This is a genomic window from Terriglobia bacterium (assembly GCA_020072565.1).
Lineage (GTDB): Bacteria > Acidobacteriota > UBA6911 > UBA6911 > UBA6911 > JAFNAG01.
Window position 1 is genome coordinate 57,672 of the sequence record JAIQGI010000007.1, and the last position, 57,671, is coordinate 115,342.

A 57,671-nucleotide genomic window follows, 5' to 3' on the forward strand; every position below is an offset into this window, starting at 1 on the left:
GGGCGTGTGTACGTGCGCCGGCGTTGGGGCCGCCCGGATGATGACGGCTACATCAGGCTGAAAATCAATGAAGATTGATTTGATTCGCCGCGTTCCTATTTTCGCCACCTTGACTGAGGATGAGTTCAAGAGCATCGAGCCCATCTTCCAGGTCAAGACCTACCGAAAGACCCAAATCATCTTTCTCGAAGAGGAAACCGGCAACTACATGTACATCGTCCTGGCAGGAAAGGTGAAGGTCACAAAGACCACCGCCGGGGGCAAAGAAACCATCCTGGCTATTCACCAGGTCGGGGATTTCTTCGGTGAAATGGCGCTCCTCGACGGCAAGACCTCGCCCGCTACCGTTTCGGCGATGGAGGACTGCAGGATTGCCGCAATTCACCACAATGACTTTCAGCGCCAGCTGATGAGCAACGCAAAGGTAGTGCGCCAGATCATCCAGGTGCTGTGCTCCCGTCTCCGTCAGGTGTGGGCGCAGGTCCAGGAATTGAGTTACAGCACGGCCGACGATCGCATCCGGGCCGGGATTCTTAACCTGTCCAGGAAGCACGGGGTCCAGGACGCCCGGGGGATCATCATCGACCTCAAGATTACGCACCAGGAGTTGGCCGAGTTGGTAGGCACTTCACGGGAAACCGTGACACGCACACTCGCCAAGCTGCAGAAGAAAGGGGTTCTCAGCCTCGAGAACCGCCGTATTATCCTCCTCAAGCCCAAAGAACTGATGTCGGCGAACTGACCTAAGCAAGACGTGAATCGCAACCCAGAGTGCGCTGAGAGAAAAAGCGTGCAAACACATCAGTGCTCAGCGCCCTCTCCGGTGACATTTCTTGCATCCGTGTTTACCCTACTCAGAGTTGCCGCTGAAAAGCGAGTCCACGAAACTCTCCGGTGAAAACTCGAGCAGGTCCTCAAGTGATTCCCCGACCCCGATATAGCGCACCGGGATGTTCAGCTCCTGGGCGATGCTGAATAGCACACCACCTTTCGCAGTCCCATCGAGTTTTGTCACTATCAGCCCGGTGACACCGGCGGCTTTCAGAAACTCTCTCGCCTGCTGGAGCCCGTTCTGCCCGGTCGTCGCGTCCATTATCAGCAGCACCTCATGAGGGGCTCCGGGGATCTTTCGTCCTGCGACGCGCCGCATCTTTTCGAGTTCCGCCATCAAATTGGCGCGCGTGTGCAGCCGTCCGGCCGTATCCACGATCACGATGTCGCACTTGCGCGCCTCTGCAGCGGCCAGGGCATCGTGAAGAACAGCCGAAGGGTCCGCTCCGATTTTGCTCTTGATCAGGTCAGCTCCGGAGCGTTCCGCCCAGATTGCCAGCTGCTCGATCGCCGCGGGGCGAAAGGTATCGGCGGCGCAAACCAGGACGCGTTTGCCTTCCTGCGCAGATCTGGCGGCGAGCTTGCCGACGGTTGTGGTTTTCCCGGTGCCGTTGACGCCGACAATCATCCACACCTGCTGTGCCGTCGATGCCGGCCTGGGTTCGGTCTTCTGTTTTGATTCCAGAATGGCTATGAGTTGTGCGCGGATCTCGGACCGCACCTCCTGGGCCGTTGTGATCAGCTGCTTCCTCTGCAGATCTTTGATGGAATTCATGACCTGTGCGGTGGCCTGCACGCCCAGATCCGCACCGAGCAGCACTCCTTCCAGCTCTTCAAGGAGATTGGCATCGATACTCGTCCTGCCGGAGAGGACGCTTTCGATGCGGCCAACCAGATTTTCCTTGGTCGCGGTGAGCGCCTTCTTCATCCTCTCGAAGAGCCCGGCTTTCTTCTCCCCCTTATCTTTCGATCTGGAAAACAGCATCATCTCACCTTTCTTCGCGAGGTGACCGCCGGATGCTCACATCCGCCGCCAGGATCGTCTCCTCGGCGCCGTCCGGCGTGCGGACGACGAGCGCGCCGGTGTCGGTCAGTCCGGCGGTTACGGCAGGTCGTGCTTGGTCGTTCTCAACGACCCAGACCGGAGTATCCCTCCACATGCGCGACAGACTTTTCCACTGCTCGAGAATGGCTTTGTGCTCTCCACGCATAAAAAGATCGTATCCCAGCTGGAAGTGGTACAAAAATCTCACCAGGATGTGCCTTCGCGGCACCTGTACACCGGCCGCCTCGCTGACCGAAATGACCTGATCCCGGAGTTCAGCCGGGAATCCTCCCTGCCTCACGTTTACCCCGACGCCCACTACCGCGGCGCTGATGGCCCCGCCGATGCCGACGGTTTCGAGCAGGATGCCGGCGGTCTTTTTCCCGGAAATCAGCACGTCGTTGGGCCATTTCAGTTCCACATCCAGCGGCTTAGGTATGAAATGAGCCTCGGTCAGCTCCTGTAGAGCGCGGGCCAGTGCAACCGCGGCCACGTGCGTGAGCAGAGTCCAGCAGCTTGGAGATCTCTCGGGCCGGAGGACGAGCGAAAAGTAGAGCCCCGTCCCCGGCGGAGAAATCCACTGGCGTCCCTTCCTGCCCCTGCCTGCAGTCTGGCTCTCCGCAAATACGAGCGTCCCGCTCGCGGCTCCCTGGCGCGCGCGCTGCAGTGCTTCTTCATTGGTCGAGGTGGTTTCCCGGAGTCCTACGACTTGCAGCTTTTCCCAGGCGACAGCTGGAGTCTCATCGATGATCCAGGCCGGAACCAGTTGGTCGTGATCAATTGCCATAAAAGCCACGCGGTCCGTATCCGCGTCCTCTGCGTTGAGCTGTCTTGGATGCGCTTATGCAGCTCCATGTACCAAATGGCCGCTATGGCCGTTCACGGTCAGTTCGGCGGCAACCGGTTCAGGTTGGCTTCCAGCCTCTCCAATCTTGCCAGCAGATCTGCGTGCCGTGTGCGGTTTTCGGTGACCACTTCCTCGGGCGCCCGGTCCATGAATTCGTGGCTGTTCAGCTTTTTCATTATTTTCTGGATATCGACTTTGAGCCGGTTGAGTTCCTTTTGCATCCTCTCGCGTTCCGCCTGGATGTCGACAGCGCCCTGAAGGTTAAGGCCGAACTCACCGCGCTTCCAGACACCCTTGAGCTGAACGCGTTGGGAGGGGAGTTCCGCAGCGAATTCAGCTCTGCCCAGACGGGCCAGCAGTTTGATCTTCTCGAGGTTTGCCTGCACCAATTCCCGAACCGTGGGATCAGGAATTACCAGGGTAACGTCGAGCGTCTTCTTCGGTTCGACGTTCATCTCGGCGCGCGCCGATCGCAGGCCCACCGTCAAATCCATGACCACCTCCATGCCCAGGGCTGCTCGAGCGTTCTCGCGCACCGCACGGGCGCCTGGAAACTCCTGGATCATGATAGATGCGCCGACATGGGGGAGCCGCTGCCAGATCTCTTCGGTAATAAAGGGCATGAATGGATGCAGCAAGCGCAGAGAATAATCGAGTACGTGTACGAGGACGGTCACGCGCCTCCCGCGTGCCTCCGCCGCAATCCCTTCCCCGGTGAGAGCCGGTTTGACCAGCTCAATGTACCAGTCGCAAAGCTCGTGCCATATGAATTGATAGATCAGGCTTGAGGCTTCGTGGAAGCGATACTTGTCGAGCGCTTCGGCAATATCTGCGGAGATATGGTTGAGACGGTGCAGAATCCACAGATCCTCGAGAGGCAGGCTTTCCTTTTCGCGGGCGAGCAACTCGTCAACGGTTTCGGGCGCCACCGGCGGATCGTCTTCAGTCAGATTCATCAACACGAAACGCGCGGCATTCCAGACTTTGTTGGAAAAAGCGCTGTATCCCTTCATGCGATCCGTCGAAAACGGGATATCCGTCCCGGGCACCGCCATCGAGGAAAGCGTGAACCTGACCGCGTCCGCGCCGTACTCTTCAATTAACTCCAGTGGTTCGATCACGTTGCCGCGGGTCTTGCTCATTTTCTTGTGGCTGGCGTCGCGCACGATGCCGTTGATGTGAACCTGCCGGAAAGGGATCTGCCCCATGAACTTGAGCCCCATCATGATCATGCGGGCCACCCAGAAAAAGATGATGTCGGGCCCGGTGATGAGCACATCGGTCGGGTAAAAAAGATGCAGATCCGGTGTATCGGCGGGCCATCCCAGAGTGGAAAAGGGCCAGAGTGCCGAGCTGAACCAGGTGTCGAGTATGTCGGTCTCCTCCCGCAATGCTGCCCCGCATTTTGTGCAGCCGGCAGGAGCGGTTCTCGACACGATGATTTCGCCGCAGGCATCACAATACCAGGCGGGGATTCTGTGTCCCCACCAGAGCTGGCGCGAGATGCACCAGTCATGAATGTTGTACATCCATTCAAAGTAGCGCTTCTTGAAAGCGTCTGGTACGAACTGGATCTCGCCCTTCTCGACAACCTCAATGGCCGGCCTGGCGAGGGTGTCCACCTTCAGGAACCACTGCATTGAGATCTTGGGTTCAACCACGGTAGAGCAGCGATCGCAATGTCCGACGTTATGCTCGTATTCGGCGACTTTGACCAGAAAACCTTCCGCTGCCAGGCGCTGTATCAGTTTCTCACGGCACTCGAACCGGTCCATTCCAGCATAGGGGCCGGTCTCGGCGGTCATTTTGCCGCCAGCATCGATCACGGTCACCCGCGGGAGGTCGTGCCGGCGTGCCATTTCGTAGTCGTTGGCATCGTGGGCGGGCGTCACCTTCACCGCGCCGGTTCCGAATTCCCTGTCGACGATCTCGTCCGCAATGATAGGGATCTCGCGATTCATGACCGGCAGCAATACCCCGGCACCGATGAAGCCGCGATAGCGATCATCGTCCGGATGGACCGCCACTGCGGTGTCCCCGAGCATGGTTTCCGGACGCGTGGTTGCCACAATCACATGCCCTTTTCGTCCTATCAGGGGATAACGTATATACCAGAGCTTGCCATGCGTAGCGTGGTAGGCCACCTCGAGGTCTGAGATCGCGGTTTTGCAACGGGGGCACCAGTTCACCATGTATTCGCCGCGATAGATCAACCCTTCCTCGTAAAGGCGGATGAAGGCCTCCTGCACGGCGTGGGAAAGGGCGGGATCCATGGTGAACCGCTCCCGGCTCCAATCGCAGGAGACACCCATGCGGCACATCTGGTTGAGAATTGTGCCCCCGCTGGATTCCTTCCATTTCCATGCAATCTCGAGGAAGCGCTCGCGTCCGAGATCAAAGCGGCTCTTGTGCTCGGCTTCCAGCTGCTTGTCGAGCACATAGTGCACGGCGATGCTGGCGTGGTCCATTCCGGGAAGCCAGAGCGTGTTATAGCCGGACATGCGCTTCCAGCGCACCAGGATGTCGTGCAGGGTATGTTGCAGGGCATGCCCCATGTGCAGCGTGCCCGTAACATTCGGTGGCGGAATTACGATGGAAAAACGCGGCCTGGTTGAAGGATTTTCCGCCTTGAAATAGCCACGCTCCTCCCAGACGGCGTACCAGCGTTGTTCAAATAGAGCAGGATCGTAAGATTTACCTAACATTTCCCGGGGCATCACTACCTCTTTTTCAATGCAACCGCAAAGCCTCGCTGCGCTTTGCGGGCATATACAAAAGGGGCATTGTATGCGAAATCCGGCGTCGAGTCTAGTTCGGGCAGGAGCGCTTCCGTGACTCAGACACGGCAGGCAAAAAGCAGCCACGAATGACGCGAATGAGACGAATTGGGCGTGAGCAGGCGCTATCACCCCCGCTGCGGGGGCGCAGCAATACTCCGCAGTCTCAGCGATCGCTGTGTTGAGGTTTTTGGATGCGGCCAGCTGCCGCTCGTGACTTGTGGCTGCGTCTTAAATCTTGCGGGAGGAGCGCAGCTCATCGAGATACTGCCGGATCATGATCTCGGATAGCGCCGGGACGACTTCCCAGGCGATTTCACGCACAACTTGCTGGGACATGCGCCTCACGACCTTCTCGACAATCTGATCCACCGCCTCTTCCGTGAGTACGCTCGGGGATGTTTCCAGCCCGCTGCCTCTGATGCCGGGAAAAGGGATCACCTGCCGGGGTGCGGCCGGCCGTTGCTCCGGGGGCGCTTTGTCCGTCGGATTTTCTGCTGGAGAGGCAATCCTGGCTGCAGACTCGAGTTCCAACGCAGGCGCATCAAACAGTTCGAGGATCCGGTGTTCGCCGAGAAACGATTCGCGCGTGCGCACGCTGATGAGCCCTGCGGCAAGCACATCGCGGGCGGCGCCGCAGGCGACTCTACCTGCAACCTGCGATTCCGAAACCGCTGCCGCAGACTCCACGCCGGCTTTCGCAGCTCCGCGTTGATCCACGAGATGCCGGACGATCTGGATGAGTTCCGAAGTATCAAAGGGCTTAGTGAGATAGGCGTCACATTTAACTCTGGTTGCCTCCTGCTCGTCGAATGGCTCAAATGTGCCGACCAGCAGCACTACCGGCGTCCCGGCCAGCATGGGATCTGACTTGATCGCAGCACAGACCTCGTATCCGTTCCTGCCCGGCATGAAAACGTCGGCCAGCACGATGTCCGGCCTGTCAGCATGTGCTTTTTCGATCGCCAGGTTCCCGTCGGTGACCGCATCGATAGTGACATCCTCGGCCGCAAATGTGAGGCTTACTACCTTGTGAATAGTGACGCTGTCGTCGGCGAGGAGGAGTTTCGTAGCCATAAATCGTCTTAATACTGCTGTTCCGCCTTCTTCTTTTTCTTGGTTTTGTCGTCTACCTTCTTATCATCTTTCTTATCGGTCTTTGCCGGGGAGACGTTAGGCTTGACAACCTCCTTGCCGTTGGCGTCCTTTGCGATAGTTCCGGTAAGCACGATCTCTCCCGGTTTCGCTCCGGTCTGGGTGGCTGTCGATGCGGCCGCAGCTGCCTTGGTTGCCGCGACGGTTTTTCTGGCCTCCTCATAGCGGTCGGGAGAGCTGATGAACCCCATGGCGGACGCGAGGTCGATGATTGGTTTCAGTGGTGAGAAAGGCACTGGCGGCTTCACGAGCGCCTGGTTCTGCGCTGCCAGGTCAGTGTCGACTGCGGGAACCGGTTTGCCCATCTTTTCCAACTGCGCCTTGGCTTCGGAAAAGTACTTGCTGAACGGGTAGCCCCTGACAATGCGCGCGAGGGCGGCGACGGCTTCATCGGTGTTTTCGGTCTTTTGATCAGCCTCGGCCTGTTTGAAAAGGGCCTCGTCCATTCGCGAAAAGCGGGGATACTTCTGCGTCAGCTCCCTATAGCGCGACACGGCACCAAGATAGTTGCCCGTGTGAGCGTACTGATCTCCCACCATCATGTCGCTCTCCGCCAGGCTTTCGCGCACTTCGTCCAGGAGCGTTTTGACGACGGGAACGTAGTCGTTGTTCGGGTACGCGGTCAGGAATTTCAAAATCTCGGCCTCGGCTCTCCTCGTTTCTTTCTGATCGCGATCAGGCGCCCGCATCTGGCGCATGAGAATGGAGATGATTTCAAGCTGTGCATCGGGGGCTTTGGGATTCGTCGGGAAGAAGATGATGAAGTTCCTGAACCTGTCCTCCGCCATGAGGAGGTTTTCGGTTCCGCCTTCGCGGAGAAATGAATTGGCCATCGCGAAGTAGGCTTCGGGCTCTAAATCGCTACCGGGATAGGTGTTGATCAGGGTCTGAAAAGCCAATCGCGCCTGTGTGAATTGGCTTTTGTCCAGGAACTCGTTGCCGGTCTGAAAGAGCGTCTTGTCAGGTGGAACCACGCTCTTTTGGAGCTTGGCACCCTTCTGGCCGCCACACCCAGGCAAGCCTGCCAGGATAAATAAAAAGACCATCCACCTGAGATATCGTCGCATCACCTGCCTCCAAAGCCAGGAAACCCGGAAACCAACGGGGTCAAATCCTCTCCTGCCTCCCCATGTGCCGATCCGCAATTCCCTTGAATTCGCGCACCGCATCGAACGGAGTTGCCTTTGATTTGAAGATGGCGGAACCAATGACGATCACGTCGGCGCCGGCTGAAAGAACTTCAGGCAGATTGCCGGTCTCCATGCCGCCATCCACTTCGATCCTGGCTCTATTGTTATTTAACGTAATCTTCTCTCTAAGTTTCCGAATTTTCTGGAGCGCAGATGGAATGAACTCCTGGCCACCAAATCCGGGGTTCACGCTCATCACGAGGATAAAATCCACATCAGGAATCACTTCTTCCAAAGCACTGATCGGAGTCGCAGGGTTGATCGCCACGCCAGCGCGAACTCCCTGACTCCGAATATGTTGTATCGTGCGGTTCAGGTGCACGTCTGCCTCGGCATGGACCGAGATCCAGTCCACGCCGGCGTGGATCATCTCATCTACATATCGCGCCGGCTCCTCAATCATGAGGTGCGCGTCCAAAGGAAGTTTGGTGATCTTTCGAATTGAGGCGACAACTGGGGGGCCGATCGTTATGTTGGGTACAAAATGGCCGTCCATAATGTCGAGGTGAATCAGGTCCGCCCCCGCCTTCTCCACACTCTCAATTTCTCCGGCCAGATGGGCGAAATCTGCCGACAGAATCGAGGGTGCGATGATCACCGAATTCGCCAATGTCTCTTCACCTCTCGACCATTTTTCGCTGAAGGGTAGCACAGCAATCCACGATATGCAAGGCGCCTAAGTCCATGCTGCGCATTGAAAAAGCGGATCTTCCGGGAGTTTCTTCGCGCGCCGGGCCCAGCCCGTCTCCCCGGCTGCAAATATGCACAATCCCGACCTCGCTCGATCCGTCAGACAAGCCTCCGGATTGCATTTCATTCGCGGGTGCGGGTCATCAATGCCGCAAAGAAACCGTCCCACAACCGGGCACTTGGAAAACTCCTAAAAAACCCTTCGTGGTCGAGCCACGTTTCGATGCCTGCAGGAAATGCAGGCTTCAGGATGCTGAACTCCGGATGGGAATGAAGGAACCCATGAACTACATCTTCGTTTTCCTCAGGTTCCGTGGAGCAGGTCGAATAAAGCAGGAGGCCTCCCTTTCGAACGGCACCTGCGATCGAATCCAGGAGGCGTCCCTGTTTTCGGCCCATCTCCGGCAGCCACTCCGGCTGGAAACGCCATTTGATTTCCGGATTTCTCCTCATTGTCCCGAGTCCCGAGCATGGAACATCTGCCAATGCGGCGTCGAAGTGGATCCGGAACGGCAGTTCTGCCCGAGCGTCGGCGACCAGGACACCGGAGGGAGCGCCTGTCCCTTTGGCTAGCGTCGCGAGCAGGCGCCGCGCGCGTTCCAGGTCCAGATCAGAGGAAACCACCCATCCAGACGGGCCGCATCTCTCCATCAGAATTGCTGACTTGCCACCCGGGGCGGCGCATGCGTCCCACACACGGGAGCCGTCGAGGGGGCCGAACAGGTGCGGTATCAGCTGGGAAGCCTCATCCTGGATGCGACGGCCTCCGGCACCATGTCGCTGCTTTGTGTCTTCGACGAGAAAGGCCCCGGGTACCAGGTCCGAAGGGCGCACGTCCGGCAAGTCCTGCCCCAAAATACTGCCGGACCAGCGGAAGGCGGTCTGGGGCGGGCGGTTGAGCGAGAGCGCATATTCACAGGTCCGATCGACGCCGAACCTCGCTTCCCAGCGGTCCCAGAGCCAGCGCGGCAGCGACACACGCATCCAGACGGGACAATCACGGTGAAAGTCCGGTGCCGTCCAGGGACGCTGCCGTCCCAGGTTGCGCAACACTCCGTTGACGAAGCGAGCGGCGCCCGCCCTCAGATGATGCCTGGCCAGCTCAACCGCGTCGTTCGTGACCGCATGGTCCGGCACGCGGTCCATGCGCGACATCTGGTACAGGCTGAGCCGGAGCAGAATTCGAGCCTTTGGATCCACGCTCTCCCAAGGCCGTGCGATCGCGCTTGCGAGGATATAATCAAGCCAGGCACGCCAGCGGAGCGTTCCATAGGTAATCTCCGTTGCCAGGTTCCGGTCCCGAGGCTCGAGACTGGACACGGTTTCCGAGCTGAGTACATCGTCGGCGTGTGCCGACTGCAATTCTATGCGGCATGACAAGTCGAATGCCGATTGTCGAGCCGGAGCAATCAAGGTTTTGATCCGATCTGAAATACCAACGCAGAGAAATGAATTGCTTTCAAATATCCGCGCCGCGGTGATTTTTAGACGAATAACCGCTGGCCGGGTTGGAGTCTCGCGCCGTTGGCGTATTCTCGCCCGGGCATCCTCCTTTTGCCGGCAGGCTGAACCTCGAGGATTTCCAGGATGCTCCCTCCCCCACACGCTATTCTCATACCGGAGCCGGACGCTCCCAGGAATATTCCGGCGTCGAGTTCCTGCGTTCGCGATTCATCCGGCGGCGTGCTTCGGATAATCTGGAGCCTTTGGCCCCGGCACTCCGAATACGCCAGGGGCCATGGATTGAGCCCTCGAATCTGGTTGTGAATGCAGCGTGCGTCCCGGTTCCATGCGATCAGGCCCATTTCTTTCGTGATGCGCGGAGCAAGACTCGCCAGGCTGTCGTCCTGCGGAATTGGCTTCAAGTCTCCGCTCGCCAGACCTGCAAGCGTCGGGATCAACAGTTCAGCCCCGACTATCGCCAGCCTGCCGGCAAGTTCCCCTGCAGTCATCGTGGCGGTAACCTCGACTTCTTTTTTCAGCAGCATGGGCCCGGTATCGAGATGCTCGTCCATCAACATGGTTGTCACACCAGAGACCATCTCGCCGTTAAGGATTGCCCAGGTGACGGGAGCCGCGCCCCGATAGTGAGGAAGAAGAGAGCCGTGCACGTTGACGCATCCCATCCGCGGCAACTGAAGCAGCCACAGAGGCAGGATCTGTCCATAAGCGACAACTACAACAAAATCCGGTTGGAGGGATGCGAGAAGGGGCTGGTTTTCCGGCCCCCTGATCTTCTCAGGCTGAAAAACAGGTATGCCGGCAACGCGAGCGAAGGTCTTGATAGCCGAAGCCTGAGCTTTTTGTCCGCGTCCGGCAGGGCGATCAGGCTGCGTAAAAACAGCACAAACCTCGTAATCGCTGCCCAGCAAGGCCTTCAGGGATGGGACGGCGAATTCAGGCGTGCCCAGAAAGATGACACGCATCGCTCACCACTCGCCCGCTTTGGCAAGCTTCTTGATCTTGTTGCGGATGAGCGTCTTCTTCAGGGAACTCAAGCGATCGATGAACAGGATACCGTCCAGGTGGTCGATCTCGTGACTGAAGCACCGGGCCAGCAGTTCCGCGGTTTCAAAGTGCAATTCCTCGCCATGGATGCCCTGCCCGCGGACGATCAGCTTGCGCGGACGTACGACGGTGTCGCTAAACTCCGGGATGCTGAGACACCCCTCTTCGCTCCTCTGCTCCCCTTCGCTCACCACGATCTCAGGATTGCAAATTACGATCAGCTGCGAGGGATCCTCCCCGACCGAAAGATCGATGGTGGCCAGCCGAATGTTCAATCCAATCTGCGGAGCAGCGAGTCCGATGCCCGGGGCGCTGTACATGGTTTCGATCATGTTTTTGGCGATCTTCTCGAGTTCGCCATTGAAGACGGTGATCGGCTTGCTCATCGTCTTCAACTCCGAAGCGCCGTACTTCAGGATGGGCAGTACCATAACCGATACATTTTAGATGAGATAACCGTGCATGTCTACATTCCCGGATGCCGGAAAAGCAAAAGCTCAACGCCGAGGCCAGCGCAAACACCCGACGCGTCGGGATGGAGGTTCCACCTGCTCCGTGTTTTCCACGGCCTTTGTACTGATATTTTTCTAAAACTCTCGCAGCAACCGAATGTAGTTTGTGAAGTTTGCCTCCAACTCGGCCATGGAGTCGCCGCCGAATTTCTCCAGGACGGCTTGCGCCAGAATGATGCCGACCATCGCTTCCGAAACCACGCCGGCCGCCGGAACCACGCACGTGTCGCTACGTTCAAATAAGGCGGCGCGTGCTTCTTTGGTGACCAGATCCACAGACATGAGCGGCTTCCGCAGCGTGGGAATTGGTTTGACGAAGATGCGTGCACGCAGATCAGCTCCGTTCGTTACTCCGGCCTCCAGCCCGCCGGCATTGTTGGTTGTACGGAAAAAACGTCGCTGCTCCGCATCATAGAAAATCTCGTCGTGAACGTTCGAGCCATTCCTCTGCGCGGCCGCCACCCCGTTGCCTATTTCCACCGCTTTGACAGCCGGAATGCTCATGAGCGCCTGTGCCAGCCGGCCATCCAGTTTTCGATCCCACTGCGTGTGCGATCCCAGCCCAGGCGGGACCGGCGCGGCCACGACCTCCGCAATCCCGCCAACAGTGTCCCCGTCTCCAGCGGCCTTGTCAATCAACGCTACCATTTCGTCTTGAATCCTGGCGTCGGCGCAGCGCAGGGGCGATTCCGGGTCGATTGCCAGGATGCCGTCGATTCCGATGTTCTCCAATTGCGCCGATATGTGGGCCGTTCCAATGGCGATCACGTGGCTCCCGATGCGGATGCCGATCTGAAGAAGGAGGAGTCTGCAAAAGGATCCGACGGCAACGCGTGCGGCGGTCTCGCGGGCACTGGCGCGTTCGAGCACATCTCTGACATCATGAGTTTGCTGCTTCAAGGCCCCGGCGAGGTCGACGTGCCCCGGCCTTGGGCGTGTGACCTGCCGGAGGGTGGCCCCTTCAGGCAAAGGATCAGGCGACATCGCAATCTTCCAGTTGGCCCAATCTCTGTTTTCAACCACGAATGAAATGGGGCTGCCGAGCGTTCTTCCGTGCCGCACGCCCGAGGTGATCTCGACATGATCCTTCTCGATCTGCATGCGCCGGCCGCGGCCGTAGCCCAGTTGCCGGCGATGGAGCTGGCTGTCGATGAAGTTCGTGTCGATAGCCAGCCCCGATGGCAGGCCTTCAAGGACGCCGGTCAAACACTTCCCGTGAGATTCGCCGGCTGTCACAAAGCGAAGCATAAGCGTTGTCGACTCCTTTATCGCGAGACATGTCCTAAGCGTGCGGCAGCAAGCTGCCGCCTGTGCACAAAGCAATTCCGGAAGGAGAAAAACCGAGCGTGAACATCCGCTTACGTCCGGCAGACCTCGCTCCGCGCTCGTTCCCGTGCTGAAAAGTTCGTTTATTTAGCATTTTCTTATTAATACAAAACTCCGCTCCTATCAAAAACTTAGAGCCTGCATCTTTTGCCCTTTGCTCTTGACTTACTGAAGTGCCGCCAAATAAACTTTTGCGAGGCTTTCATGATCAAAGCTCTTATAGCCGCACTGGAGGCACCCTTTCGCTTCATAACCAAAGCGATCTGGGAAATCCAATCCTACACTTTTCTGAGCAGCCGGGCTATTGCCAATCTGTTCACCAGGCCGATCTACATGCGAGAAATCATCATGCAGATGGATCGCATCGGCGTCGGCTCGCTGACCATCATCCTGCTGACCGGGTTCTTCACCGGGGCGGTGTTGGGCATCCAATCGGAAAGCGCGCTGCGGCGCTACGGGGCGGTCAGCATCACCGGGCAACTGGTCGCCATCACGCTCGTCCGCGAGCTTGGACCGGTTCTATCCGCATTGATGCTTGCCGGCCGCATCGGCTCCGGCGTTGCCTCAGAACTGGGTTCCATGGTCGTCTCAGAGCAGATCAACGCGATGCGCGCGCTGGGCACCGATCCGACGCGACGACTGGTTACCCCGCGGATGATCGCGACGATCATGATGCTCCCCTTGCTGACGATTCTCTGCAACGCCGTCGGCCTTGGGGGCGGGTGGATCATCGCTCGCTATAAACTGTTGATCAGCTCGAGCCAGTACTGGTCCGATGCCATCAATGCCCTCCAGCCTGCAGACGTCTTCGGCACGCTCGTGAAGCCGCTGGTTTTCGGCTTCATCATTTCGATGACCGGCTGCTACGTGGGATTGCGTACTCACGGAGGCACGGAAGGCGTCGGGCGCTCCACAACCCAGGCGGTCGTGAGCAGTTCCATACTCGTAATTACGGCGGATTTCTTCCTTAACAACTTGATCATCTACATTTCTCCTTTCCTCAACGTATGATCGAGTTCCGGAAAGTCACCAAGATCTTCGGCGATGATGTCGTACTAAAGGACATCAATTTCAGCATCTCGCGCGGCGAGACCAAGATCATTCTGGGAGCAAGCGGTTCCGGCAAATCGACGATCCTCAAGCTGATTCTCGGCCTGATCCGGCCCGATGATGGACAGATTCTGGTCGAAGGCCAGGACATCACCCAGATGAGCGAACGGGAGCTCGTCGGGGTGCGTCGAAGGATCGGCATGGTGTTTCAGGAGGGCGCACTCTTCGATTCCCTCTCCGTCAGAGAGAATGTCGGCTACCGGCTTTTCGAGGAATCGAAGATGAGTGATGAGGAGATCGAAGTCGCAGTGCAGCGGCTGCTGGGCTTCGTCGGACTCGAGGAAGCAATCGACAAAATGCCCGCTGAACTCTCCGGGGGCATGAAGCGCAGGGTCGGCATCGCGAGAGCCCTGGTCGGCACCCCCAAGGTGATTCTTTACGATGAGCCTACGTCCGGCCTGGATCCCATCACCAAGCGGACTATCGTGGAGCTGATGATCAAGCTGCGCGACCTGGAAGGGGTCACATCCGTGTTCGTCACCCATGACCTGCAGGCAGCCGAGACGATGGCCACCGAGTATGCGGTGGCCGAGGGCAATGGTCAGCTCCGCTTCGTGCCCGCGGGCGAGGACCTGTGCGTGGCCAACATCCACTTCATAATGCTTCAGGAAGGCGCCATATGCTTTCAGGGGAGTTATTCGGAGCTGATTGAGTCCAATGACACTTATATCAGGACATTTGTGACATGAGAAACCATGAAAATTGGTGTCGGGTCGGGGAACTCCGCTCTTATCCATGAGCCGATGAGTGGATCCTTCCTTCCATAACACTAAATCTTCCGGCCCTGATACCAGGTAGAGAGGTGGAGGTAAGAAAATGGCACAAAGGCAAAAAACATCCGTCACGGAAATGAAGGTGGGGATCCTGGTCACGATAGCCCTGTTTCTGCTGGCTGCAGTGATCCTGCAGCAGAGCTGGGGCATCAATTGGTTCGGGCGCACGGCCAAGGCCATTACCTACCTGCCTGACGTCGGGGGCTTGAAGCCGGGCGCACCGGTGTGGCTGGCCGGAATCGAGATCGGCAAGGTGACCAAGGTCGCCATCGTGCCGCCGGAAATCTTTGCCGGCAACAGGGGTACCCTGCGGAGAATCGAAGAGGTTCAGAAGCAGCTGGAGGGGCTGGATCGCAAGAATCCCAACTATGACAAAATCAGCTCCGATCTGCAGGACAACCTGCGCGATTTGAAGCTTCAGCTCAGTTTTGTGGAGGTTCAATTGCAGATCCGTAGCCAATACATCAACCGGATCAGTCAGGATTCCGAGGTGAGCATCGAATCCAAGGGACTGATCGGCGATTCCTTCATCGAGATTTCGCCCGGCACCTATGGCACCCCTCCAGTGAAGCGCGGCGAGTACTTCGTGATCGAAGGTGTGCGTGCGACCGGATTCCGCGAAATCATGACTGGAGCCAACGACGTCATCGCCAACTTCGGCGTCCTGTCCGACCAGTTCAAGAATATCGCTCTCAAGATCAATCCTGAAAAGGTCGGCAGCGGCATCGCTTCCACCGTGCAGGACATGCAGGACACGATGAAGCAAGCCCAGACAACCTTTGAGCACGCGACCCGTCTGGTAGATGCCCTGCACACGGGTGACGGCACCGTGGCCAAGCTGATTTCGGATCCGGCCGCCTATGCGCACCTGGTCGATTCCCTGGACAAGTTCAACAAGATCGCAGACCAGATTCAAAACGGCTCCGGGACGCTTTCCAAACTGATCCAGAATCCGCAGCTTTTCGATAACGCAAACGAGGCCCTGAAGAAGGCTGATGTCATGATGGCGCGGATCGAGCAAGGCGAAGGGACTCTCGGCAGGCTGTCCAGGGACCCGGCTCTTTATGACAGGACCAATGCAGCACTCGAAAAGTTTGCGAACTTCGTCGACCAGATCGAGAAGGGTCAGGGCACCCTGGGCAAGCTCTACAAGGATCCCTCCCTGTACGACAACCTGAATCAGACGACAGCCGAGATCACCAAGCTTATCTATGATTTAAGGCAAGACCCGAAGAAGTATCTGACAATCCGCTTCCGTTTGTTTTGACCTTGACAAGGTTTCGGATTCTGTCTAGCCTAGCGCCATGATCAGCAACGCCATCGGCCGTGGAGGGAAATTTGTCCTCGGTCTGATCGTAAATGTTCTGTCCCGTTTCCAGGTCAATCCCAATATCCTGACTTTCACGGGCGTGGTGATCAGTTTCTGGGCGGCCTGGAATTTCGGCTACGGCGAATTCGTGCGCGGCGCGCTCATTATAATCCTCGCCGGCATGTTCGACATGCTCGACGGCGAGGTCGCGCGGGTCACGCGCTCGGTGACCCGGTTTGGCGCCTTCTATGATTCGGTGATTGACCGCTACTCGGACATCATCCTGCTGCAAGGGCTGATGGTGTGGTATGCGCGCCAACAAAGACTTGGCTACGTGGTCCTCGTAGGCGTCGTCTTCATGGGAGCAATCATGACCAGCTACGCCCGGGCGCGAGCCGAGTCGCTCATTCCGAGCTGCAAGATTGGGTTCATGGAGCGGCCCGAGCGGATCGTGCTCCTGATCATCGGCGGTTTGACCAATCGCATGGAAGCGGTCCTGTGGGTCCTGGCGGTGCTCGGCAACTGGACCGTAATCGACCGGATCTACTACACCTGGAAGGAACTACCGAAGCCGGAACGAAAACAGGCCAGCTCCGTCTCCCACTAAACAAGCAAAACACGAAGCAGCCGCGTGTCCTATTTAATTTGTTGGATTTCGACGCCCTTGGGGAGCTTCTGTTCGAAATCCGCATCGGTCAGTTTGGGGTTGAGTTTCGGAGACGAGAATTTGTTCAGCAGATAGTTCCCGTTCGGCTCCTGGAGCTTTTGCTGGAGAGGCAAGCCGCTGGAATTGCTGATCCAGAGCGTTATTGAGGAGAAAAACGCCGCGGTGGCGCTGCTCTTGGGCTTGAGGAGCAGGACCGAGCAAAGCGCCTCATCGACCTTTTCCTCGCCCTGGAATTCGATGTTGAAGGTCTCGCGCATCCTGGCTGGCGATTGTCCGATCCCCAGAGCAAGAAACTCGGCTTTGTCTTTATTCTTGCCCAGGTTGATTCTGGTTGCCTGGTTAAGCGACGGTTGATAGACAAGTGCAGTTCCCGCTTTGATGGTGAGGATCTTGTGGCCCGGAACCTTGAATTCCTGGCGCAGCAGCGCCGAGCCGTCCTGGGCACGCGCATATAGGAAAACCCCGCTTTCAGGATTCTCAAACTCCTTCAGTACCGCGATATATTGTCGCTGCGTGAAGTCCGCCTGGAAACTGCGGAAGTCCTTCCCGACCGCTCCCATGCGTTCCAGCACTTTATCCAGCGCAGCCTGCGCGCCCCTGGCCTGAGGGAAAGCGGCGTTACCGGCACTCCCCGCTGCCACGAGCAGCAACAAGCTCCAACCGCCAATCAGCCGTCCAGGTTTCGTCATCGGATTCACTCTCAGAGGATGAGTCTTGAACAATTCCTTAAGCCCGTGTTCCACTGCGAGTGCGCAGCGATCTAGGTTCTGCAATGCCAAGATTAGCAGGTTATCCGAGCGGTCTGAAGCCCAAAGCAGCCAAAAAAACTGCTAGAATTATGAGTGTTAGCGGTGCTGCGAGTGTTGGGACGCGGCTTGCTGGTTCGTCTGGGTGTTCTCTACGCTGGAAGCATCGGCCCTTTTCGCGGTAAAGCAGGCCCTGGGAACCAGAAAGATGAAGGCGAGGATCAGAGCGCAAATGATGTCATACTGGAGCGTGCCCCGCTCATAGGTCCAGATCAGTATGTTCCGGAACAAACCTCCGGGTTTGGCCATCTTGCGCGAATTCTCCCAGCAGCCTAGAGGAGCCCTTCCAACTCGGGTTCGTAGGCGAGATGACAATGATGATTGAAGATCTGCCCGTCTCTCATCTCCACGATGCGTCCGGCCACGGATGCCGCTTCGGAGTCATGGGTTATCATCACGATGGTCTGGTTCAACTTTTCGTTCAGGCTCTGGAGAACGCGCAGCACCTGCTGTGCGTTGCGGGAGTCGAGACTTCCGGTCGGCTCATCGGCCAGGATAATTGCGGGATGATTGACCAGCGCGCGGGCGATCGCAACCCTTTGCTGCTCTCCACCGGACAGCTCGGCGGGCCGGAAATTGATCTTCTCCCTCAACCCGAGCATTTCGATGATCTCATCGGTTTTATAGGGATGAACGTGCCCGTTGCCGTGAATCTTCTTCGCCAGTTCGATGTTTCCCTTGGCACTCAGTGTGGGGAGAAGATTGAAACGCTGGAAAATGTACCCCACCTTGCGGCGTCGCACGGCGGTGCGTTCCGGGTCTCTCAGTTGTGCGATGTCGGCGCCCTCGATCAGGATCTGTCCGCTGGTGGGCTGCATCAGACCGCCAAGCAGGTGAAGGAGCGTAGATTTCCCACAGCCCGACGGTCCCATGATCGCGACAAACTCACCGGGTTTCACCGTGAGATCGACATCGCGGAGTGCGGGTACCTCGACTTTGCCCGACCGATAGATCATCGTAAGGTCGACGGTCCGTATGATGTATTCCGCAGGGAAAACCGCTATTTCAGCCCTATTCATAAGTCAATGCCCTGACAGGATCCATCTTGGCCGCCTTGTAGGCAGGGTAAAGTGCTCCCAAAGTTCCCCCCAACAATCCCAACATGCAGGCCGTAAGCACCTGGACAAGGGTCATCGATACCTGCAAGGTCGGGACAGCGGTAGTGATCGCCTTGCGTGCAATCTCACTGGCGCCGCTTCCGAACAGCACGCCCAAACCAGAGATTATAGCAGTTTCCTTCAGGATCATGCCAACGATAAATCGACGCGATGCGCCCAGTGATTTGAGAATCCCGATTTCGCGTGTCCGTTCGAAGATGGTCGTGTACATCACCACGAGAATGACCATAAAGCCCAGGAGCATGGAAACTAGGACAACAACAACCTGAAGCGCCTGCAAGCCGGGCATCTTGGTGCCGGCTAGCAGCATGCTCGCATCCTTGGTACTGCGGATTTCGTATCCCGGAAAGGCGCTTTTCAAGCCGGCTTCCACCGCGGCAAGGTCGGCGCCCGGAACCGCCTTGATAAAGAAAAATGTGACTTTATCGGGCGATTCATTCAATTGCTGAAGGGTCTTCAGAGGTACAAAAACACGGACAACCCCATCGTCGCGGCAGATTCCGCTGACTGCATAAGTATGATTCAAAACGGATAAGGACATTCCCGGCTGCAGATTGTGCTGCTTGGCATAGTTTTCCGCCACAATGACCTCGTCGTCAGCCAGCGAGCTGCGCCCGGCGATGATCTGCAATCGTCCGGGGAATTCGTCGTAACTGGCCAGGTCGATGCCGAAAACCAGATTGAAGCTCGCTGAGCTGAAGTTCGCCAGAATCGGGGTCACCATCGCTATGCCGGCCACCTCTTTGATCTTCGGCGCCAGCCTGACGGGGAGGGTTGCGGGACTGAGAGCGAAGAAGGCGGAAGCGCCGCTCGGTTGCAGCATGAAATCGGAGCCCACTCCCATGATCCGGCTCAAGTATTCGTCGAGCGTACCGGACACGATGCCGCCGATGATGAGCATGAGAATGACTCCGATCGCTACGGCAAGAACGCTGATAACCGTCCGCGTCGGTCGAGAGCACATGTTTGCTGCAACTATGCTTTCCATCACAAGTCTATTACGCTCCTTAGTAATCTCCGTTTCCCTTCTCCCTTAAAATCACCCGCTGCGCCTCCGGCGGCGGATTCAGAGCGAAGGACGAATCTGCCAGGCTGGGATTGACACGCCATTGGTTGAAACGCAGATCAAGAGAATATCCATCGATAGGCCGATCGATCCGGATTGTCCGCGGCAGCAGCACGCCATCGAATCTGCCAGGATTCGAATAGTCCACGATGCTCGCAACCTGACCTGTTTCAGTGTAGGTTTCTTCCCTCACGACCACCATCTCGGATCTCTCAACCCAGAGTCGCCGCAATACACGCATTACCGGCCCGCCGGTTTCCTGTAACAGTGTCAGGATATAGTACTTGGCTTGGGCATCCTGCCATTCGGTGAATGAAATCCTGCGATCGGGCTGTCCCAGTTCAATCAATTGAGGCAAAATTGCCTGAAAAATATGGATCGGCCTCGCGGTAAAGGCCAGTGGCTGACCGTTTTCCTCCAACTCGAATGCTTTGGCGCTGTTCCGTCCAATGTATACCTTGTTGTCACTCGGATTCCAGATCTCAAATTGATCGCCCCGGGAAACAAGCTCGAGGATAGTGGTGCTGGTGAGCGGAGCCTGAATGTTCATGAGAATATCATCCGGGCGCCGCAGCAGGATATATCCGGGGGCGGCATGGTACTTTTGCAATTTGCCGCTCTCGGCCTTTTCGGTTGTCAGGGTCACCCTTACCGAAGTCGACGAGAGCGAGGTGATCTTGTCGCTGTATTCCTTGAGCATTGTAAGCACTTCCAGCAATGTCGCAGTCCTGGCGGCGGCTACTTTGGCTGAGACCGGCATTGTCACCTCGGTCTTTATCCCGCACCCCCAGAACGTCAGCACCAGCAGCACCGCCGCAGTGCATGTCTGCGCCCACCTCCGATGGAACCCGATACAATGCATAACTCTAAATTTTACCATCTTTTCGCCAGATTTGCGGGGCTAATCTACCAGCAGCACGTGAGCTTGTCAACGCCAACCCTCCTAATCCAAGCGGCCGCGGAAGGCATGAAGAGATAGAAGCCGAGTCCATAAAATCTCAAATGCTACGCGGTCTCTGCGACCTCGGCACACTCTGCGTTGAGACTTTTTTGCGTGCGGCTATGACGCGCCGTGTCATAGGCGGCTGCTTTTTGGCGGCCGGTTAAATTGACACTTTGCATATGACTGAGTACAATGCCGTTCGCCTTGGCAAAGAGTGAAAAACGATCCCGAATCATGAAACCTGATCAGGCGGACGGCCACTATTCCGCGCAGGCCCCGTCTGCCATGTCGCAATCTGCTCCATCCAAAGCATTGCTGGGCGCCGATCTCAAGGCCGTACGGGTCGGGAAGGACATCACGCTCAAGCAGGTTTCGTTGGACACCCGCATCAGCCTTAGGCACATCCAGAATCTGGAGGAGGGACGATACAACGACCTTCCGGGCGGAATGTATAATCGCGCCTTTCTTCGCACCTACTGCGCTTACCTCGGACTCGAACCCGCCGAATTTCTCGATCGCTATGAGAAGGAATCCGCACCCCAGAGCGAAAAGATCATCAAGGCCAAAGCCCGCAGCCAGACAATGCCGGCGCAGTCGTTCCGGGTTCCGCCAGTCATGATCTGGAGCGTAATGCTGCTGGCTTCGATCGTCGGGTTGTACTTCAGTCGCGGGTGGATTTCGGCTGTGTTCTCGCCCTATTTCTCCCACGCGCCGGCAACTCGACTGCCCGCTTCGCAACCCGCACCGCCGCCAAACGCGCCCAAGCCTGCCGAGACGGCCTCACCCGTACCTCCCACCCCCACGGCCGCCACTCAGGCGGTGCCGACAGAACCTGTGCAGGCGCCCGGCGCGGCCGCACCGCCGCCCGGCATCATGCGTCTGAAGTTTGAGGTCGTACAGGAATGCTGGATGTCGCTCAGCAGCGACGGCACGCGCGTTCTGTCCAGGACTCTTCAGCCCGGGGAAACGCCGTTTTTTGATGCGAAGGAACGCATTGACCTGGTGGTGGGAAACGCCGGCGGCGTGAAACTCATGATCAACGGAAAGCCCGCCAAGCCTCTCGGCAAGCCAGGGGCGGTTGTCAGGCTCGTGATCACGCCCCAGACCATTCAGGAGATGCTGGAAAAATAGTTTTCATGCCAGGCATTCTTGGTATTTATGGCTGACAACGACCTGCTAAAGAGCTTCTTCGAAGGGAGTCCGCCCAAAAACATCCGCATGCTGGCGGCCGGTGGGCTCGTGCCCGTCCCTCAGGAGGATATGATCCGGCTGTTGGTCCACCTGGTAACCGATCCCGATCAGGAGGTGGCACAGAAGGCAACGGAGACGCTGAGTTCATGGGCAGAAAAAGAGATTGTCAGCCAACTGCAATCGCCGCAGTGCAGCCCGGAGGTGCTCGCTCATTTCGCCGCGTCCGCAAGCCTCCCGGTTCAGGAAGCCATTATCCTCAATCCAGAGGCGCCCGGTGCGGTGATCGCCAGACTTGCCTCATCCGTGGCCGCCCCACTTTTGGAAACAGTCCTTTACAACAGAATGCGGCTTCTGGCAACTCCCGAGATTCTTCAGAACATCAAGATAAATCCAGCCGCCACAGCTCAGATCCTCGGGCTGGTGCAGGAGATCGAAACCGAGTTCTTTGGCAGCAAGAAACTCGCCTACACGGCGGAAGGTCCGGATGCCGCCACTCCAGTAGCCGAGGAAGCACTGGAATTGGAGGCTGAGCTGGCGCCCGAAGATCTCTCCCTCGAGGGTCTTCCCGTCGATCCGCAGGCGCGCGAGGCCGCAATTCTCAGCAAAATCAACAGCATGACAGTGCAGCAAAAAATCCACCTAGCTCGCATGGGAACTCGTGAGGCACGGGCCGTCCTTATCCATGATGTCAACAAGGAGGTTTCGCGCACCGTGCTGGAGAGCCCAAAGCTGACCATGGTCGAAGTCGAAGCCTTCGCCGCCATGCGCACTGTCACGGAGGACATCCTGCGTCAGATCGGTACCAGCAAGGCGTGGACGAGAAGCTATGCCGTGGTACACAATCTGGTGAAAAATCCCAAGACTCCGCCCTGGATCTCCCAGAGGATGCTGGCGCGGCTTCATGCCAAAGACCTGATGCTGATCGCAAGGGATCGGGGAATTTCCGACGCAGTCCGACGGCTCGCAGACAGGATGCTGAAGCAAAAAAATGCTCCCTAATCAACGGGGTGAGGCCGACCATGAGGAAGAATCCCCCTTCCAGTGAACAAATGGCGCTGCCGGGCACGCCGGAACCGCGGCTGTCATCATCAAACAAACCAAGGGCGTGGCGAAGAATTCCCCACCTGGAGATACTCAAGGCTCTGCAGGATCCCGGCCTCGGTGTCGCCAACCTCGTGGATACCTACCGGCGCTGCGTGCTCCCGATCAAGACGCGCAGCATTCATCTCCTGGGACGCAAATCCCCGGCTCGGATCATCGAGACACTGCTCGGATATGAGGTCAAGGCCTCCTACAAACGCATCCATTGTCCCGACATGGTCACGGCACGTTATCTGAAATTGTTTACTGAGCTGGGTTGCCGAACCATCCGATTGCCCTACGATCCGACGGTGACGGCCAATCTGATTCCCCAGTTCGAACAATCGGTCGCAAGAATTGTCAGCGGCGTGCGCGACATTTATCCGAAGGACCGCAGGCTCCAGCTCTACGTGATTCAGAACATCTATCAGCGCCTGCGCGAACAGCTGAAAAAAAATATCACCTCAGAGGTTGCGGAGAATCCAGGCGGGACAGGCGCATAAGGAAGCGTCAACGCCCAGGTCGCAGAGTTCTGCGCTCTCAGAGCTCTGCGTTGAGATCTTCGTTGCCCATTATTTCTCAGGAACCAGGTCCTTGCGGACGACCTCGAGATCCTGTTCGCGCAGGATCAGCCGAACCAGCCGGCCGCTCATGTCGGTGGAGAAGTTTCCCGACCTCACACCTACGAACTCCACCTTGAAGTTGCGCACCGGGATGGTTCCCTTCCCGTAATCGAGCTTCGAGTCCTCAAGCCAGGTAACCGCCAGAGGGATATCGTTGCCGATAACGGGAATGAAATTGCTGAAGACCTGACGCCCTCGCTTCTTGAAATCGTACAGGCGGGCGAGTACGTCGTACTGATAAAAAACGTTGACATCGAGGATCACCGTGCCGGGCTGCATTGGAGCGGTGGTTTCGCTTACGTTCCCACCTCGGCTCAGGACACGGGAGATCTGGCTCCCCTTGACGGTCACGTCGCAGTAATCCTTGGTGTTCCCTGAGAGGTACTTGCAGGAGTAGCTTATGGGAACCGCAGTGTCTTTGGCAAAGACCATGGTCGTTTCAAAGGCCAGACGCTTGGTTTCCACGCCGTCCATGATCAGCAGCTCATGCTGCGAAGATACGACGCGGTTCCCATCGTTGTCTTTGCGCTCGCTGACGGTTTCGGTTCCGGCAAGCGATCCGTGGATGAAGACCGCGTAAGTCTGGGCATACAAAGGCGCCGGCTCCCCCTGAGGAAAGGAGCAGGCAAGGCTTAACAAAAACCAGTAAAGGACGGTCATTTCTTTTCCCGCTTGCTTTGAATGATCATCGAGGCTGGCGCGCGCACCAGAGCGCTGCGCTTCGCAGCGGCTCCGCTGTACGCGATGTTTTCGCGCACGTACAGGATCACCTCATCCATTTCCTTTTGCATGCTCTCCATCTTCTCGCGCATATTCAGAATGACTTCCACTCCCGCCAGATTGACGCCAAGGTCACGCGTAAGGTTGAGAATGATCTCCAGGCGGTGCAGATCCGCGTCGGTGAAAAGCCTGGTGTTGCCATCGCTCCGCGAAGGTTTGAGCAGGCCGAGTCTTTCATACAGACGCAGCGTCTGGGGGTGGACACGATACGTTTCCGCCACCACGCTGATCATGTAGCCTGCCTTCTTACGCGCACTCACGGCAATCATCTCCCATTGCGTTGAACAGGCGCTTCCAAAACATCTCAACGCAGACACCGCTGAGATCGCGAATCTCTGCGCCCTTGGCGCTCTCTGCGTTGAGACTTGCTATCACCTAGGCATCCTCATCAATGATTCGCCATGCGCGCCCGGGGATCCTCAGGATTGAGCCGGGCCAGTTCCCGCAGAATCTCCTTGGACCGTTCGTCTGCCACGCGCGGAACCACGACGCGGACTTCCACAATCTGATTTCCGACGCCCTCCCCGCGCAGCGAGGGCACCCCTTTTCCGCGCAAGCGGAATTTTTGGCCGCTCTGGGTCCCGGGTGGAATACGCAACAACGTCACACCCGAGACTGTGGGTACTTCGATCTTGGTACCCAGCGCGGCCTCCGTTACGGTGATGGGTATGGTGATAAGGATATCATTGCCTTCGCGCCGGAAAAGCTCGTGAGGCCGGACGGTGATGATCAGATACAAGTCGCCCGGCGGGCCGCCTTTCCGGCCGGCCGAGCCCTTGCCCGGGACACGCATCCGATATCCGGTGTCGACACCCGGCGGAATCCGGACCGTGACGGTTTCCTGCGTCGAAACCCCTCCGGACCCGCCGCAGTTGGCACAGCGGCCGCCCACCTTGCCGGACCCTCCGCAAGTGCGGCAAGGCGACGAAAATTTCATGACCCCATGGGCCCGCACCTCCTGGCCGCTCCCTTTGCATGTGGGACAAACCGCTTGAGGGCGGGACGAATCTATCCCGGAACCGCCACACACCGGGCACGAATCTTCGCGATTGATGGTCAGGCGCGTTTCCAGACCACGGATCGACTCGTCGAAGGAGATGTTCAGATGGTGCTCGAGATCCTCCCCTTTCTCGGCCCTGGGTCCACGCGCCGCTCTGGAGGCGGCGCCACCCCCAAAAATCTCCGAAAAGATGTCGCGGAAGCTGCTCTGCCCGCCGGCTCCGGCATCCATGCCGGAAAAATCGAATCCCCAGGCGGGGTCTTCGTTATAACCCCTGGCCCCTTCTCCGGCAGCCTGTTCCTTGATGTTCTCCGAGTAGAAGCCATATTTGTCATAGATGGCCCGCTTCTTGGAATCGCTCAGCACATCATAGGCTTCCTGGATCTTCTTGAATCGCTCCTCTGCGGCTTTGTCGCCCGGATTTACGTCTGGATGCGTCTTGCGTGCAAGTCGTCGGTACGCTTTCTTGATTTCCGGTTCTTTCGCGTTGCGCGCAACACCCAGGGTTGCGTAGTAATCTGCGTTCGCCATAGACACTCAGCGGCCGGTGCGCGAGGGTTGAACGGTGATTTTCCTGGACTTTGAGGACTTGACCAGCTCGACATGCAGGACACCGGCATTCAGGGTCGCATGGATTCTGGTGTCGTTGTCCATCGCTTCAGGCAGGGAAAAGGTCCGGTGAAACCGCCCGCGGATTCCCTCCAGGCGGTGATAACTCTCATCGGAACAGCACGCGTCCACCTTGCGTTCTCCCCAGATGGAAAGCTGAGATCCCCTGACTTCCACGTGAACATCTTCGCTTTCCAGTCCCGGCAACTCGGCACTCAAGACATAGCAATCCCTGGTTTCATACAAGTCGACCGGAGGGATCAGAGGAATCGAGCCGTCAGCCAGCTTGTCTCCATCGGTCAAAAATGAATCTCGAAGAATCACCAACCCCGGCGTACTCCTCTTTGCTTTAATCATTTTTTGGTGTCATCCATGTCAACGTATTCCGCATCGATGACTTCGTCTTCTTTCTTCTTGCCGGGCTCGGTTTTCGGGCCGGCGTGACCGGGGCCGGAACCTGGAGGCGGCGTCTGAGTGCTCGTCTTTTGATACATTGCTTCCGCCAGTTTGTGCGATGCTTTTGTCAGGTCCTCAATGGCCGCGTTCAGATCGCTGGTTTCCTTTGACTGCTCCAACACCGATTTGGCACGCGTGAGCGCGGCCTCCAGCGAAGAGGCTTCGCTCTCGGAGACTTTGTCCCGATTTTCTTTCAGGATTTTCTCCGTACTGTAAATGAGACCATCCAGTTTGTTCTTGGCCTCGATGGCTTCACGGTTTTTCTGATCTTCCTCCGCATGCGACTCGGCATCGCGCGTCATCTTCGAGATCTCATCTTTGTTGAGCCCGCTCGAGGCAGTGATGGTGATCTTCTGTTCTTTGTTCGTTCCCAGATCCTTAGCCGAGACACTCACAATTCCGTTGGCATCGATATCGAAGGTGACTTCGATCTGCGGCACGCCGCGCGGCGCCGGCGGAATTCCTATCAGATGAAATTTGCCCAGCGTGCGGTTGTCGCGAGCCATGGCGCGCTCGCCCTGCAGCACATGAATCTCAACCGACGTCTGGTTGTCGGCAGCAGTCGAGAAGATCTCGGACTTGCGCGTGGGAATCGTGGTGTTGCGCTCGATCAGCCTGGTGGAGACGCCGCCCAGGGTCTCAATACCCAGCGACAGCGGCGTAACATCGAGCAGCAGCAGGTCCTTGACCTCGCCGCCCAGCACGCCGGCCTGGATTGCGGCACCGACGGCGACCACTTCGTCCGGGTTCACCCCCTTGTGCGGCTCTTTGCCGAAGAAGTCGCGCACGATCTGCTGCACTCTGGGAATGCGCGTCGACCCGCCGACAAGCACTACCTCATGGATGTTGTCGGGCTTGAGCCCCGCATCCGCAAGAGCCTGCTTCGTGGGCGCCACCGTTCGCTGCAGGATGTCCTCCACCATCTGCTCGAACTTCGCGCGCGTGAGCTTCATGTTCAGATGCTTGGGCCCGCCGGCGTCGGCCGTAATGAAGGGCAGATTGACTTCCGACTCCATCACCGTCGACAGCTCCATCTTTGCTTTTTCGGCAGCCTCACGCAGCCGCTGCAGCGCCATCTTGTCCTTGGAGAGATCGATGCCCTGATCGCGCTTGAATTCGCCGATGATCCAATCCATCAGGCGTAAGTCAATGTTGTCGCCGCCCAGGTGCGTGTCGCCGTTGGTGGACTTGACTTCGACTACCCCTTCACCAACTTCCAGGATCGATATGTCGAAGGTGCCGCCTCCAAAATCGAACACGGCAATGGTTTCGTCTTTCTTTTTGTCGAGCCCGTATGCCAGAGCGGCCGCCGTCGGCTCGTTGACGATGCGCACTACATCCAGCCCCGCAATCTTGCCGGCATCCTTGGTCGCCTGCCGCTGGCTGTCGTTGAAATAAGCGGGAACCGTAATCACCGCCTTTTCCACCTTCTCACCCAGATATTCCTCCGCGGCCGAGCGCATCTTCTGCAGGATCATCGCCGAGATCTCGGGCGGGGCATAGGTTCGATCCCCCATCTTCACCGTGGCGTCCCCATTCGACGCTTCGGTGACCTTGTACGGAACGAGCTTGATTTCCTCCTGAACCTCGCCGAACTTCCGCCCCATGAACCGTTTGATCGAGAAGATCGTGTTCTCCGGATTGGTGATCGCCTGGCGCTTGGCAACCTGTCCCACAAAACGCTCCCCGCCTTTCCCGACTGCAACTACGGACGGCGTGAGCCTGCTCCCCTCCGGATTCGTGATAACCTTGGGCTCGCTCCCCTCCATGACCGCAACCACGGAGTTCGTCGTGCCGAGGTCAATTCCAATGATTTTGCTCATTTACCCTTTCCTCCTGAATGTCCTTTTCTCGTCCCGCTCCCCCATAACATTAGTGCTCTGTCTATATAGAATGTGAGTGAAGTATTGTCAATCTTCTTGAAGGCTAAAGCGGTCACAAATGGCAAGAATTCCACGAATACAGGCATGGATGACGTTTGCGCTACTCACCTACGGATACTTGCCATTTAGGCAAGCAAAGCAAAGGATCAACGCAGAAGTCGCAGAGGTTGCAGAGAAAGGTGATGCAGAAGCGAAAATCCTCTGATGCCTTTGCGTTGAGGCTTCGCGTTTCGGATATACCGAGCCGTGCCATCCGCGGCTGCTCTTAGGCCCCGGTATTGTAGAAATATTTGTCCATCAGGTTACGAACCTGGCCGGCGCTGCTATCCCATTCTGACACAAAGACTTTGCGGGCTTCGCCGGGGGCGGCGCCGCGGTATCCGAGGCTGCGCGCCAGCCGCTCCAGGTCCGGCGACTCCCGCGAAATCTCCTGCGAAGTCCATTCCTCGATCAGCTGATAATGATTCTCTACCCGGCGCTGAAACTGGTGTGTTTGCAGAAGATGCCCGCTTTCCTGCGCTGTGATGATCCCGCAGTCGCACAGTGCGGCCACGGCGTCGGCCAACGCGGGGGCTCGGACCGCAGGATTAGTCTTACCGTGCAATACCTGCAGGAGCTGAACCAGGAACTCAAGATCGGAAATCCCGCCCGTCCCGAACTTGAAGTCGAGATAGATGCGGTTTTGCTTGTTGGTCTCGGATTCAATTCTCCTCTTTAAATGGCGGACGGCGTTGATGGCCTCCAGGTCCCAAGGGAAGTGATAAACGACTTCCTCCATGGCAGCCGCCCAGCCTGCCTGGACTTCCGGCGATACGGCGAGGATGCGGGAGCGCACGAGCGCCATACGCTCCCAGGGCTGCATGTAGCGGCGCGCGTGCTCGAGAAAGCTGGACCAGCTCCGCGCCAGGAGACCGGTAGTACCCTCGGGACGGAGCCTCAGGTCGACCTTGTAAGCGGTGCCTTCCGCCGTGACCCCTGCCAGCAGCCCCAGGAGCCGCTCCACGCGGGCATCCTGAAGGAGCTGCAGCCCGGTGCGTGAGTGAGGCGCCGAATCCTCTTGGGGGTCATCGTAGAGGAAAAGCAGATCGAGATCCGACGAGTAATGCATCTGCCGGCTTCCCAGTTTGCCCAATGCGACTATCCGCAATTGAGTCCTGTCCGGTCCGCTCACGGCCGGGTCGCAGGCGGCCATGTTCATAGCCGCGTGGAGGCAAGCCTCGGCCAGATCGCTCAACTCGCGGCTGATTTCCAGCGGTCCGGCCAGCTCCGCCAGATCGCGATACGCAACTCGGATCATTTCCCGCTGGCGATATCTGCGTAAGACGATCTCAGGATCTCCTGCGGGCGCTGCCCGCAGCCGGTTCTCGAGCTCCTCGAGCATCTCGTGGCAGCGACGCCCCTCGTGCAGGTAAAGACCTCGTGCCAGGCTATCGAAGTATTCCGGGTGTCGTGTCAGGATCTGATGGCCGAGGTTGCTGAGGGCGAGCAGGTTGGCGACCCGGGCCAGGTGCGGCCGTCTCGAGGCGAGCGCGCGCAGGAAGGAAACGCGGTTGCCGCTGGCGGCTGCGAAGCTCTCCAGGTGGTGCAACGCCTGGTCGGGATCATAGGAATCGCGCAGCACCTCCAGCATAGGGAAAACAACTTCCAGGAAAGCCCTCCGCTCCCCGGGAGGCAACAAGCTCCCTGCCGGGCCCAGCGCCATGAGCCTGATGTTCTGCCAAGCCCTGTCGACGTCACGGAAGCCGTAATTCGCCAACAGTTCCCGCACGCGCGCTCTGGGTGTCCGCTCGCTGAGCAGCTGGGCAAACTCCTCTTCCCTTTCGCGAGGCCGCAGGTGGCCGGGCGTGAGATAGATCCTCTCCAGAATGGATCGGACGCGCGCCCGATGATCGCGCAGAGTGGCAATGAAAGCATCGACATCGGCATGCCCCGCGGAGGCGAAACCCAGTCCGTGCGCCAGGACTTCCAGCTCGGAAGGATTGTCGGGGATGACAGCCTGAGGAGTCAGCATACGCAGCTGCAAACGGTGCTCTACGATGCGAAAAAAGATATATGCCAGCGCCAGCTGTGATTCCTCGCCCTCGAGCAGCGCTTTCACGGCGCCGAGCGCGCGGAGTGCATCCAGGGTTGCCGGAACGCGGGCTTCAGGATGACGGCTCCCGGCGATCAGTTGCAGGTACTGGACATAAAATTCGATGTCCCGGATGCCGCCCGGCCCCTGCTTGATGTGAATCCTCTCTCCTGCCAGGGCATACTCCCTCTCCGAACGGTGCTTGACCTGTTTGATTTCCTCCAGGGAAGAGTCGTCCATCTGCCGCGCGAACACGAATTTCGCCGCGAAACGCTGGAAGCGACGATTGAGCTCATTATCACCGCAGACCGGGCGCGCCTTTATCAGCGCCTGCCGCTCCCACGCTTCCCCCCACGATTCGTAGTAGTTTTCCAGGCTGTCGATCGTGGGAACCAGTGGACCGGTTCCGCCATGAGGCCTCAGCCGCATGTCGACGCGATAGAGAACACCCTCCGGTTCAGGGTGTCCGAGCACATGGACAAGGCGTTCGCCGAGCCGAGTGAAAAAGCGCTTCTCCTGCTCATCGTCCGAGGAACGCCGGCAGAAAATCAGGTCCACGTCTGAGCTGTAGTTGAGCTCGCCGCCGCCCAGCTTCCCCAGGGCAATGACCGCCAATCCGCGGCGCTCTTTGACGGACGCGGGCATCTTCGCGGCAACCTCGTCCCAGGCCGCGTCCAGGGCGATGGAGATCGCCCAGTCGGCCAAGCTGCTCAAACGAGCTACGGTTTCCTCAAACGAAGCAATCCCGGCGATGTCGCGGAAAGCAATGTCGATATACTCGCGTTGCTTCAGGGTGCGGAGCGCCGCAGCGACGCCGGTGCTCGGACCCATCTCGGCGAGCCATTGGTTCCATTCGCCCACGTGATCCGGTGGAAGGTCTGCCTGGATCCGGTGCCGCAACCAATCCTGCCATGGCGGGTGGCTTCTAAGAGCATCGCGCATCACCGGTGAAATGGTCTCCAGATTCTTCAGCGCATCGAAAAATTCCATGATTCTTAAGAGCTTAACGCAGAGGGCGCGTGGGGAAACTACGTTGTTTTCTGCGGCCTCGGTGCTGAGCTTTTATCTCCCGTTTAACCCTTGCAAGGTGCGCTCGAGGCTTTGCTGCCAGCGCGGCAGCTCGGCGTCCGGAATCTGTTTGCCGGAGAGGGTGGTGACATAGAAGTTGTTTTCGGCGCGGGCGGCCCAGGTCGCCACCCGGGCAGAGTGGATGTGCAGGCCCGACCGCGACAGCGCTCGCGTCATCAGGTACAGGAGCCCCTGGAGATCACCGGCAATCACATGGACTACCGTGTGCTCCTCCGAGATGTCGTTGCGCAGATCCACGCTGTCGAGGGGTATTCCCGCGGGAGGGTGCTTTCCCGCGCCACGCAGAAAGTTGTCGACGGTACGGCCGCCGCTGAGGACTTCCTTGAGTATAGTCATGATGCGGCGCCCGCGCGTCTCCGAAACCTGCATCCCCGCCGAACGGATCCAGAGCGTATCGAGGACGACGGGCCGGGGCATATTCATCGTGAACACCTGGGCTTTCTGGATGTCGGCATCGCAGCCGTAGAGCACGCCGGTGATCTTCGCAAGCATGCCGGGTTGCGGGTCGTCGTAGGCGCAGACCGTAAGCTCCGAATAGTCGTCCCCAGGACGGTTGTAAAGGTCCAGAACTACGCTCTCCGCCTCCAGGCCGGCCAGCAGCTTGATGTGGAACGCGATCTCATCGAGCGGGGTATTCAGAATGTAGCTCGCCGGCATGGAATCGCAGTGGCGGCGCACGGCCTCGTCGGACTGCGGTTCTCCTGAGCGTGCGATTGTGTGGCGAATTTCGCCGATGCGCCCCTCGACGATGTCGGCATCGCTCTCTTCCTGCGACCGGCCCATCAGCTGGCTTTGCACCTTGCGGAATAGTTCCTCCAGGTCACGATGATCCATGGAGGTCCAGTTCTTCTCAGCTACCGCGCGCGTGTCGACATACGTGAACACATAGAGATGGCGAAGGGCGTCCATGCCTGGAATCTTCTCGGCGACGCTCTGGATGACGGCGAGCGACTTCAAGTCATGCAGCCTTCCGGTGCGCACGAGCAGAAGGTGCTGGCCGACGAGAAGATCGAGCAGTTCCCTTTTCTCGGGGGCAAGCTTGAGCCGGTCGGAAACCACGGCAGCGATTTTCAGCGACATATCACTGTGCTCACCGCCGGGAATCAATTTGCCGGCATCATGAATCAGAGCCGCCAGACAGAGCACATCAAAATGTGAGCACTGTGCCATCAGCTCGGCAAAGCGGCGCTCCGTTTCGTCATGGGCGGAACGCAGACCCTCGAGATACTCCACGATTTTCAGCGAGTGCTCGCCGACGGTATACCGATGCGCCGGGTCGGGCGGAACAAACCGCAACACCTCGGAGAAATTGTCGACGAAGCGGTTCATCAGCCCGTAGCGCACCAGCGCGCGCAGCGTTGCAGCCACCTGGCGCCCCTCCCGCAATATGCTGAGAAGGGCCTTGGCCTCATCCCCCGAGGGCTCATTTGCCTGTGCCGCAGCGCGGCGCGAACTTTCGAGATCCTGCAGATCGATCAGGCTGACAGGAACATGGTAACGTTGGGAGAGATGAAGCAGCCTTACGGCGAGGCCCGGGTCGGGGCGCGCGTGGATCCGCCGCCGGTAAAGGTAGCCATTTTCCAGCTGCACGCCTCCGAGGTCGATGGGTCCCGCGAGCGCGTGGCGCACCGCGGCGTCCCTGAAGAGTGCCAGCGTCTCCGCATGAGCATAGTGTTGTGACAGCCACTCCTGCGCAGAAACCGAACCGAGTTCGCCGGCGATCCGGTCCTGGTAATTGTTGATCAGGACGTCGAAGCGCCTGCCGGCAGAGATATGCAGCCAATTGCGCGCGCGCCAGAACCATTCAGCGGCCGTGCCGATCTCGGCGATCCGTGCCGAGGACATCAGGCCGCGATGCTCGAGCTCCGGCAGCAGATCGTCTTCGTCCACCCCAAGAAGCAGCTTGTAGATCCAGCGGGCTCGATGCAGGTCGCGCAGCGCGCCAGTCCCATCCTTGAGATTCGGCTCGACGGAGTACAGTTCCGCATCGCTCCCCCGATCCTGCCGCTCGCCGAGTTGCTGGATTTCAAGCATAATGTCCAATGGCGACAAGCTCCAGCGTAGTTGCTCCTGCAGTCGTCCCGACAGCCGGCGGTCGCCGCAGAGGTGCCGCGCATCCAGCAGCGACACCTTGACCGGCAGATCCCATGTGGGGATGTCCGAAATGGGGCGATACGAGTAGCCGACGTGCACTTCGCGGAAGGAGAGGAAGACGTCCATCACCAGCTTGAAGGCCGCATGAACCGCAGCCTCAACCCAGGGATCCTGCTCCTCGGCCGGGATGAAAGCTATGTCGACGTCCGAGAATGGACTCAGCTCTTTCCTACCGTATCCGCCCGTTGCAACGATCCCGAGGCCTGAACGGTTGCCACGTGGCGCCTGCTGATCGGCAAACTCACAGGAGACACGGTAGATGTCATCGACCAGGCCGTCGATCAGCACGGCGTGGCGCGCCATCAGCTCCCGGCATGGCGCCATGCGCGCATCCGCAGGGAACAGCTCTGCCCTCCCCTCGCGAAACTTATCCCGGAGCCGGGTGATTTCGAGCTGCATATGCGGCCTCTAAAAGCTCAATGCAGAGGGCGCGGAGGACGCAGAGAAGATTCGAGGACTACCTATTGAGGATCAGACATTACGGTGACGCCATTCCAAGGAGAGATGTGTCGCCCCTTCGGGGCTCCTTCTTCTCCTGCTCTCAACCCCGGGCTCACGCCCGGGGCTACTCTCTGGCACCCCTTCGGGGCTGGGAATTTTGTTTCCGTCACGATATCTTTTGATTATCAATAAGTGAAGCCAACTGTCCTCCGCGTCCTCCGCGTCCTCTGCGTTGGGCTTTGCCTTTAGATGTCGTAGTACAGATAAAACTCATATGGATGCGGCCGCAGGCGCACCGGGTCGACTTCGTGCGCGATCTTGTAGCTGATCCACGTCTCAATCACATCCCGAGTGAAGACGTCCCCTTTCATCAGGAACTCATGATCTCTTTCCAGCTCCCCAAGCACGTCCTTGAGCGAACTGGGCGTCGATCTTACCAGTGCCTTCTCCTCGGGCGGCAGGTCATACAGGTTCTTGTCCACCGGTTCGCCCGGATCGATCTTGTTCTGGATGCCGTCAATCGCCGCCATCAGGATGGCTGAAAAGGTCAGATACGGGTTGCATGACGGATCGGGGCATCGGAACTCGATGCGTTTGGCGCCCGCGCTCTTCGAATACATCGGAATCCGGACGGCCGCGCTGCGGTTGCGCTGCGAGTAGACCAGGTTCACCGGCGCCTCAAACCCCGGAACCAGCCGTCGGTAGCTGTTCGTGCTGGGCGCCGCAAATGCCAGCAGTGCCGGTGCGTGGTGCAGCAGCCCACCGACGGCATACCGCGCAGTCTGGCTCAAGCCGCCGTAACCGCGTTCGTCATAGAACTGGTTTATGCCGTTCTTCCATACCGACATGTGGACGTGCATGCCGGAGCCGTTGTCCTGGAAGATCGGTTTGGGCATGAAACTGGCAGAGAATCCCGCCTGCTTGCAGACGTTTTTAACGACGTACTTGAACAGCATGACTTTGTCCGCCATGCGCAGAAGCGCGTCGTATTTCATGTCGATTTCTGCCTGTCCGGCAGTGGCCACTTCGTGATGATGAACCTCCCCCTCGATGCCGACCTGCTCCATCACAAGCATGATGTGGCTGCGCAAATCCTGGAAGCTGTCCATGGGAGGTACCGGGAAATATCCCTCCCTGTAACGCGGGCGATGGCCAAGGTTTGGCTTTTCGTCCTTTCCGGAGTTCCAGACTCCCTCCCTGGAATCGACAAAGTAGTAGCCGAAGTTCGTTCCCTGGTCGAAGCGGATGTCACTGAAAATGTAGAATTCGGCTTCCGGTCCCCAGTAGGAGACGTCGCCGATGCCGGTCGAAATGAGGTATTTCTCGGCTTTCTCGGCAATGTAACGAGGATCGCGGCTGAAGGGCTCGAGCGTGAGTGGATCACGCACGGAGCAGGTCAGGTTCAGAGTCGGGATCTCGAGCAACGGATCCAGGAAGGCTGTGGCCGGATCCGGAAATACCAGCATGTCGCTCTCCTGGATGCGCGCGAACCCGCGGATGCTCGATCCGTCAAAACCGATGCCATCTTCGAAAATCGCTTCGGTGAGCCGGTGAGCCGGGATCGAGTAGTGCTGCCAGATTCCGGGCAGATCCACGAACTTGAAATCGATCATCTTCACTTGCTTGTCTTTGACAAACTTCACGACCTCTGCAGCCGTCGACATCCACATTTGGTTCTCCTCCCACGCGTTTTTTTAAAATCTCAACGCAGAGATCGCAGAGAACGCGGAGAAAAACGTCGTTCCTCTGTGTCCTCCGCGGCCTCTGCGTTGAGATCTTGCTTTTAAAGTGAATCCTCGCCGCGCTCGCCGGTGCGCACGCGTATCGAATCCTCCAGCGATAAAATGAAGATCTTGCCGTCGCCGATCTCGCCCGTATAGGCAGCCTTGCGAATTGCCTGCACGACCTCTTCGCACTGCGTGTCCAGGACCGCCACCTCGATCTTGATCTTGGCAAGCAGATCGATGCTGTATTCGGAACCGCGGTAGCGCTCCACCTGTCCTTTCTGGCGGCCCGCACCCCGAACGTCGGTCACCGTCATGCCGACCACTCCGACATCCGCCAGGGCCTCCTTGACATCCTGAAGCCGATGCGGCCGAATCACCGCCAGGACCATTTTCACGTTGAGCCCTTCCCCGAGTCAAAGTTAGAGTCTACAAAACCTCCGCCCCGAAAAACACGAATAACACAAAATTTCTTCGCGTTCTTCGCATTGCGTACCTACATTTCCTTGCCATTTAGGTGAGAAAAGCAAAAGATCAACGCAGAGATCGCAGAAGTCGCGGAGAAAAGTCATGCGGAAGCGAAAATCCTCTGCGGCCTCTGCGCCCTCTGCGTTGAGCCTCTACGATGCGGATATTCTGCGCCGCGTTATTCGTGGCAGCTTTGGCTTTTCACAGGTAGTAATTGTGAGGCCAGACGTGCGATCGCAGCGCAGCCAGATCATCCTTTGGCAGCCCGCGGCCGTCGGAGATCCTGCAATTGGCTTCGACGTGCTCGGGCGTACGCATGCCCGCGATCACCGTGGAGACCGTCTCGTGCGAGAGGCAGAAACGCAAGGCGGCATCGGCCAGAGTCTCGACGCCGTCGTGCAGCAGAAAGCGGAGATGCTCGACGTGCTCCATGACCTCCCGCCTGCGGTTTCCACGAAAATATTCGTTGCGGAAATCCCCTTTGGGAAACGTCGTCTTCGGTGTGATGTTGCCGGTAAGAGTTCCCTCATCGAGCGGCACGCGGACGATGACGCCAAGGTCGTGCTCGCGGCAGTATGGAAAAAGGCGATCCTCAGGAGCCTGCTCGAAAATATTGTATATGACCTGGAAGGCATCGATGAGACCGGTGTCGGCGGCACCGAGCCCGTTTTCGGGCTGATAGTCGTTGATGGAAATGCCGAAATGCCGGACCTTCCCTTCCTTCTTGAGTCGATTCACGGTTTCCTGCCATTCATGGCGGCCGGTCCAAGCGTCATTCCAGACGTGAAACTGCTGCAGATCCAGACACTCGACACCCAGGTTTTTCAAGCTTTTTTCCGTACAGGCGATGATGTAGTCGGAGGGAAAAACATCTGCCAGAGTCGACTCCGGCGGAGCGGGCCACAACTGGTTTTTGGGCGGAATCTTCGTGGCAACGTAGATGCGCTCGTTTCTCTCTTTCAGCAGCCTGGCGATCAGCTGTTCGCTGTGACCCGTTCCGTAGGCAAGGGCCGTATCGACGAAGTTGACCCCCAGATCAACAGCCTTGCGCAGGGCCTTCAAGGAAACGTCATCCTGGGCACCAATCCACATGGAGCGCCCGATGCCCCAGGCACCAAAACCGATCTCCGAGACCATGAATCCCGTCCGTCCGAGGCGGCGGTATCTCATCAATTATCCCTGTCAGAAAAGTTCAACGCGGAGGGCGCGGAGCAAGCAATGAAAAGCATCGTTTCTCTGCGCCTTCCGCGTTGAGATTTTATTTCCTCTTATTGCTCCGGAAGACGTCCGCGTAGATCCGGCGCAGCGGCGCAACGCAGTACTGGTGGATGATCTCCATGAATGCCGGCGGATCGGAAGTCAGCTCTTCGAGGTGCTCCTCCTCGATGCCGAAGGACAGGCGCACGATATCCGCCTTCCCCTCCCGCTGCTCCACCACGAGGCTGTTCTGCAAGTCCTCAGGCAAACTGAAAACATCGCAGTTGGGCACCTTCTTGAGCTTCTTGAAGCCCTCGATCGGCTTAAGTTTGGCGGCTTCATAGTGGACCGACAGGCGGCGCACCAGTTCCGGGTAGTTGAAGTTCGGAACCTTGTTGTTGATGCTTGCCTCCAGCAGGCATCGGTCGGCTGTGGTGTCCACTGCCAGGCCGTAGGTGAAGTCGAGATCACCTTTGTCGAACTTGATGCGATGACCCGAGGCGTCGTGGAAGCGTTTGAGTTCCTCAGCGGCCTGGATCTCCGGATTTTCGGTCTTTTTTTCGGCTGTGATGTAATAATCGCTGACGCTGAGGTACCACTGATCGACGATTGCGGCCAGAGCCTCATCGATCAGCTTGAAGATCTTGGGCGTGATTTTTTTCTTAACAGGCAACCGGGTATATCCTCAATTGAAGGTTAGAGTAATCGATGCGGCCTCCGGTACAAACAAAATTTTAGTATAGCACGTCATCGACCAACTATGTGAGGATGGAACAGTATCTGAATGAGATTCCCGTCCGGATCACAAAAGTACAGGGAGCGCGAGCCATCCCTGTGCGACCGGGGCATCTCGGCCAGTTCCACCCCCGACGCCGCCAGACGAAGCGCCCACCCATCCACCTCCTCCGGCGTCGAAACCAGAAACCCGAAGTGGTCGAGCCTTCCACCCACGGGTACCGCGTCGCTCTGATGAAGCGCTAGGTTGTCCGAACCGCTCGTGAGATAGACGTTCTTTTCATCCGGTTGCCAATCCACCCACATGCCCAGAGTTTTCATGTAAAATTCGACAGATCGGCGAACATCCAGAACCCTCAATGCCAGGTGGCGCAATCCGAGCATGTCACTTTCTCGTGCCGGAAAAGATCAAAAGCGGTCGCGGAGGACGCGTAGAATGGATCGTCTGCGCCCGCTGCGTTGAGCTTTTGCTTTTGTGTTATTGTATTTGAATGGAACCGAAGACCCTCTTCGACAAGATCTGGGACAGCCACATCGTCGTCGCCGAGCCGGATTGTCCTGGCGTGCTCTACATCGATCTTCATCTGATTCATGAAGTTACCAGCCCCCAGGCCTTCCAGGGACTGCGCGCTCGCGGCCTGCGCGTGCGCCGTCCGGACCGCACTTTCGCCACCATGGATCATATCATCCCGACCGTGGACCAGCGATCTCCAATCGCCGACCCGCTTGCGGCGCGCCTCGTAACCGAGCTCGAAGCCAACTGCAGAGATTTCGCGATCCGCCTCTTCGGCATCGGTGACCCGCACCAGGGTATCGTTCACGTCATCGGACCCGAGTTGGGCCTGACGCAGCCTGGAAAGACGATCGTCTGCGGCGACAGCCATACGTCCACCCATGGTGCTTTCGGAGCGCTTGCCTTTGGCATCGGAACGAGCGAAGTTGAGCACGTCCTCGCCACGCAGTGCCTGTTGCAGCGCCGGCCGAAAACTTTCGAGGTGCGCGTCGAAGGACGGTTGCAGCCCGGGATCACCGCCAAGGATGTGATACTGGCTTTGATTGCCGGTCTCGGCGTCGCCGGCGGCACGGGCCATGTTTTCGAGTTCACGGGGAGCACGATCCGCGCCTCGGATATCGACGATCGCCTGACCATCTGCAACATGTCGATCGAGGGGGGCGCGCGTGCGGGAATGGTCGCTCCCGACGACACCACGTTCCAGTATCTGGCCGGCAGACCCTTTGCACCGGCGGGAGCCGAGTGGGATGCCGCCCTGGCACGCTGGCGCGCGATGCGCACGGACGACGGCGCAGTCTTCGACAAGCAGTTAGAGTTGCAGGCGGCGTCCCTGGAACCGATGATCTCTTACGGCACCAATCCCGGCATGACGGTATCAATATCAGCGCGCGTGCCTGACCCGGAAGCCATTCCCGACCTGTCGCAAAGAAGTGCGCTCACCAAAGCTCTTCATTACATGGGCCTCAATCCCGGCCGGCCGCTCCTGGGTCAGCCGGTGGACGTGGTTTTCATCGGCAGCTGCACAAACGCCCGGATATCGGACCTGCGCGCCGCCGCGCGGATCCTGGAGGGACGGAAGGTGAATCCGAGAGTGAAAACCGTCGTAGTGTCCGGATCCCGCCAGGTCAAGGCCGCCGCCGAGAGCGAGGGTCTCGATAAGATCTTCCTTGCTGCCGGCGCCGAATGGCGCGAACCCGGATGCAGCATGTGCATCGCCATGAACGGCGACGAACTCGCCCCAGGCCAATACTGCGTCAGTACCAGCAATCGCAATTTCGAGGGCCGGCAAGGAAAGGGCGGGCGCACACTTTTAGCCAGCCCGCTGACTGCAGCGGCCAGCGCCGTCGCCGGTGCCATTGCGGATGTCAGGTTATTGATGTGAGAACATTTGAATAATTGGAGTTCCCCGATGAAGTTTACCAGTCGCGTAGTCCCCCTCCCCAACGAGAACGTTGACACCGATCAGATCACCCCCGCCCGCTTTCTGAAAACGACCGGCAAGGGAGGACTGGGAAAGATCCTGTTATACGACTGGCGCTATGATGCCGCAGGCAATCCCCGCCCGGACTTCATCCTCAACCGTCCCGACATTAAGGGAGCGCAGGTCCTTCTGGCAGGCAACAACTTCGGCTGCGGCAGTTCACGGGAGCACGCCCCCTGGGCCTTGGCCGACTTCGGCTTCCGGGCATTGATCAGCACTTCATTCGCCGACATCTTCCGCAGCAATTGTCTCAAAAACGGCATCCTGCCCATCACGGTGGGCAAAGAGACCCACGAAAAACTGCTTCGCCTTGCGGCAGAGCAGCCGGCAGCGGAAGTGGGAGTTGATTTGCGAGCACAGACCCTGACGCTCCAGGACGGCGTGGTGGTTCAATTCCCCGTGGATCCATTTTCGAAAAAGTGCCTCCTCGAGGGGATTGACGAGCTGGGTTATCTGCTGAATCTCTCCGATGTAATCGCGCATTACGAGGAGACGCATTAGAATCTCAACGCAGAGGGCGCAGAGAAGTTTTGGGTGCTTGAATTCTGCGTCCCCTGCGCGCTCTGCTTTGAGCTTTTGGGAGGACACGTTATCGCACGATCCCGCTCGTTCGCCCTGTGGCTCCTGTTCGGCATCAACCTCCTCAATTTCTTCGACCGCCAGATCCTGGCTGCCGTAACCGAACCGTTGCGCCTGGAATGGTCCCTTACCGACACGCAGCTGGGCTGGCTGGTGACCGCTTTCACGCTCCTTTACGCTGCGGTGGGACTGCCCCTGGGCCGTCTGGCAGACGTCTGGAGGCGCAACCTTATCCTGACGGCCGGACTTACGCTTTGGAGCGGGCTCACCTTCCTGTCGGGCTTTTGCCGAAGCTTCTGGCCCTTGTTTGCCGCCCGCCTTGGGGTTGGCGTAGGAGAGGCGTCCTGCGCGCCCGCGGCAAGTTCGCTGATCGGCGATCTGTTCCGGCCGCAGGAGCGGGCCCGTGCCATGTCGGTCTTTATGCTGGGGCTGCCCGTCGGCGTCGCACTCAGCTACCTCGTGGGCGGGGCGGTCGCGCAACACTACGGCTGGCGTGCGGCTTTTTACCTTGCCGGCATTCCGGGTTTGCTGCTGGCAGCTGCCGCGTTGTTCCTGGCCGAGCCCCCGCGAGGCCGGTCCGAGGCCACCGAGGTAGGCTCTGAGCGTCGTCCCGGTTCCCCAATCAAGCTCGTCCTCGGCATTCCCACGATGCGCTGGATCATAGCCTCCGGCCTGCTGCACAACTTCATCATGTACGCCTTGACGTTTTTTCTGCCCTCGTTCCTGGTGCGCTATCACCGGACGACGGTGCAAATGGCGGGACTGGTTTCGGCTCTCGTTGTGGGGACGGTGGGAGCGCTGGGGATGCTTGTGGGGGGATGGTTGGGGGATGCGGCGAAAAACAGGCGCCAGAACGGCCGCATGCTGGTCGCGGGAACGGCGGTCCTGCTGGCAGTTCCCGCTGGCTTCTTCGCACTGCTGGCGCCTGCAGGAGCCCTCCCTGCCTTTATCGTCCTTCAAGGCCTCGCTGCGTTTCTGATGTACACCTACTACGCGACCGTCTACGCCACGATCCACGACATCGTCGAGCCGACGCTGCGCGGCCGCGCCATGGCGATTTATTTCTTCGCCATGTACATGCTCGGCGCCTCGATGGGCCCGGTAGCGACTGGCCGGCTGAGCGATTTTTTCGCCCGCCGCGTAGCCGGCGCAACGCCCGTCACCGAGCAGTTCCGAGCGCTGGGTCTGCACCAAGCCATGTACCTCGTCCCCTTGTTGACCCTGCTCCTCGCGGCCGTCCTGTTCCTGGGGGCCCGGACTGTCCGTAAGGATATGGACCGTTTACAGGGCTGGATGAAAAGGCTCAACGCAGAGGGCGCGGAGGGCGCGGAGAAGAACTGAAAGATATTGGGGAGCTTTGAAACATTAATAGCTGATGGAGTTGAATAGCATAACCGGCGATATTATTGGGGCCGCGATCGAGGTTCATCGAGCGCTCGGACCGGGCCTCCTTGAGTCGGCTTACGTAGCCTGTCTCGCATGCGCGCTTGCAGAGCGCCAATTGAAGGTGGAGCAGCAGAAGCCGTTGGCCTTGGTCTACCGCGATATCAAGATGGATTGTGGTTACCGCCTCGATTTGCTGGTTGAAAACCGGGTGATTGTGGAGGTCAAGTCGGTGGAGTACGTCCTCCCCGTCCACAAGGCTCAACTCTTATCCTATCTGCGGCTTGCCGACTGCAGAGTTGGTCTCCTGATCAACTTCAACGTGGAAGTTCTAAAGGACGGAATCTATCGTATCGTAAACAACTTCTAGACCCCTTCCGCGCCCTCGGCGCCCTCTGCGTTGAGCTTTTCAAAAATGCCTCAGTGGCGGAGATCCCAGTGGGTATACGTTGAATCCTAATTCGTACAAGCGCTTATGATCCAGTATGTTACGCCCGTCAAATACGAACGCCGGCTTCTCCATCGACCGGTAAATCTTCTCCCAATCGAGTGACCGGTAAAGATCCCACTCGGTCATGATCGCGACCGCATGAGCGCCGCGTGCGGCCTCATAAGGCCCGTCCGCAAACTCGACTTTCTGCGGATTTACGGCCATATCCTGCCGTGCGTTATCGATCGCCTTCGGGTCCGTTATGACGACATTGGCCTTCTCTTCGAGCAGCTTCCTCGCGACATAATAGGCGGGCGATTCCCGGGTGTCGCTCGTATTCGCCTTGAACGCGAATCCGAACAGGGCGATGCGCTTGTCCACGATGGTGTTGAACATCGCGCGGATGATCGCGCGCACGAACCGCTGTTCCTGGTATTCGTTCATGGTCACGACCGATTCCCAGTATCGTGCCACCTCGTGGAGGCCGTAGGACTCGCAGATATAGACGAGGTTGAGGATGTCCTTCCTGAAGCACGAGCCGCCGAAGCCGACGCTCGCGTTGAGGAAACGCGGTCCAACGCGCGCATCCATGCCGACGGCCCGCGCCACTTCCTTTACGTGGGCTTCAGTTCTCTCGCACAGGGCCGAGATGCTGTTGATGGACGAAATGCGTTGGGCCAGGAACGCGTTGGCCACGAGCTTCGAGAGTTCAGCGCTCCAGACGTTGCTCGTGAGAATGCGTTCGGCCGGCACCCAATTCGCATAGATGTCGACCACCTCCTGCCGGGCCTTCAGGCCTTGCGGCGTCTCGCGTGATCCGATCAGCACCCGGTCGGGCTCGAGCAGATCCTGCACGGCGGTACCTTCGGCAAGGAATTCCGGGTTTGAGATTACTTCGAAATGGACTCCATTCCCATTGGCATTGAGAATGGTCTCCATCGTCTGCGCTGTTTTGACCGGCAGCGTGCTCTTTTCAATGACGATCTTGGGCGACCGTGACTGGCGCAGGATCTCACGGGCCACTTTTTCCCAGTACTGCAGATCCGCAGCCCTCCCGGCCCCTTCGCCAAATGTCTTTGTCGGCGTGTTGACGGAAACGAAGATGATCTCCGCCTCACGGATGGCCGCACCGATATCCGTGGTGAAAAATAAGTTGCGCCCGCGCGATGCTTGGACGACCTCGAGCAGCCCGGGTTCGTAGATGGGTAGGGTGTCGGTCTGCCACGCAGCAATACGGGCTTCACTGATGTCGGCGACCGTGACTCTGTGCTGGGGGCATTTCATGGCGATGACCGCCATGGTCGGCCCTCCGACATATCCCGCTCCGATACAGGCGATTCGTTTTGCGATCATAAGTGCGTTCACTCCTCGGTGTTATATCGGCCAAAACGCCCGGCACATCACATCCCCAGTACATTTGCCCGAAGCCTGCTGCGAGGATGTCCAGTATATCCTATTCCCTGGATGCGATGATTTGCATACTTTGCAGCCGAGCAATTTCCCTGCGTCTAAGACTGCCACTGCGATTATAGTTAGCAAGTGACAGATCATCTCTATCGTTTTCTGGATGTTGGGGAGCCGCCGCGCAAATGCGATTGCATCTTTGTGCTCGCCGGCAGGCACGAGCGCAAGATCTACGGAATCGATCTCTGGCACCGCGGCTATGCTCCAGAGCTCATCCTGAGTGTCGGCCGCTTTGAATGGCGGAGCTATTATGAGCTTGGACTGCCGGCCGACGGCGGTCTCAAGCAGCTCGTGGATGCAACGCCTCCAAGGGAGCGCCACTTCTTCGTGCGCTTGCGCGCGTCCCATGCGGAATCGACCTTGATCGAGAAGGGCCGCCTCGGCACGATGACAGAAGGACGGGCCCTGGCTGCGGTGTTGCGCGGAGGATCGATTCGCTCGCTTATGGTTGTCTCGACATCCATCCATCTACGCCGAGTGGCGTTGGTGTTTCGCCAGGCTTTTCGCGGCGCCGGCATAGAATTGACTTTTGTAGCAGTTCCTGAAGATCTCTCTTCGCTCCGCCGATCCGATCTCCGCTCCATCAAGGAGGGGCGCGCCGCCGTATGGCGGGAATTCAAGAAGTACTGCTACTACCGCCTCATATACAGCTTCAGCTCCGGTCGTCGCAACTGAACACTTTCATATCTCTGGGTCTGAGAAAGACCTCATCCCCCTTCCTCAACTGAAGCTCTTGAAATCGTTCCTGCGAGATCTCAACATGAACGGGATCACCCCACTCTGCAATCGCTTCTACCTTGACGAGGGGACCCGCCGAGTTGATGTGTTTGATCGTCGCCCGATAGTGAAGCCCTGCTTGCGGCTCCCGGTCAATGTCAAGCGCGTGAGGACGCACGTAGACAATGCTGGGTTTTGAGTCACTCGAGAGACCGGACGCCGACTCGCCGACGCCCGGTCGCTCCCCCTCCATGCGGCCGCGGAACAAGTTGACGTTGCCGAGGAAATCGTAAACGAAAGCGCTTGCCGGCTGGTGGTAGACCTCCTCAGGCGAGCCCACCTGCTCAATGCGGCCTTCGTTCATCACCACCACGCGGTCGGAAACCTCCAATGCTTCTTCCTGATCATGGGTCACAAACACGCTGGTAATGTGAATCTCATCATGCAGCCTGCGCAGCCAGCGCCGCAGTTCGATTCGTACCTTGGCGTCCAGGGAACCGAAGGGTTCATCCAGCAACATAATCTTTGGTTCCACAGCCAACGCACGCGCCAATGCGACCCGCTGGCGTTGGCCGCCCGAAAGCTGAGAAGGATAGCGTGTGGCATGGTTTTCAAGCTGCACCAGTCGAAGCAGTTCATGAATTCGGGCCTGGATCTTTTCGTCGGAAGGCCGCAGTCTGCGCGGCCTGACGCGCAGGCCGAAGGCGATGTTTTCGGAGACCGTCATGTGGCGGAAAAGCGCATAGTGCTGAAAAACGAAACCTACATTGCGCTCGCGAGCACTCCGATCGCTGATGTCCTTACCGTCAAAAAGCACATACCCCGAGTCGGGAAACTCCAGGCCGGCAATGATCCGCAGCAGCGTGGTCTTTCCCGAGCCGGAGGGCCCCAGCAAGGCCACCAGTTCACCGGCCCGAACCTCGAGGTCGACATCTTTGAGAGCGGTGAATTCCCCAAATCGCTTAGAGATGTTGCGCGCTTCGATGCTCATATCTCCTGCACCTCCCCGTGGCTCAACCGCGCCTTGGCCAGGTGTTGTCTTGATTTCCACTCGACAAAACTCCTGGCGGCCAGCGTCACGAGCGCTAATAGGGCCAGCAACGATGCCACCGCAAATGCAGCGACATACTGATATTCGTTGTAGAGGATTTCAATATGGAGTGGCATCGTGTTGGTCAGGCCACGAATATGGCCTGAAACTACCGACACGGCCCCAAATTCCCCCATGGCGCGCGCGTTGCATAGGATTACGCCATAGAGCAATCCCCACTTCACATTTGGCAGGGTGACGCGCAGGAATGTTTGCCAACCACTGGCGCCCAGCGTTAAAGCGGCCTCCTCCTCATCGTTCCCTTGGGATTGCATCAGGGGAATGAGTTCCCTGGCAACAAACGGAAAGGTCACAAAAATGGTCGCCAATACAATGCCCGGCACCGCGAAAATGATCCTGATATCGTGGTCAGCCAGCCAAGGACCGAAGAGACCCTGCAGGCCAAATATCAGCACAAAAATCAGCCCCGATACCACAGGGGAGACTGAAAAAGGCAGATCAATCAAGGTAATCAAAAGGCTCTTGCCGATAAACTGGAACTTGGCGATCGCCCAGGACGCAGCAATGCCAAAAACTATGTTCAAGGGAACGGCAATCGCCGCTGTCAGCAGTGTAAGACGGATGGCCGACAGCGCATCCGGATCACGAAAGGCGTTGGCGTAGGATCTCACGCCCGACTTGAATGCCGAGGCGAAGACCATTCCCAGGGGCAGGAGGAGAAAAAGACCGAGAAATATCAAGGCCACTGCGATCAGCAGCCAGCGAACCGGCACCGGCTCCAGCAGGGTGCGGGCGGCAGTCATGGTACCGTTTTGAGAACTCAAAGACGCAGTTCGGGCCATCGACCGATTCTCCTTCACCTTCGACCTGCCGACTCATCCCTGTGGCCATCCTGGGGGCAGGATCGCCAAATCTCAACCGGAAACCCCGCGCCGGTTCTGGATCTGACCCCGACACTCTCCTGCCCTGCGCCAATCTTCATGAAGATCAGCCTCCATATCTCTTGCCGCTCCACCGTTGCAGCAGGTTGATGATCAACAGCATAAGAAACGATGCTACGAGCATGACCACCGCAATCGCCGTGGCGCCCGCGTAGTTGTACTGCTCCAATTTGGTCACGATGAGCAGCGGCGTGATCTCGGTGCGCATCGGCATGTTTCCTGAGATGAATACCACGGATCCATACTCGCCGACCGCTCGCGAGAGCGCCATGGCAAAGCCGGTCAGAACTGCAGGCAGGATCGTAGGAAGAATGACTCGGGTGAAGATCTGCCGGCGATTCGCGCCGAGGCTGGCAGCAGCCTCCTCCATGTCCTTGTCCATCTCCTCGAGCACCGGCTGCACAGTCCGGACTACGAAAGGAAGCCCGATAAACGTGAGCGCAATGACGATTCCCAACCGGGAGTAGGCGGCCTTGATCCCAATAGCCTCCAGGGGCCGCCCGAGCCATCCATTACTGGAGTAAATGGCCGTCAATGAAATGCCGGCTACAGAAGTGGGCAATGCAAAGGGCAAATCCACCAGAGAATCCAAGATCCGCTTCCCAGGAAAGCGGTAACGGACCAGCACCCAGGCCACCAGAACACCGAACACCAGATTGAGCAGGGCGCCGGCAAACGATGCCCCAAAGCTGAGTTTGTAAGACGCAAGCGCACGCGGCTCGGTAGCCAGACTCCAGAACTCGTGCCAGCTCAGCGAAGCCGTTTTCAAAAAAACAGCGGAAAGCGGGATCAGCACGATCAGGGCCAGGTAGAACAGCGTAACGCCCATCGATATGCCAAAACCGGGCAGAATGCTGCGCTGCTTTAGAGCAAGAGCCATCCGTTCCTCCATACCGGTCCGCAGCGGGGGAGTTCTTAACGGGCGGGCTGGTAGATCTGGTCGAAAACGCCGCCGTCAGAAAAATGTACCTTCTGGGCTTTCTGCCAGCCACCGAAGACCTCGTCTATGGTGAACAAGTTGACCTTGGGAAACTGGGCGGCATACTTAGCCAGCACTTGAGGGTCCCTGGGCCGGTAATAGTGTTTCCCGGCAATTTCCTGGCCCTCGACCGAATAGAGAAATTCCAGGTACGCCTGGGCCACGGCGCGAGTGCCGCGTTTGTCGACTACCTTGTCCACCAGGGCGACCGGCGGTTCCGCCAGGATGCTTAGAGATGGTACTACCAGCTCGAACCTGTCCTTTCCGAGCTCCTTGATGGCCAGCAGCACCTCGTTCTCCCAATTGACGAGGACATCGCCGATGCCGCGTTCCACGAAGGTGGTCGTGGCACCGCGCGCACCTGAGTCAAGTACAGGCACATTCCTGAAGAGGCCAGTCACAAAACCTCTTGCCTTTGCCTCGTCACCGTTGTTTTTCTTCAGTGCATAGCCCCAGGCTGCCAGATAGTTCCAGCGGGCAGCCCCGGATGTCTTCGGATTGGGCGTGATCACCGAGATCCCGCTTCTCACCAGGTCGTCCCAATCCCTGATCTTCTTGGGGTTCCCCTTGCGGACCAGGAACACGAGCGTCGACGTGTAGGGGCAGCTGTTATGGGGGAGGCGTGATTGCCAATTCTTGGGCAGCAGCCTGGCGGTCTCGGCAATGGCATCAATATCATAGGCAAGAGCAAGGCTCACCACGCTTGCCTCCAGGCCATCGATGACACCGCGCGCCTGCTTACCCGATCCCCCATGAGACATATTGATGACGACTGTCTGGCCGGTTTTTTCGAGCCAGTGTTTGGCAAAAGTGACGTTGATCTCCTGGTAGAACTCGCGAGTCGGATCATAGGAAACATTGAGAAAAGTGAGGAGACCCGCATGGGCAAATCCCGTCAGGGCCAGCGCCAATATGAAGCTCGACACGGCAAGTAACCGAACGAGTTTTCTGAGTGACATTTCACCTCCTGACACTGCGCGCAAGGACTCTTGGAAACAGCTCAGAACCCAATCTGGAACCGGCTCAGGATCGCGTGTTCCGTCGGCCGGTTCCCCTGAAGGCTGCCCCCTTGGAAGCGCGTCTGTTCATAGTTCACCACAAACTTCACCATCTTGGCCATATACCAGTTCAAACCGAGCACAAAGGCGCTGGCTTGCTTTGCCGACTTGGTAATGTCGGCATACCCACTGCTGAAGGCTTCTTTGTCTACCCTGAGGTCGCTGTAGCGCGTTGTAAACTCAAGAGCCCCCAGCCCTCCCTCTTTGGGATTGAAGGACCTCTTGGGAGACACCGCACGGTAGGACGGTTTCCCTCCCAGCACGTAAGAGGCGGCCACTTGCCATCCGCGGTTCTGGACCGCTCCAAGACCTGCAGCTTTTCTCACCTCCTGGGAAGAGTAGGCATACTCAGTCAACAGTCCGAAGGAACCCAAATAGTAATATGCCTGGGGTGAAAAGCGATAACGCTCGCCGTCGGCCGTAACGCCTGAGTTATAGGTGAAGAAAACTGCCTGCCCGGACGTTTTAAATGAAGGGAGACTCCCCAGTTGCTTGCCGGTGCTTCCCCCGATTCCAGCGCCCAGTCCCTTCAAAACCTCAAAGGAGCTGTTTTTAAAGGGGTGGGCAAAAATGCGGCCAACGATTTCTTTGCCATCATTGGTGTCCATGTCGGAGCTTGTCCCGTCCGGGACGCCATTGAAAACGCCAAACGCATAGCTGAGGGCACCCGCCCTGAGGTCACCATAAACCTGCGCCCCAACGTCCCTGACGGGCAACAGAAGTGAGGGAAAGGCACGAGCCACAAAAGTAAGATCGGTGTCACCCTGCAGCACCTCGAGACCTAACGGCGATTTGGTCTTTCCAAAACGAAATTTTGCAGCCGGGAAATAGTTGAAATCCAAGTGGAGGTCCTGGAGTACCGTTTGACCTCCGGCGAAATCCGGCATGATCTTAAAATCGAAATACTTGAAGATGGTTCCTTGAAATACGGGGCGGGCGCGTCCAATTTGAAACGTCTCCAGCGCCGGGGAAGGCTGACCCACGAACGACCGGTTGTCGGCTTGGAGGTAACCATCAAACTTCAACTGAAAGTTCTTGTCGGCAGAAGTCAGAGAGAAACCATCCTTGCCGACAGTGACGGTGGCAGTCTCCTTCTGTTTCTCGGCGGCGGTTTCCTGTTCCAACTCACGGCGCCTTTCGATGACGCGGAGTTTCTGATCCAGCGCTTCGAATTGCTCCTCGATCGTGGCCTTTTGAACGGCTGCAGCATTGGCGCCGGGCGTGGCCGCCGGGACGGATTGGGGGCCGGAGCTCTTTTCCGGTTTGTCTGCCCGATCACGCTGCATGTCGTCCAGACGGCTCTCCAATGACCGCAGTTTGGCTTCGATCGCCTCCAGTCGTTCCTGCAATCTGGCGATACCGCCCTGAGAGGTCGCAGTCGTTTCGGGAATCTTTTCCTGGGCGTAAATGGATGCCGTGGGGACGAACGGCATCGCGGCCAAAAGCATTTCAAGCGTAAGAGAGATAAAAAAGCGGTGTGGCTTCATGACTGCCTTCTCCTCGTTTAGGAATGTTCCACCCGTCTGGTCGGGTACTGAATCCAGATCTACTTCCTCTCCCTTCCCTCATCGGCATATGCGCGGAAATCGGACCCTTCTTTGCTCTCTATTCCCCCCCGCGCGTGCATCACGAAAGACGATCGCGACCGCAGCGAAGCAGGCCTGATGGCTTGCACCAGACATCTCCGGCATGATCCGCCGTTCTGGACCGGGCTTCGTGATTCTTATTATCTAGTACGTCTATCATTCTAATAGACTAGACTCATAAAAAATTTTTATCCGGGACGGCGCCTTCCTGCTGCAGTCTTGGGTCTTGCTTCGACCTTACGGATGACATCGGCGAGCGTGGTTCCGTCCAGAATCCTGCCCATGACGTCTCGGACCTCTTTCATGACGATTCGGATGCCGCAAGTTGCTTCGTCCAGGCAATCATCACACTTCATATAGGCCGTCTGACTCACGCACGGCACAAGCGCTATCGGCCCATCCATAAAGCGTATGACCTGGCCCAGGGTGATGGATTCCGGATGCTTGGCCAGAAAATAACCGCCCCCTTTTCCCTTCCTGCTTTGCAGCAGGCCATGCTTCTTCAGTTCCAGCAGGATCAATTCGAGGAACTTTTTTGGAATGAACTGGCTGGTTGCGATATCCGCGATGAGGATGGGGCCTTGGTCGTACTCGGCGGCGAGCATGAGCAGCGCTTTCAACCCGTATTTGGCCTTTTTTGAAATCACGGCATTACCCAATATAATCTATCGATATGATAGATTATAGGTCGCGCTTACGCTCTTTGTCAAGTTTTTTCGCATAACAGCATTTTCGGACGGTCCTCGCCAGATTAGCCCCTCGCGCTTCCCGATCGGCGCCGGCTTTAGTCCAATCTCTCGATCAGGAAAAGATGCCCAAGGACAGGCAGGCGCCCTGTCACACTTCGACTTTGAAAAGCCCTTTGAGGGCCAGTCCGATGATGATCGAGAAGGCAAAATAGACGATCAACCAGTGTAGGCGCCATCCGAAGAGATTCATGCGCAATCCCCGATAGCCGACTTCGATCCTTTTCACGGCGGAGGAATCCGAGAGCACCGATTCTCCCGGATTGGCCAGTTGGTCAAACCAGTTAGGGGCCACCCTTGCCGGCGAAATTTTAGCAAAAGGCTCGCCCCCAACCATGATCTGTTTGGTAACGGTCTGGTCGTTCACCGTGACTGCGAGATCTCGAGCGCCCGGCTCCGTGGCCCGCACACGCCAGTCCACCTCCCCATCCGAGTCGATCCTGAGCGGGGGCGTCTCGACGACAAGGCCCGTTGAAGATTTGATGCCAACCCGCTCGGCCGAGGGCCGGTATCCTTCCTTCAGCAGGACCTTCACGATCGCGGAATCGCCTGGCTGCAGGGATGCGTACCCGAACCAAAGATCGAGTTGGAGAAGCATGAGCACGATCGGAACTATCATAACCAGCATCGGCCTCAGGGAGTGGCCGAGATATTTCAGGTTATACCAGAGGATTTTGCCCTGGGCTCCGAAGGTTACCGGCATGCTGTTCTTATAGAGGCGGATTTCCAGCAAATGAGCCACAATCTTATCCTTGACGGAGCGGATCCCGATCTGGTCGGAGGTCAGGCGGTAGACGAAGAGCATCAGCAGAGCCGTCAGCAGCGATATCGTGATCATCGCAATCCAGGAGTTCAAGTCCCGGAACGGATAAAACACCGCATCAAAAAATCGTCCGAGCACCGAATTGAAAAAGTCGATCATGCCGGCTTCCAGCGTCCAGTGTGCAGGTTTGAGACCTCAGCTCTGCTTAAGAGATATAACCCAGGCCTTTGAGCTTTTTCTGAATCTCTTCCTGTGAGTCGGCTTCATCCAGTTTGGCGATTTCTCTTTCCAGACAATGCGTGACGAACTCCTCGACTGACGAGTATCCGGCAAGCGCGGCGTGTTTCGTCACCTTCTCCATTAATTGCTTGTCCAACTTTATCTTGCTTGTGCCCATTGAGCCTACCTCGTCTCTAGAGGATGTTTTGTCCGAGCAGCTCCGGCGGCTTCTCAATTCCGAAAGCACTGAGGATGGTAGCCGTCAGATCATAGAGCGCGGGCTTCTCCGCCCGGATGTTTCTGTTCATCAGGAGAATCCCGGGAATGGTCTCCGGGTCCATGCAGTGATCCGCCCCCCACTTGGTCGTGTTGTTTTCGAATGTGTTCTTCGGCATTTTTCCCAGCGGGGTCGCCCAGGAGGCCCGATAGCCCCGCCGGTAACCGACGATGATATCAGGTGCCTCGTCCAGCATGGGCCCATGGTATGACTGACTCGCCAGATACGCTTTGGATATGGCTTTTTCCCCCGTAACCGGGTCGACTACATTCTCGAGCTTGGCGGCAAGCTCACGGATCAGAGCTTCTTTCTCCTCTCCCGAATCGACGATCCCCATGCCCTCCCGTCCTCTCACGTTGATGTACAATCCGTTGAGACCCAGGGCATAGGCTTTGGTTCCTTCCCAGTCGGTGTTGGAGAAAAACTCGGCGCTCTCCTGCTGTGCAGGATCGACAATCCTCAAATAATCGTTCTGCAACAGCCAGGTGTTCAGGTTGAAAGAACGCCGGAAGGGCGCGAAGCCGTGGTCGGACAGAACCATGAGCAGGGTGTCGCGGTCCACCTTGGTCATAGCCCTTTCCAAGACCCGGTCCATTTGGCCATAGACGCGCTCCGTTACATCTCCGTACTTGGCGGCCAGTGCGCTGTTGTTGAACGGATCGGTCTTGTCCATGAAGCGCATGAACATGTGCTGCCGCTGGTCAGAGCTCGAAAAGTAGTGAAACCAGAGACCTGATTCGAACCTCTGCAACTCGTACTCGAACAGTTCCAGGCTTTCCTTCAGGATGCTCTCGTCCTGGGCGAGAAACTCCGCTTCGTCCAGCACGCCATGGTCAAGCGCTTTCGTGTCGGCCGGCAGGCCTTTCGTAAAGAAGGGGCCGATGTGGCTTTCCAGCTCCTGGGAATAGCTTGGGGGTGTGGAGATCGGGAGAGCCGGGGCCGCGGGATCCAAATTCACGGGCGAGACATAAAGCTTGAATTCCGGACGAATCTGTTTGAGGTAGAACTGGCAGATCCCGCGCACACTTTGCGTCGGGATCATCGGGAAGCTGATGCGCTTCCACGCACTCCACTCGCCCTCCCTCAGGATGAACTCGTGATCCTGGATTTGTATCTTCGCCACAGGATTCACGGGGTCCACAAAGACCTTGAAGTGGATCGTCGAGGCAACGCTTCCTTTCCGGAAACTGTTCGTGGGCCCTTCGAGGTCCGCCTCAACAAGATTGTTGATCACGCGGACGAGATTGATCTTGCCGCCCCCGATATCCGCCTCCATTTCCAAACTCTGAGTGGTATAGAAATTAAAAACTCCATAGGTCCCAAGAACGTCGGGCGTTCCCATCCCCGAAAGTGTCCTTTGAGAGGTCGCCGCCGGAGGAAAATTCGCTGGGATCTGGACAATGGTCGCGGGGACACCGTGTTCACCCAGAATCTGCCAGAAAGCTTTGCCCTTACGCAGCAATTCGATCTTGCCACTCGAAATCGGCAGGACGTAACCACCCAGCTTCACCGTCCATTGGGCCGCCGACACTCGCGAAGTCGAGAGATAGGGGACGTAATCCTGCGGCGTGCGATGAATGAAGTCAAAGATGCCGTGCCCGCCGGGGTCCATCCCCGTGATGAAATTCGACCAGGCCACCGGACTTTGCGGCGGCAGGCTGGTCCGCAACCTCCGAAACCCACCATCGTTGCGAAGCTTGCGGAAAGCGGGGAGCTTCCCTTGGTCCATCAGGGCCTCGAGGATGCCGGGATCCATGCCGTCAAAGCCGAGGATGATCATTTTCTGCCGGGTCTGTCGATTTCCGGAATTCCTCGCCACAGACGAGCAGCCCTGGTTGAGAGATGCCAGCGATCCCGTCGCCAGTCCTAATTTCAGAAAATCGCGACGGGTGAACCCGCTCATGCTTTCCCTCCCTCCCGGACTGATGAAGGCTTTCCCGTGTCGATGAGTGCGCGGCCATCCATGTGCGCCGGCACGGGGACGCCGAACAGCTCGAGTGCGGTAGGCGCGATATCCCAGATCGAAGGATCCCTTCGATTCAACGCCTTGCTCGAGAAGATCACTCCCGGCACGGTCCCGGGATCGATACAGTGGTCTCCGCTCCATGCTTTGGTGTTGTCCTCGAAGATCGTCATGCCGACTATCCCCTTTACCGAATCCCAGGATGCCCGGTAACCTTCGCTGTAGCCGACGATGAGATCGGGAGAGTTTTCCTTGTAGGGTCCTTCAAAAATGCGATCCTTATCGAAAACCTCCTTGATCGCACAATGCCCCTGCTCATCATCTGCAAGTCCTGTCAGCTTTTCGACGAGTTCCCTCTTCAGAGCCCTCGCTTCCTCGCCTGGCATGACAACCCCATCTGCCTCCCGGCCCTTCTGGTTGAGATAGATTCCGCCCAGGCCCAGGGCATATGCCTTAGTCTTTGTCCAGTCAACACCCTGGAACCATTCTCCGCTGTCCGATCTGCCGTCCTTCAGTGCGAGATAGCCGTTTTGAAACAACCACGTGTTCAGGTTAACTCCCCTCCGAAACGCCTTGAATCCATGGTCAGACATGACGATAAGGACGCTCCCGTCATCAAGCTGTTCGCGAACCCGGCCTACGAGTTCATCCATTCGCCGATATAAGTCCTCGATGACTTGGGCGCTCATCCCGGCCTGCCCTGTCCTGAGGGCGGGATGGTCCTTATCAAGATAGCGGAAAAACATATGCTGAATGCTGTCTGTTGTTTCGAAAACGAAGGCCACGACCCCCCGCTTCGTCTTTGACAGGGCGTTAAAAAAGATCTTTTCCCAATCCTGATGATTCGAGTACGCAAGTTCGAGGAAGGCTGCTTCGGTGAGAGCTCCCTCGTTCAGTGCCCAAGTGTCATTGGCAAGCCCGAGGGTGACAAACTTTCCTAGGAGCTTCGACAGATAAATGGAGTAATAGAACGGATAAGAGACCGGCAAAGCCGGTTTTTCAGGGTCGATGTTCAGAGGAGTGATGTACATCTCAAATTCGGGCCGGACGTCCAGGATCAGCATGCGGCAGATGCACCGTACTTTGATACCAAGGCCTGGCCGGAAGGTCAGGCGGATCCAGGGAGAAAGTTCTCCCTTCTTCAGACAAAATTCCTGACCATCCACATGTAAATTCACATTCTCCGCGTCCGGCAGGATCGTGACTCTCAGCGGCAGGCGCATTTCCACGGCCTGCTTGCGCAGCGTGTTGTCCGGCCCTGAAATGTAAGTATGGATACAGTCTCCCGCCACGGTGACGGGGATGCGCACACCCCCTTCCATCACCTTTGCCCTATTTTGTGCGGAGGTATAGTAGGAAAAGGTCCCCTGGCTACCTTTCAGGTCAGGAGCGCACATTCCCGAGAGGATGTGGCCTTTGAACTTTTCGGGCGGGAAGGTGATCGGAACCCTCAATATGGAACAGAAGATTCCTTTGTCTCCCAGGATCTTCCAGAAAGGCACGCTCTTGCGCATCCCTCGAATCTCCGGCTTGGAAACCGGGATGCGGTATTTGCCCAGCGAAAGCACCCTCCTGGGTTTTCCAATGTATGCGGAAGAGAGGGTAGGAAGGTAAGTGCGCGGATCGCGACTGAGAAAGTCGAATATGTTGTGTTTGGAAGGGTTCGAACCGGTCATGAATGAGGACCAGGCAACGGGCGAGATGGAAGGCGTAGTCGTCCGGAGGCGCGCATAGTCCCCTTCCTCTCTAAGTCGGGAAAGGTGCGGCAGCTTTCCCTCTGCCATGAACTTTTCCGCAAGAATCGGATCCAATCCGTCAAGGCCTACGATAACCATCCTGTCGATGCTGCTCCTGGCGTAAACCTTCCGTCCCCTGATTAACCAATAAAGGAACCGGAATGGCCAGGCGAGGATGGACAGCAGGGCCAGGAAAAAAACCCCGATTAGGACCAGGAACGAGGATAGCAAAGCAAAGCCTGCGCCTGGCCCCACGTAAGCCTGAAGGGGAACAGCGAACGACAGCAGTAGAACTGCAACCAGAAGCGTTACTCGGGTCCTGGAGCAATTTCGGCCCGAAATCACTTAAATTCCTCCATGATCTGGGCCTTCACATCAGAAATCTGTGGATCTGCCCCGCAGTCATGCGACGCCCAAAGAAAGGCGTCGTCCCATGTGTGCATCCCCTGCAGGTCCGAGCGGCCGAAGATTTCCTTCTTCCCGACAGATCCCTTCATGTCGAAGCCGTGTTCAGCCAGAACCACGAGATCGGGCCCTCTTGCCGCGTGCGGGCCCGAGTATATTTCCTCCGCGTCGAAAACCTCCCGGACTACCTTCCTGCCCTGGTACTCAAGCTCCTTCAGGGCGCCGGCGATCTCCGTCTTCAGCGATTTCTTATCGTCCTTGTCGATAATTCCCCTGGGAAACCGGCTTTTGAGGTTAAGGTATATCCGGTTCGGGTCAAGGGCAAACGCCCGTGTTCCTGGAGCAATCTCAGCCAGACGCTGGGGAGTTGGATTGTCGAACGCCAGGTAGCCGGCATGCTCAAGCCAGGCGTTGAGATAGACCTCTTGTGCGATTCCCGTGAAGCCGTGATCGGACAACAAATATAGCCCCTTGATATCGCCGGTCAATTCCTCGAACTCACGGGCAATCTGGCCAATCAGGCCATCCACTTTTCTGTAATACTCGATGAATCCGGCGTGGCCGGCATGGCCGGGATCGGCATGAGCATCCCAGAGATAGTGGTGCAGCCGGTCCGTGCCTGTGACGATGAACTCGAAGAGATTCCATTCCTGACGCCAGAAATATTGGAAAGCCCTCAGCCCCCCCTGCAGGGTAGAGTCGAGTTCTTGCCAGAGAAACTCGCGGTCACGCCGGGCTCGCTCTGTATCAATGTCGATTTGATAGCCCATCTTTTCAAGAGCTGCCAGGTGCGACAGAGGATAAACGGCTCGTGCCAGTTCGATGGCAACGAATCCGGCGACCAGCGCACCCTCGATTTTCCTCGCCGGGTAGGTCGAGGGCTGGTTAATGACAATGCTCTTCAAACCCATCTCTCCGAGCTGATCAAATAGAGTAGGGGCTTTCACGTCGAGGAAGTTCGGGAAGCGGATCTGGTAGGAGTGGTCTCGAAAATCGGTAAAGCCGAAGATTCCATGATGGCCCGGGTCGGTACCGGTCATGAAACTAGTCCAGCTGACGGAGGACACTTCCGGCAAGCTGGCTTTCATTTTGTGCACATGCCCCTTCTCAGCCAGCTGCTGCATTGCAGGCATGACACCGTCACCCGCGAATTTGAGGAGCAGGTCGAACGGGACCCCATCCAGGCCGATCACGCAGGCACGCTTC

53 protein-coding genes (2 of these 53 cut by a window edge) are annotated in these 57,671 nt (G+C 57.8%); 14 read left to right on the plus strand and 39 right to left on the minus strand.

The window, feature by feature from the left end; translation table 11 throughout:
- Positions 1–78: the end of a hypothetical protein gene (locus LAP85_05665; protein ID MBZ5495870.1), read on the plus strand. It extends 1,005 nt beyond the left edge of the window; the window shows 78 of its 1,083 coding nt (coding positions 1,006–1,083); its start codon lies beyond the left edge, outside the window; the stop codon is at positions 76–78.
- Positions 68–742, plus strand: a complete 675-nt coding sequence (locus LAP85_05670) for a Crp/Fnr family transcriptional regulator (protein MBZ5495871.1) — start codon at positions 68–70, stop codon at positions 740–742. The genes LAP85_05665 and LAP85_05670 overlap by 11 nt, the downstream gene beginning before the upstream one ends.
- A gap of 108 nt (positions 743–850) precedes the next feature.
- On the opposite strand, the gene ftsY is transcribed toward LAP85_05670, so the two are convergent.
- The 10 genes from ftsY to aroC form a co-directional block, all read right to left on the minus strand.
- Positions 851–1,819 carry a signal recognition particle-docking protein FtsY gene (gene ftsY, locus LAP85_05675; GenBank protein ID MBZ5495872.1) on the minus strand — a complete coding sequence of 323 codons (969 nt, stop codon included), beginning with the start codon at positions 1,817–1,819 and terminating at the stop codon, positions 851–853.
- 1 nt (position 1,820) lies between these two features.
- Positions 1,821–2,663 carry a biotin--[acetyl-CoA-carboxylase] ligase gene (locus LAP85_05680; GenBank protein ID MBZ5495873.1) on the minus strand — a complete coding sequence of 281 codons (843 nt, stop codon included), beginning with the start codon at positions 2,661–2,663 and terminating at the stop codon, positions 1,821–1,823.
- A 98-nt stretch (positions 2,664–2,761) separates the two neighbouring features.
- On the minus strand, positions 2,762–5,440 hold the full coding sequence (locus tag LAP85_05685; GenBank protein MBZ5495874.1) for a valine--tRNA ligase: 2,679 nt from the start codon (positions 5,438–5,440) through the stop codon (positions 2,762–2,764).
- Positions 5,441–5,731: 291 nt separating this feature from the next.
- Complete coding sequence (locus LAP85_05690; GenBank protein ID MBZ5495875.1) at positions 5,732–6,577, minus strand: response regulator; 846 nt, start codon at positions 6,575–6,577, stop codon at positions 5,732–5,734.
- Between the two features lie 8 nt (positions 6,578–6,585).
- Positions 6,586–7,722 carry an outer membrane protein assembly factor BamD gene (bamD, locus tag LAP85_05695; protein ID MBZ5495876.1) on the minus strand — a complete coding sequence of 379 codons (1,137 nt, stop codon included), beginning with the start codon at positions 7,720–7,722 and terminating at the stop codon, positions 6,586–6,588.
- A 40-nt stretch (positions 7,723–7,762) separates the two neighbouring features.
- The gene (rpe, locus tag LAP85_05700) at positions 7,763–8,455 is read right to left on the minus strand and encodes a ribulose-phosphate 3-epimerase (GenBank protein ID MBZ5495877.1); all 693 of its coding nucleotides are present in this window, start codon (positions 8,453–8,455) and stop codon (positions 7,763–7,765) included.
- 203 nt (positions 8,456–8,658) lie between these two features.
- Positions 8,659–9,948, minus strand: a complete 1,290-nt coding sequence (locus LAP85_05705; GenBank protein ID MBZ5495878.1) for a hypothetical protein — start codon at positions 9,946–9,948, stop codon at positions 8,659–8,661.
- A gap of 71 nt (positions 9,949–10,019) precedes the next feature.
- Positions 10,020–10,961 carry a methionyl-tRNA formyltransferase gene (gene fmt, locus LAP85_05710; protein ID MBZ5495879.1) on the minus strand — a complete coding sequence of 314 codons (942 nt, stop codon included), beginning with the start codon at positions 10,959–10,961 and terminating at the stop codon, positions 10,020–10,022.
- Between the two features lie 3 nt (positions 10,962–10,964).
- On the minus strand, positions 10,965–11,474 hold the full coding sequence (gene def, locus LAP85_05715) for a peptide deformylase (GenBank protein MBZ5495880.1): 510 nt from the start codon (positions 11,472–11,474) through the stop codon (positions 10,965–10,967).
- Between the two features lie 156 nt (positions 11,475–11,630).
- The gene (gene aroC, locus LAP85_05720) at positions 11,631–12,803 is read right to left on the minus strand and encodes a chorismate synthase (GenBank protein MBZ5495881.1); all 1,173 of its coding nucleotides are present in this window, start codon (positions 12,801–12,803) and stop codon (positions 11,631–11,633) included.
- Positions 12,804–13,085: 282 nt separating this feature from the next.
- Between aroC and LAP85_05725 the strand changes: the two genes are divergently transcribed.
- The 4 genes from LAP85_05725 to LAP85_05740 all read left to right on the plus strand — a co-directional run bounded on the left by LAP85_05725 (position 13,086) and on the right by LAP85_05740 (position 16,680).
- Positions 13,086–13,892: an ABC transporter permease gene (locus tag LAP85_05725; GenBank protein MBZ5495882.1), complete on the plus strand. Its 807-nt coding sequence runs from the start codon at positions 13,086–13,088 to the stop codon at positions 13,890–13,892.
- Positions 13,889–14,680 (plus strand): ATP-binding cassette domain-containing protein, encoded by a 792-nt coding sequence (locus tag LAP85_05730; GenBank protein ID MBZ5495883.1) that lies wholly within the window; start codon positions 13,889–13,891, stop codon positions 14,678–14,680. The genes LAP85_05725 and LAP85_05730 overlap by 4 nt, the downstream gene beginning before the upstream one ends.
- Positions 14,681–14,807: 127 nt before the next feature.
- Positions 14,808–16,031 carry an MlaD family protein gene (locus LAP85_05735; protein MBZ5495884.1) on the plus strand — a complete coding sequence of 408 codons (1,224 nt, stop codon included), beginning with the start codon at positions 14,808–14,810 and terminating at the stop codon, positions 16,029–16,031.
- 37 nt (positions 16,032–16,068) lie between these two features.
- Positions 16,069–16,680, plus strand: coding sequence for a CDP-alcohol phosphatidyltransferase family protein (locus LAP85_05740; protein MBZ5495885.1), 612 nt, complete (start codon positions 16,069–16,071; stop codon positions 16,678–16,680).
- A 29-nt stretch (positions 16,681–16,709) separates the two neighbouring features.
- Here LAP85_05740 and LAP85_05745 read toward each other — a convergent pair whose 3' ends face one another.
- The 5 genes from LAP85_05745 to LAP85_05765 all read right to left on the minus strand — a co-directional run bounded on the left by LAP85_05745 (position 16,710) and on the right by LAP85_05765 (position 20,610).
- Positions 16,710–17,429, minus strand: coding sequence for an outer membrane lipoprotein carrier protein LolA (locus LAP85_05745; protein MBZ5495886.1), 720 nt, complete (start codon positions 17,427–17,429; stop codon positions 16,710–16,712).
- Between the two features lie 156 nt (positions 17,430–17,585).
- Positions 17,586–17,795: a hypothetical protein gene (locus LAP85_05750; GenBank protein ID MBZ5495887.1), complete on the minus strand. Its 210-nt coding sequence runs from the start codon at positions 17,793–17,795 to the stop codon at positions 17,586–17,588.
- Positions 17,796–17,818: 23 nt separating this feature from the next.
- Positions 17,819–18,502, minus strand: coding sequence for an ABC transporter ATP-binding protein (locus tag LAP85_05755; protein ID MBZ5495888.1), 684 nt, complete (start codon positions 18,500–18,502; stop codon positions 17,819–17,821).
- A gap of 55 nt (positions 18,503–18,557) precedes the next feature.
- Positions 18,558–19,652, minus strand: a complete 1,095-nt coding sequence (locus tag LAP85_05760; protein ID MBZ5495889.1) for an ABC transporter permease — start codon at positions 19,650–19,652, stop codon at positions 18,558–18,560.
- Positions 19,653–19,671: 19 nt separating this feature from the next.
- Positions 19,672–20,610, minus strand: coding sequence for a hypothetical protein (locus tag LAP85_05765; GenBank protein MBZ5495890.1), 939 nt, complete (start codon positions 20,608–20,610; stop codon positions 19,672–19,674).
- A 297-nt stretch (positions 20,611–20,907) separates the two neighbouring features.
- Between LAP85_05765 and LAP85_05770 the strand changes: the two genes are divergently transcribed.
- Genes LAP85_05770 through LAP85_05780 form a run of 3 tightly spaced genes read left to right on the plus strand, consistent with a single transcriptional unit; the run spans position 20,908 to position 23,447 of the window.
- Entirely contained in the window at positions 20,908–21,804 is an 897-nt protein-coding gene (locus LAP85_05770) for a DUF4115 domain-containing protein (protein MBZ5495891.1), read from the plus strand.
- A 27-nt stretch (positions 21,805–21,831) separates the two neighbouring features.
- On the plus strand, positions 21,832–22,863 hold the full coding sequence (locus LAP85_05775) for a hypothetical protein (protein ID MBZ5495892.1): 1,032 nt from the start codon (positions 21,832–21,834) through the stop codon (positions 22,861–22,863).
- A 20-nt stretch (positions 22,864–22,883) separates the two neighbouring features.
- A complete protein-coding gene (locus LAP85_05780) occupies positions 22,884–23,447 on the plus strand; it encodes a hypothetical protein (GenBank protein MBZ5495893.1) in 564 nt (187 codons plus the stop codon).
- Positions 23,448–23,516: 69 nt separating this feature from the next.
- Here LAP85_05780 and LAP85_05785 read toward each other — a convergent pair whose 3' ends face one another.
- From LAP85_05785 to LAP85_05840, 12 genes are all read right to left on the minus strand, one after another.
- Positions 23,517–24,227, minus strand: a complete 711-nt coding sequence (locus LAP85_05785) for a hypothetical protein (GenBank protein MBZ5495894.1) — start codon at positions 24,225–24,227, stop codon at positions 23,517–23,519.
- Positions 24,224–24,616, minus strand: coding sequence for a helix-turn-helix transcriptional regulator (locus tag LAP85_05790; protein MBZ5495895.1), 393 nt, complete (start codon positions 24,614–24,616; stop codon positions 24,224–24,226). The genes LAP85_05785 and LAP85_05790 overlap by 4 nt, the downstream gene beginning before the upstream one ends.
- Before the next feature lie 119 nt (positions 24,617–24,735).
- The gene (gene dnaJ, locus LAP85_05795; GenBank protein ID MBZ5495896.1) at positions 24,736–25,878 is read right to left on the minus strand and encodes a molecular chaperone DnaJ; all 1,143 of its coding nucleotides are present in this window, start codon (positions 25,876–25,878) and stop codon (positions 24,736–24,738) included.
- 6 nt (positions 25,879–25,884) lie between these two features.
- Positions 25,885–26,313: an Hsp20/alpha crystallin family protein gene (locus LAP85_05800; protein MBZ5495897.1), complete on the minus strand. Its 429-nt coding sequence runs from the start codon at positions 26,311–26,313 to the stop codon at positions 25,885–25,887.
- The gene (gene dnaK / locus LAP85_05805) at positions 26,310–28,235 is read right to left on the minus strand and encodes a molecular chaperone DnaK (protein MBZ5495898.1); all 1,926 of its coding nucleotides are present in this window, start codon (positions 28,233–28,235) and stop codon (positions 26,310–26,312) included. The genes LAP85_05800 and dnaK overlap by 4 nt, the downstream gene beginning before the upstream one ends.
- Before the next feature lie 325 nt (positions 28,236–28,560).
- A complete protein-coding gene (locus LAP85_05810) occupies positions 28,561–31,356 on the minus strand; it encodes a hypothetical protein (GenBank protein ID MBZ5495899.1) in 2,796 nt (931 codons plus the stop codon).
- 72 nt (positions 31,357–31,428) lie between these two features.
- Positions 31,429–34,008, minus strand: coding sequence for a hypothetical protein (locus LAP85_05815; GenBank protein ID MBZ5495900.1), 2,580 nt, complete (start codon positions 34,006–34,008; stop codon positions 31,429–31,431).
- Positions 34,009–34,295: 287 nt separating this feature from the next.
- Positions 34,296–35,720 (minus strand): type I glutamate--ammonia ligase, encoded by a 1,425-nt coding sequence (glnA, locus tag LAP85_05820; GenBank protein ID MBZ5495901.1) that lies wholly within the window; start codon positions 35,718–35,720, stop codon positions 34,296–34,298.
- Between the two features lie 113 nt (positions 35,721–35,833).
- The gene (locus tag LAP85_05825) at positions 35,834–36,172 is read right to left on the minus strand and encodes a P-II family nitrogen regulator (GenBank protein MBZ5495902.1); all 339 of its coding nucleotides are present in this window, start codon (positions 36,170–36,172) and stop codon (positions 35,834–35,836) included.
- 271 nt (positions 36,173–36,443) lie between these two features.
- A complete protein-coding gene (locus tag LAP85_05830) occupies positions 36,444–37,412 on the minus strand; it encodes an aldo/keto reductase (protein MBZ5495903.1) in 969 nt (322 codons plus the stop codon).
- A gap of 88 nt (positions 37,413–37,500) precedes the next feature.
- Positions 37,501–38,112: a hypothetical protein gene (locus tag LAP85_05835; protein ID MBZ5495904.1), complete on the minus strand. Its 612-nt coding sequence runs from the start codon at positions 38,110–38,112 to the stop codon at positions 37,501–37,503.
- Positions 38,113–38,186: 74 nt separating this feature from the next.
- The gene (locus LAP85_05840) at positions 38,187–38,558 is read right to left on the minus strand and encodes a VOC family protein (protein ID MBZ5495905.1); all 372 of its coding nucleotides are present in this window, start codon (positions 38,556–38,558) and stop codon (positions 38,187–38,189) included.
- Positions 38,559–38,665: 107 nt separating this feature from the next.
- Between LAP85_05840 and leuC the strand changes: the two genes are divergently transcribed.
- Genes leuC through LAP85_05860 form a run of 4 tightly spaced genes read left to right on the plus strand, consistent with a single transcriptional unit; the run spans position 38,666 to position 42,500 of the window.
- Complete coding sequence (leuC, locus tag LAP85_05845) at positions 38,666–40,069, plus strand: 3-isopropylmalate dehydratase large subunit (protein ID MBZ5495906.1); 1,404 nt, start codon at positions 38,666–38,668, stop codon at positions 40,067–40,069.
- A 27-nt stretch (positions 40,070–40,096) separates the two neighbouring features.
- Entirely contained in the window at positions 40,097–40,669 is a 573-nt protein-coding gene (leuD, locus tag LAP85_05850; GenBank protein MBZ5495907.1) for a 3-isopropylmalate dehydratase small subunit, read from the plus strand.
- A gap of 33 nt (positions 40,670–40,702) precedes the next feature.
- On the plus strand, positions 40,703–42,088 hold the full coding sequence (locus tag LAP85_05855) for an MFS transporter (protein ID MBZ5495908.1): 1,386 nt from the start codon (positions 40,703–40,705) through the stop codon (positions 42,086–42,088).
- 34 nt (positions 42,089–42,122) lie between these two features.
- On the plus strand, positions 42,123–42,500 hold the full coding sequence (locus LAP85_05860) for a GxxExxY protein (protein MBZ5495909.1): 378 nt from the start codon (positions 42,123–42,125) through the stop codon (positions 42,498–42,500).
- A 39-nt stretch (positions 42,501–42,539) separates the two neighbouring features.
- Here the strand turns inward: LAP85_05860 and LAP85_05865 are convergent, their stop codons facing one another.
- Positions 42,540–43,913 carry a nucleotide sugar dehydrogenase gene (locus LAP85_05865; protein MBZ5495910.1) on the minus strand — a complete coding sequence of 458 codons (1,374 nt, stop codon included), beginning with the start codon at positions 43,911–43,913 and terminating at the stop codon, positions 42,540–42,542.
- Between the two features lie 186 nt (positions 43,914–44,099).
- Between LAP85_05865 and LAP85_05870 the strand changes: the two genes are divergently transcribed.
- Positions 44,100–44,699, plus strand: coding sequence for a YdcF family protein (locus LAP85_05870; protein MBZ5495911.1), 600 nt, complete (start codon positions 44,100–44,102; stop codon positions 44,697–44,699).
- On the opposite strand, the gene LAP85_05875 is transcribed toward LAP85_05870, so the two are convergent.
- From LAP85_05875 to LAP85_05925, 11 genes are all read right to left on the minus strand, one after another.
- Entirely contained in the window at positions 44,677–45,732 is a 1,056-nt protein-coding gene (locus tag LAP85_05875) for a sulfate ABC transporter ATP-binding protein (GenBank protein MBZ5495912.1), read from the minus strand. The two genes, LAP85_05870 and LAP85_05875, sit on opposite strands and share 23 nt — an antisense overlap.
- Positions 45,729–46,634, minus strand: coding sequence for a sulfate ABC transporter permease subunit CysW (cysW, locus tag LAP85_05880; protein ID MBZ5495913.1), 906 nt, complete (start codon positions 46,632–46,634; stop codon positions 45,729–45,731). The genes LAP85_05875 and cysW overlap by 4 nt, the downstream gene beginning before the upstream one ends.
- A gap of 145 nt (positions 46,635–46,779) precedes the next feature.
- Positions 46,780–47,625: a sulfate ABC transporter permease subunit CysT gene (gene cysT / locus LAP85_05885; protein ID MBZ5495914.1), complete on the minus strand. Its 846-nt coding sequence runs from the start codon at positions 47,623–47,625 to the stop codon at positions 46,780–46,782.
- 23 nt (positions 47,626–47,648) lie between these two features.
- A complete protein-coding gene (locus tag LAP85_05890; protein MBZ5495915.1) occupies positions 47,649–48,671 on the minus strand; it encodes a sulfate ABC transporter substrate-binding protein in 1,023 nt (340 codons plus the stop codon).
- Between the two features lie 41 nt (positions 48,672–48,712).
- Positions 48,713–50,257 (minus strand): porin, encoded by a 1,545-nt coding sequence (locus tag LAP85_05895; protein ID MBZ5495916.1) that lies wholly within the window; start codon positions 50,255–50,257, stop codon positions 48,713–48,715.
- 287 nt (positions 50,258–50,544) lie between these two features.
- Complete coding sequence (locus LAP85_05900) at positions 50,545–51,003, minus strand: Rrf2 family transcriptional regulator (protein MBZ5495917.1); 459 nt, start codon at positions 51,001–51,003, stop codon at positions 50,545–50,547.
- 190 nt (positions 51,004–51,193) lie between these two features.
- A complete protein-coding gene (locus LAP85_05905) occupies positions 51,194–52,024 on the minus strand; it encodes a hypothetical protein (protein ID MBZ5495918.1) in 831 nt (276 codons plus the stop codon).
- A 46-nt stretch (positions 52,025–52,070) separates the two neighbouring features.
- A complete protein-coding gene (locus LAP85_05910; protein ID MBZ5495919.1) occupies positions 52,071–52,262 on the minus strand; it encodes a ribbon-helix-helix domain-containing protein in 192 nt (63 codons plus the stop codon).
- 16 nt (positions 52,263–52,278) lie between these two features.
- Entirely contained in the window at positions 52,279–54,264 is a 1,986-nt protein-coding gene (locus tag LAP85_05915; protein MBZ5495920.1) for an alkaline phosphatase family protein, read from the minus strand.
- Positions 54,261–56,402: an alkaline phosphatase family protein gene (locus tag LAP85_05920; protein ID MBZ5495921.1), complete on the minus strand. Its 2,142-nt coding sequence runs from the start codon at positions 56,400–56,402 to the stop codon at positions 54,261–54,263. Before LAP85_05920 ends, LAP85_05915 begins: the two co-directional genes overlap by 4 nt.
- Positions 56,402–57,671, minus strand: partial view of an alkaline phosphatase family protein gene (locus tag LAP85_05925; GenBank protein ID MBZ5495922.1) — the 3' portion only. The gene runs 23 nt beyond the window's last position; only the last 1,270 of its 1,293 coding nucleotides appear in the window; its start codon lies off the right edge, out of view; its stop codon occupies positions 56,402–56,404. Before LAP85_05925 ends, LAP85_05920 begins: the two co-directional genes overlap by 1 nt.

Coding starts and splice junctions, on each gene's coding strand:
- LAP85_05670 (MBZ5495871.1), top strand. CDS start 68: ATGAAGATTGATTTGATTCGCCGCGTTCCTATTTTCGCCACCTTGACT.
- ftsY (MBZ5495872.1), bottom strand. CDS start 1,819: ATGATGCTGTTTTCCAGATCGAAAGATAAGGGGGAGAAGAAAGCCGGG.
- LAP85_05680 (MBZ5495873.1), bottom strand. CDS start 2,663: ATGGCAATTGATCACGACCAACTGGTTCCGGCCTGGATCATCGATGAG.
- LAP85_05685 (MBZ5495874.1), bottom strand. CDS start 5,440: ATGCCCCGGGAAATGTTAGGTAAATCTTACGATCCTGCTCTATTTGAA.
- LAP85_05690 (MBZ5495875.1), bottom strand. CDS start 6,577: ATGGCTACGAAACTCCTCCTCGCCGACGACAGCGTCACTATTCACAAG.
- bamD (MBZ5495876.1), bottom strand. CDS start 7,722: ATGCGACGATATCTCAGGTGGATGGTCTTTTTATTTATCCTGGCAGGC.
- fmt (MBZ5495879.1), bottom strand. CDS start 10,961: ATGCGTGTCATCTTTCTGGGCACGCCTGAATTCGCCGTCCCATCCCTG.
- def (MBZ5495880.1), bottom strand. CDS start 11,474: ATGGTACTGCCCATCCTGAAGTACGGCGCTTCGGAGTTGAAGACGATG.
- aroC (MBZ5495881.1), bottom strand. CDS start 12,803: ATGCTTCGCTTTGTGACAGCCGGCGAATCTCACGGGAAGTGTTTGACC.
- LAP85_05725 (MBZ5495882.1), top strand. CDS start 13,086: ATGATCAAAGCTCTTATAGCCGCACTGGAGGCACCCTTTCGCTTCATA.
- LAP85_05730 (MBZ5495883.1), top strand. CDS start 13,889: ATGATCGAGTTCCGGAAAGTCACCAAGATCTTCGGCGATGATGTCGTA.
- LAP85_05735 (MBZ5495884.1), top strand. CDS start 14,808: ATGGCACAAAGGCAAAAAACATCCGTCACGGAAATGAAGGTGGGGATC.
- LAP85_05740 (MBZ5495885.1), top strand. CDS start 16,069: ATGATCAGCAACGCCATCGGCCGTGGAGGGAAATTTGTCCTCGGTCTG.
- LAP85_05745 (MBZ5495886.1), bottom strand. CDS start 17,429: ATGACGAAACCTGGACGGCTGATTGGCGGTTGGAGCTTGTTGCTGCTC.
- LAP85_05750 (MBZ5495887.1), bottom strand. CDS start 17,795: ATGGCCAAACCCGGAGGTTTGTTCCGGAACATACTGATCTGGACCTAT.
- LAP85_05755 (MBZ5495888.1), bottom strand. CDS start 18,502: ATGATCTATCGGTCGGGCAAAGTCGAGGTACCCGCACTCCGCGATGTC.
- LAP85_05760 (MBZ5495889.1), bottom strand. CDS start 19,652: ATGGAAAGCATAGTTGCAGCAAACATGTGCTCTCGACCGACGCGGACG.
- LAP85_05765 (MBZ5495890.1), bottom strand. CDS start 20,610: ATGGTAAAATTTAGAGTTATGCATTGTATCGGGTTCCATCGGAGGTGG.
- LAP85_05770 (MBZ5495891.1), top strand. CDS start 20,908: ATGAAACCTGATCAGGCGGACGGCCACTATTCCGCGCAGGCCCCGTCT.
- LAP85_05775 (MBZ5495892.1), top strand. CDS start 21,832: ATGGCTGACAACGACCTGCTAAAGAGCTTCTTCGAAGGGAGTCCGCCC.
- LAP85_05780 (MBZ5495893.1), top strand. CDS start 22,884: ATGAGGAAGAATCCCCCTTCCAGTGAACAAATGGCGCTGCCGGGCACG.
- LAP85_05785 (MBZ5495894.1), bottom strand. CDS start 24,227: ATGACCGTCCTTTACTGGTTTTTGTTAAGCCTTGCCTGCTCCTTTCCT.
- LAP85_05790 (MBZ5495895.1), bottom strand. CDS start 24,616: ATGATTGCCGTGAGTGCGCGTAAGAAGGCAGGCTACATGATCAGCGTG.
- dnaJ (MBZ5495896.1), bottom strand. CDS start 25,878: ATGGCGAACGCAGATTACTACGCAACCCTGGGTGTTGCGCGCAACGCG.
- LAP85_05800 (MBZ5495897.1), bottom strand. CDS start 26,313: ATGATTAAAGCAAAGAGGAGTACGCCGGGGTTGGTGATTCTTCGAGAT.
- dnaK (MBZ5495898.1), bottom strand. CDS start 28,235: ATGAGCAAAATCATTGGAATTGACCTCGGCACGACGAACTCCGTGGTT.
- LAP85_05810 (MBZ5495899.1), bottom strand. CDS start 31,356: ATGGAATTTTTCGATGCGCTGAAGAATCTGGAGACCATTTCACCGGTG.
- LAP85_05815 (MBZ5495900.1), bottom strand. CDS start 34,008: ATGCAGCTCGAAATCACCCGGCTCCGGGATAAGTTTCGCGAGGGGAGG.
- glnA (MBZ5495901.1), bottom strand. CDS start 35,720: ATGTGGATGTCGACGGCTGCAGAGGTCGTGAAGTTTGTCAAAGACAAG.
- LAP85_05830 (MBZ5495903.1), bottom strand. CDS start 37,412: ATGAGATACCGCCGCCTCGGACGGACGGGATTCATGGTCTCGGAGATC.
- LAP85_05840 (MBZ5495905.1), bottom strand. CDS start 38,558: ATGCTCGGATTGCGCCACCTGGCATTGAGGGTTCTGGATGTTCGCCGA.
- leuC (MBZ5495906.1), top strand. CDS start 38,666: ATGGAACCGAAGACCCTCTTCGACAAGATCTGGGACAGCCACATCGTC.
- leuD (MBZ5495907.1), top strand. CDS start 40,097: ATGAAGTTTACCAGTCGCGTAGTCCCCCTCCCCAACGAGAACGTTGAC.
- LAP85_05860 (MBZ5495909.1), top strand. CDS start 42,123: ATGGAGTTGAATAGCATAACCGGCGATATTATTGGGGCCGCGATCGAG.
- LAP85_05865 (MBZ5495910.1), bottom strand. CDS start 43,913: ATGATCGCAAAACGAATCGCCTGTATCGGAGCGGGATATGTCGGAGGG.
- LAP85_05875 (MBZ5495912.1), bottom strand. CDS start 45,732: ATGAGCATCGAAGCGCGCAACATCTCTAAGCGATTTGGGGAATTCACC.
- cysW (MBZ5495913.1), bottom strand. CDS start 46,634: ATGGCCCGAACTGCGTCTTTGAGTTCTCAAAACGGTACCATGACTGCC.
- cysT (MBZ5495914.1), bottom strand. CDS start 47,625: ATGGAGGAACGGATGGCTCTTGCTCTAAAGCAGCGCAGCATTCTGCCC.
- LAP85_05890 (MBZ5495915.1), bottom strand. CDS start 48,671: ATGTCACTCAGAAAACTCGTTCGGTTACTTGCCGTGTCGAGCTTCATA.
- LAP85_05895 (MBZ5495916.1), bottom strand. CDS start 50,257: ATGAAGCCACACCGCTTTTTTATCTCTCTTACGCTTGAAATGCTTTTG.
- LAP85_05905 (MBZ5495918.1), bottom strand. CDS start 52,024: ATGATCGACTTTTTCAATTCGGTGCTCGGACGATTTTTTGATGCGGTG.
- LAP85_05910 (MBZ5495919.1), bottom strand. CDS start 52,262: ATGGGCACAAGCAAGATAAAGTTGGACAAGCAATTAATGGAGAAGGTG.
- LAP85_05915 (MBZ5495920.1), bottom strand. CDS start 54,264: ATGAGCGGGTTCACCCGTCGCGATTTTCTGAAATTAGGACTGGCGACG.